Annotated in this window: 55 protein-coding genes, 1 tRNA gene and 3 pseudogenes (2 of these 59 only partly in view); 35 read left to right on the plus strand and 24 right to left on the minus strand. The window is 62.9% G+C overall.

The window, feature by feature from the left end; all coding sequences use genetic code 11:
- Window positions 1–383, plus strand: the 3' end of a protein-coding gene (locus AC6I6L_RS05445; RefSeq protein WP_497916695.1) for an NOP5/NOP56 family protein. It extends 487 nt beyond the left edge of the window; only the last 383 of its 870 coding nucleotides appear in the window; its start codon lies beyond the left edge, outside the window; its stop codon occupies window positions 381–383.
- A complete protein-coding gene (locus tag AC6I6L_RS05450; RefSeq protein WP_497916696.1) occupies window positions 376–1,014 on the plus strand; it encodes a fibrillarin-like rRNA/tRNA 2'-O-methyltransferase in 639 nt (212 codons plus the stop codon). The genes AC6I6L_RS05445 and AC6I6L_RS05450 overlap by 8 nt, the downstream gene beginning before the upstream one ends.
- Before the next feature lie 73 nt (window positions 1,015–1,087).
- Here the strand turns inward: AC6I6L_RS05450 and AC6I6L_RS05455 are convergent, their stop codons facing one another.
- Window positions 1,088–1,618, minus strand: a complete 531-nt coding sequence (locus AC6I6L_RS05455; protein WP_497916697.1) for a DUF8215 family protein — start codon at window positions 1,616–1,618, stop codon at window positions 1,088–1,090.
- 149 nt (window positions 1,619–1,767) lie between these two features.
- Between AC6I6L_RS05455 and AC6I6L_RS05460 the strand changes: the two genes are divergently transcribed.
- Together AC6I6L_RS05460 and AC6I6L_RS05465 are read left to right on the plus strand one after the other, a co-directional pair.
- Entirely contained in the window at window positions 1,768–2,850 is a 1,083-nt protein-coding gene (locus tag AC6I6L_RS05460; RefSeq protein ID WP_497916698.1) for a glutamate--cysteine ligase, read from the plus strand.
- Between the two features lie 72 nt (window positions 2,851–2,922).
- Entirely contained in the window at window positions 2,923–3,549 is a 627-nt protein-coding gene (locus AC6I6L_RS05465) for a helix-turn-helix domain-containing protein (protein WP_497916699.1), read from the plus strand.
- An 8-nt stretch (window positions 3,550–3,557) separates the two neighbouring features.
- On the opposite strand, the gene AC6I6L_RS05470 is transcribed toward AC6I6L_RS05465, so the two are convergent.
- Complete coding sequence (locus AC6I6L_RS05470; protein WP_497916700.1) at window positions 3,558–4,658, minus strand: M24 family metallopeptidase; 1,101 nt, start codon at window positions 4,656–4,658, stop codon at window positions 3,558–3,560.
- A gap of 256 nt (window positions 4,659–4,914) precedes the next feature.
- Between AC6I6L_RS05470 and AC6I6L_RS05475 the strand changes: the two genes are divergently transcribed.
- Entirely contained in the window at window positions 4,915–5,769 is an 855-nt protein-coding gene (locus AC6I6L_RS05475) for a COX15/CtaA family protein (protein WP_497916701.1), read from the plus strand.
- Window positions 5,770–5,895: 126 nt separating this feature from the next.
- Here the strand turns inward: AC6I6L_RS05475 and AC6I6L_RS05480 are convergent, their stop codons facing one another.
- Window positions 5,896–6,387 (minus strand): metal-dependent hydrolase, encoded by a 492-nt coding sequence (locus tag AC6I6L_RS05480; RefSeq protein ID WP_497916702.1) that lies wholly within the window; start codon window positions 6,385–6,387, stop codon window positions 5,896–5,898.
- A gap of 131 nt (window positions 6,388–6,518) precedes the next feature.
- On the opposite strand from AC6I6L_RS05480, the gene AC6I6L_RS05485 reads away from it, so the two are divergent.
- The 3 genes from AC6I6L_RS05485 to AC6I6L_RS05495 all read left to right on the plus strand — a co-directional run bounded on the left by AC6I6L_RS05485 (window position 6,519) and on the right by AC6I6L_RS05495 (window position 8,806).
- Window positions 6,519–6,926 carry a CopG family ribbon-helix-helix protein gene (locus AC6I6L_RS05485; protein ID WP_497916703.1) on the plus strand — a complete coding sequence of 136 codons (408 nt, stop codon included), beginning with the start codon at window positions 6,519–6,521 and terminating at the stop codon, window positions 6,924–6,926.
- A gap of 401 nt (window positions 6,927–7,327) precedes the next feature.
- Window positions 7,328–8,038, plus strand: coding sequence for a helix-turn-helix domain-containing protein (locus AC6I6L_RS05490; RefSeq protein WP_497916704.1), 711 nt, complete (start codon window positions 7,328–7,330; stop codon window positions 8,036–8,038).
- Between the two features lie 135 nt (window positions 8,039–8,173).
- Entirely contained in the window at window positions 8,174–8,806 is a 633-nt protein-coding gene (locus AC6I6L_RS05495) for a uracil-DNA glycosylase family protein (RefSeq protein WP_497916705.1), read from the plus strand.
- A 28-nt stretch (window positions 8,807–8,834) separates the two neighbouring features.
- Here AC6I6L_RS05495 and AC6I6L_RS05500 read toward each other — a convergent pair whose 3' ends face one another.
- Entirely contained in the window at window positions 8,835–10,178 is a 1,344-nt protein-coding gene (locus AC6I6L_RS05500; protein WP_497916706.1) for a J domain-containing protein, read from the minus strand.
- 174 nt (window positions 10,179–10,352) lie between these two features.
- The gene (gene dinB, locus AC6I6L_RS05505) at window positions 10,353–11,783 is read right to left on the minus strand and encodes a DNA polymerase IV (RefSeq protein ID WP_497916707.1); all 1,431 of its coding nucleotides are present in this window, start codon (window positions 11,781–11,783) and stop codon (window positions 10,353–10,355) included.
- Window positions 11,784–11,876: 93 nt separating this feature from the next.
- Here dinB and AC6I6L_RS05510 point away from each other — a divergent pair, with 93 nt between their 5' ends.
- A complete protein-coding gene (locus AC6I6L_RS05510; protein WP_497916708.1) occupies window positions 11,877–12,155 on the plus strand; it encodes a hypothetical protein in 279 nt (92 codons plus the stop codon).
- 42 nt (window positions 12,156–12,197) lie between these two features.
- Here AC6I6L_RS05510 and AC6I6L_RS05515 read toward each other — a convergent pair whose 3' ends face one another.
- The 3 genes from AC6I6L_RS05515 to AC6I6L_RS05525 all read right to left on the minus strand — a co-directional run bounded on the left by AC6I6L_RS05515 (window position 12,198) and on the right by AC6I6L_RS05525 (window position 14,109).
- Window positions 12,198–12,803 carry a CBS domain-containing protein gene (locus tag AC6I6L_RS05515; protein ID WP_497916709.1) on the minus strand — a complete coding sequence of 202 codons (606 nt, stop codon included), beginning with the start codon at window positions 12,801–12,803 and terminating at the stop codon, window positions 12,198–12,200.
- Between the two features lie 91 nt (window positions 12,804–12,894).
- On the minus strand, window positions 12,895–13,656 hold the full coding sequence (locus AC6I6L_RS05520) for a GTP cyclohydrolase III (RefSeq protein WP_497916710.1): 762 nt from the start codon (window positions 13,654–13,656) through the stop codon (window positions 12,895–12,897).
- Between the two features lie 126 nt (window positions 13,657–13,782).
- On the minus strand, window positions 13,783–14,109 hold the full coding sequence (locus AC6I6L_RS05525; RefSeq protein WP_497916711.1) for a DUF5785 family protein: 327 nt from the start codon (window positions 14,107–14,109) through the stop codon (window positions 13,783–13,785).
- Between the two features lie 253 nt (window positions 14,110–14,362).
- Here AC6I6L_RS05525 and AC6I6L_RS05530 point away from each other — a divergent pair, with 253 nt between their 5' ends.
- The 3 genes from AC6I6L_RS05530 to AC6I6L_RS05540 all read left to right on the plus strand — a co-directional run bounded on the left by AC6I6L_RS05530 (window position 14,363) and on the right by AC6I6L_RS05540 (window position 16,100).
- Window positions 14,363–14,794, plus strand: a complete 432-nt coding sequence (locus AC6I6L_RS05530) for a hypothetical protein (protein ID WP_497916712.1) — start codon at window positions 14,363–14,365, stop codon at window positions 14,792–14,794.
- Window positions 14,795–15,760 (plus strand): alpha/beta fold hydrolase, encoded by a 966-nt coding sequence (locus tag AC6I6L_RS05535; protein WP_497916713.1) that lies wholly within the window; start codon window positions 14,795–14,797, stop codon window positions 15,758–15,760. It abuts the gene before it with no gap.
- 202 nt (window positions 15,761–15,962) lie between these two features.
- Window positions 15,963–16,100 (plus strand): DUF7331 family protein, encoded by a 138-nt coding sequence (locus tag AC6I6L_RS05540; protein WP_497916714.1) that lies wholly within the window; start codon window positions 15,963–15,965, stop codon window positions 16,098–16,100.
- An 83-nt stretch (window positions 16,101–16,183) separates the two neighbouring features.
- On the opposite strand, the gene AC6I6L_RS05545 is transcribed toward AC6I6L_RS05540, so the two are convergent.
- Window positions 16,184–16,642 carry a response regulator gene (locus tag AC6I6L_RS05545; RefSeq protein ID WP_497916715.1) on the minus strand — a complete coding sequence of 153 codons (459 nt, stop codon included), beginning with the start codon at window positions 16,640–16,642 and terminating at the stop codon, window positions 16,184–16,186.
- Window positions 16,643–16,679: 37 nt separating this feature from the next.
- Entirely contained in the window at window positions 16,680–17,900 is a 1,221-nt protein-coding gene (gene mct, locus AC6I6L_RS05550) for a succinyl-CoA:mesaconate CoA-transferase (RefSeq protein WP_497916716.1), read from the minus strand.
- Window positions 17,901–18,054: 154 nt separating this feature from the next.
- On the opposite strand from mct, the gene glmS reads away from it, so the two are divergent.
- From glmS to AC6I6L_RS05585, 7 genes are all read left to right on the plus strand, one after another.
- On the plus strand, window positions 18,055–18,495 hold the full coding sequence (gene glmS, locus AC6I6L_RS05555) for a methylaspartate mutase subunit S (protein ID WP_497916717.1): 441 nt from the start codon (window positions 18,055–18,057) through the stop codon (window positions 18,493–18,495).
- The gene (locus AC6I6L_RS05560; protein ID WP_497916718.1) at window positions 18,496–19,929 is read left to right on the plus strand and encodes a methylaspartate mutase subunit E; all 1,434 of its coding nucleotides are present in this window, start codon (window positions 18,496–18,498) and stop codon (window positions 19,927–19,929) included. It begins immediately after the preceding gene.
- On the plus strand, window positions 19,929–21,206 hold the full coding sequence (locus AC6I6L_RS05565) for a methylaspartate ammonia-lyase (RefSeq protein ID WP_497916719.1): 1,278 nt from the start codon (window positions 19,929–19,931) through the stop codon (window positions 21,204–21,206). Before AC6I6L_RS05560 ends, AC6I6L_RS05565 begins: the two co-directional genes overlap by 1 nt.
- On the plus strand, window positions 21,199–22,326 hold the full coding sequence (gene mch, locus AC6I6L_RS05570; protein ID WP_497916720.1) for a 2-methylfumaryl-CoA hydratase: 1,128 nt from the start codon (window positions 21,199–21,201) through the stop codon (window positions 22,324–22,326). Before AC6I6L_RS05565 ends, mch begins: the two co-directional genes overlap by 8 nt.
- Before the next feature lie 47 nt (window positions 22,327–22,373).
- The gene (gene citE / locus AC6I6L_RS05575; protein ID WP_497916721.1) at window positions 22,374–23,417 is read left to right on the plus strand and encodes an L-malyl-CoA/beta-methylmalyl-CoA lyase; all 1,044 of its coding nucleotides are present in this window, start codon (window positions 22,374–22,376) and stop codon (window positions 23,415–23,417) included.
- 376 nt (window positions 23,418–23,793) lie between these two features.
- Complete coding sequence (locus AC6I6L_RS05580; protein ID WP_497916722.1) at window positions 23,794–24,480, plus strand: hypothetical protein; 687 nt, start codon at window positions 23,794–23,796, stop codon at window positions 24,478–24,480.
- Window positions 24,481–24,560: 80 nt separating this feature from the next.
- Window positions 24,561–25,367 carry a formyltransferase family protein gene (locus AC6I6L_RS05585; RefSeq protein WP_497916723.1) on the plus strand — a complete coding sequence of 269 codons (807 nt, stop codon included), beginning with the start codon at window positions 24,561–24,563 and terminating at the stop codon, window positions 25,365–25,367.
- 233 nt (window positions 25,368–25,600) lie between these two features.
- On the opposite strand, the gene AC6I6L_RS05590 is transcribed toward AC6I6L_RS05585, so the two are convergent.
- A tRNA-Ser gene (locus tag AC6I6L_RS05590) sits at window positions 25,601–25,684 on the minus strand.
- A 41-nt stretch (window positions 25,685–25,725) separates the two neighbouring features.
- A complete protein-coding gene (locus AC6I6L_RS05595; protein ID WP_497916849.1) occupies window positions 25,726–26,463 on the minus strand; it encodes a hypothetical protein in 738 nt (245 codons plus the stop codon).
- A 152-nt stretch (window positions 26,464–26,615) separates the two neighbouring features.
- Between AC6I6L_RS05595 and AC6I6L_RS05600 the strand changes: the two genes are divergently transcribed.
- Window positions 26,616–26,831 (plus strand): hypothetical protein, encoded by a 216-nt coding sequence (locus tag AC6I6L_RS05600; RefSeq protein WP_497916724.1) that lies wholly within the window; start codon window positions 26,616–26,618, stop codon window positions 26,829–26,831.
- 87 nt (window positions 26,832–26,918) lie between these two features.
- On the opposite strand, the gene AC6I6L_RS05605 is transcribed toward AC6I6L_RS05600, so the two are convergent.
- The 6 genes from AC6I6L_RS05605 to AC6I6L_RS05630 all read right to left on the minus strand — a co-directional run bounded on the left by AC6I6L_RS05605 (window position 26,919) and on the right by AC6I6L_RS05630 (window position 32,090).
- Entirely contained in the window at window positions 26,919–27,581 is a 663-nt protein-coding gene (locus AC6I6L_RS05605) for a uracil-DNA glycosylase (protein ID WP_497916725.1), read from the minus strand.
- Between the two features lie 158 nt (window positions 27,582–27,739).
- Window positions 27,740–28,711, minus strand: coding sequence for a helix-hairpin-helix domain-containing protein (locus AC6I6L_RS05610; protein ID WP_497916726.1), 972 nt, complete (start codon window positions 28,709–28,711; stop codon window positions 27,740–27,742).
- Between the two features lie 240 nt (window positions 28,712–28,951).
- A complete protein-coding gene (locus tag AC6I6L_RS05615) occupies window positions 28,952–29,242 on the minus strand; it encodes a DUF7976 family protein (RefSeq protein WP_497916727.1) in 291 nt (96 codons plus the stop codon).
- The gene (locus tag AC6I6L_RS05620; protein WP_497916728.1) at window positions 29,239–30,315 is read right to left on the minus strand and encodes an Mrp/NBP35 family ATP-binding protein; all 1,077 of its coding nucleotides are present in this window, start codon (window positions 30,313–30,315) and stop codon (window positions 29,239–29,241) included. Before AC6I6L_RS05620 ends, AC6I6L_RS05615 begins: the two co-directional genes overlap by 4 nt.
- A gap of 51 nt (window positions 30,316–30,366) precedes the next feature.
- On the minus strand, window positions 30,367–30,690 hold the full coding sequence (locus AC6I6L_RS05625) for a DUF7969 family protein (protein WP_497916729.1): 324 nt from the start codon (window positions 30,688–30,690) through the stop codon (window positions 30,367–30,369).
- A gap of 107 nt (window positions 30,691–30,797) precedes the next feature.
- Window positions 30,798–32,090, minus strand: a complete 1,293-nt coding sequence (locus AC6I6L_RS05630; RefSeq protein WP_497916730.1) for a polysaccharide deacetylase family protein — start codon at window positions 32,088–32,090, stop codon at window positions 30,798–30,800.
- Between the two features lie 336 nt (window positions 32,091–32,426).
- On the opposite strand from AC6I6L_RS05630, the gene AC6I6L_RS05635 reads away from it, so the two are divergent.
- Window positions 32,427–32,639, plus strand: coding sequence for a hypothetical protein (locus AC6I6L_RS05635; RefSeq protein ID WP_497916731.1), 213 nt, complete (start codon window positions 32,427–32,429; stop codon window positions 32,637–32,639).
- Between the two features lie 71 nt (window positions 32,640–32,710).
- Window positions 32,711–33,562 carry an eIF2B alpha/beta/delta subunit family protein gene (locus tag AC6I6L_RS05640; RefSeq protein WP_497916732.1) on the plus strand — a complete coding sequence of 284 codons (852 nt, stop codon included), beginning with the start codon at window positions 32,711–32,713 and terminating at the stop codon, window positions 33,560–33,562.
- A 105-nt stretch (window positions 33,563–33,667) separates the two neighbouring features.
- Here the strand turns inward: AC6I6L_RS05640 and AC6I6L_RS05645 are convergent, their stop codons facing one another.
- Complete coding sequence (locus AC6I6L_RS05645) at window positions 33,668–34,366, minus strand: ThuA domain-containing protein (protein ID WP_497916733.1); 699 nt, start codon at window positions 34,364–34,366, stop codon at window positions 33,668–33,670.
- A gap of 281 nt (window positions 34,367–34,647) precedes the next feature.
- On the opposite strand from AC6I6L_RS05645, the gene AC6I6L_RS05650 reads away from it, so the two are divergent.
- Window positions 34,648–35,832: a Gfo/Idh/MocA family protein gene (locus tag AC6I6L_RS05650; RefSeq protein ID WP_497916734.1), complete on the plus strand. Its 1,185-nt coding sequence runs from the start codon at window positions 34,648–34,650 to the stop codon at window positions 35,830–35,832.
- Window positions 35,833–36,001: 169 nt separating this feature from the next.
- Here AC6I6L_RS05650 and AC6I6L_RS05655 read toward each other — a convergent pair whose 3' ends face one another.
- Window positions 36,002–36,442 carry a DUF2391 family protein gene (locus AC6I6L_RS05655; protein WP_497916735.1) on the minus strand — a complete coding sequence of 147 codons (441 nt, stop codon included), beginning with the start codon at window positions 36,440–36,442 and terminating at the stop codon, window positions 36,002–36,004.
- Window positions 36,443–36,532: 90 nt separating this feature from the next.
- A complete protein-coding gene (locus AC6I6L_RS05660) occupies window positions 36,533–38,173 on the minus strand; it encodes a DUF790 family protein (RefSeq protein WP_497916736.1) in 1,641 nt (546 codons plus the stop codon).
- A 217-nt stretch (window positions 38,174–38,390) separates the two neighbouring features.
- Between AC6I6L_RS05660 and AC6I6L_RS05665 the strand changes: the two genes are divergently transcribed.
- The 3 genes and pseudogenes from AC6I6L_RS05665 to AC6I6L_RS05675 all read left to right on the plus strand — a co-directional run.
- The gene (locus tag AC6I6L_RS05665; protein WP_497916737.1) at window positions 38,391–40,109 is read left to right on the plus strand and encodes a cation:proton antiporter domain-containing protein; all 1,719 of its coding nucleotides are present in this window, start codon (window positions 38,391–38,393) and stop codon (window positions 40,107–40,109) included.
- The gene (locus AC6I6L_RS05670; protein WP_497916738.1) at window positions 40,102–41,736 is read left to right on the plus strand and encodes a cation:proton antiporter domain-containing protein; all 1,635 of its coding nucleotides are present in this window, start codon (window positions 40,102–40,104) and stop codon (window positions 41,734–41,736) included. Before AC6I6L_RS05665 ends, AC6I6L_RS05670 begins: the two co-directional genes overlap by 8 nt.
- Window positions 41,737–41,906: 170 nt before the next feature.
- Window positions 41,907–42,199: pseudogene (locus AC6I6L_RS05675) on the plus strand (trehalase-like domain-containing protein); the annotation flags it as partial.
- Window positions 42,200–43,296: 1,097 nt separating this feature from the next.
- Here the strand turns inward: AC6I6L_RS05675 and AC6I6L_RS05680 are convergent.
- Window positions 43,297–44,793, minus strand: coding sequence for a DEAD/DEAH box helicase (locus AC6I6L_RS05680; protein WP_497916739.1), 1,497 nt, complete (start codon window positions 44,791–44,793; stop codon window positions 43,297–43,299).
- Between the two features lie 192 nt (window positions 44,794–44,985).
- Between AC6I6L_RS05680 and AC6I6L_RS05685 the strand changes: the two genes are divergently transcribed.
- Window positions 44,986–46,185 carry a nucleotide exchange factor GrpE gene (locus AC6I6L_RS05685; RefSeq protein ID WP_497916740.1) on the plus strand — a complete coding sequence of 400 codons (1,200 nt, stop codon included), beginning with the start codon at window positions 44,986–44,988 and terminating at the stop codon, window positions 46,183–46,185.
- Between the two features lie 89 nt (window positions 46,186–46,274).
- A complete protein-coding gene (locus tag AC6I6L_RS05690; protein WP_497916741.1) occupies window positions 46,275–46,643 on the plus strand; it encodes a hypothetical protein in 369 nt (122 codons plus the stop codon).
- A 13-nt stretch (window positions 46,644–46,656) separates the two neighbouring features.
- Here the strand turns inward: AC6I6L_RS05690 and AC6I6L_RS05695 are convergent.
- Both AC6I6L_RS05695 and AC6I6L_RS05700 read right to left on the minus strand, forming a co-directional pair.
- Window positions 46,657–47,541, minus strand: a pseudogene (locus AC6I6L_RS05695) (RNA-guided endonuclease InsQ/TnpB family protein).
- Between the two features lie 3 nt (window positions 47,542–47,544).
- Window positions 47,545–47,694 (minus strand): DUF2080 family transposase-associated protein, encoded by a 150-nt coding sequence (locus tag AC6I6L_RS05700; protein ID WP_006666493.1) that lies wholly within the window; start codon window positions 47,692–47,694, stop codon window positions 47,545–47,547.
- A 557-nt stretch (window positions 47,695–48,251) separates the two neighbouring features.
- Here AC6I6L_RS05700 and dnaK point away from each other — a divergent pair.
- The 7 genes and pseudogenes from dnaK to AC6I6L_RS05735 form a co-directional block, all read left to right on the plus strand.
- Window positions 48,252–50,177 carry a molecular chaperone DnaK gene (dnaK, locus tag AC6I6L_RS05705; protein ID WP_497916742.1) on the plus strand — a complete coding sequence of 642 codons (1,926 nt, stop codon included), beginning with the start codon at window positions 48,252–48,254 and terminating at the stop codon, window positions 50,175–50,177.
- Between the two features lie 250 nt (window positions 50,178–50,427).
- Complete coding sequence (locus tag AC6I6L_RS05710) at window positions 50,428–51,054, plus strand: DUF8215 family protein (protein WP_497916743.1); 627 nt, start codon at window positions 50,428–50,430, stop codon at window positions 51,052–51,054.
- A gap of 100 nt (window positions 51,055–51,154) precedes the next feature.
- Complete coding sequence (gene dnaJ / locus AC6I6L_RS05715) at window positions 51,155–52,309, plus strand: molecular chaperone DnaJ (RefSeq protein WP_497916744.1); 1,155 nt, start codon at window positions 51,155–51,157, stop codon at window positions 52,307–52,309.
- 99 nt (window positions 52,310–52,408) lie between these two features.
- On the plus strand, window positions 52,409–53,218 hold the full coding sequence (locus tag AC6I6L_RS05720) for an acyl-CoA synthetase family protein (RefSeq protein ID WP_497916745.1): 810 nt from the start codon (window positions 52,409–52,411) through the stop codon (window positions 53,216–53,218).
- A gap of 48 nt (window positions 53,219–53,266) precedes the next feature.
- Window positions 53,267–53,606 (plus strand): annotated as a pseudogene (locus AC6I6L_RS05725) (hypothetical protein).
- Window positions 53,607–53,858: 252 nt separating this feature from the next.
- Window positions 53,859–54,482 carry a GNAT family N-acetyltransferase gene (locus AC6I6L_RS05730; RefSeq protein ID WP_497916746.1) on the plus strand — a complete coding sequence of 208 codons (624 nt, stop codon included), beginning with the start codon at window positions 53,859–53,861 and terminating at the stop codon, window positions 54,480–54,482.
- Between the two features lie 109 nt (window positions 54,483–54,591).
- Window positions 54,592–55,668: the 5' portion of an acyl-CoA mutase large subunit family protein gene (locus AC6I6L_RS05735; RefSeq protein ID WP_497916747.1), read on the plus strand. The gene runs 606 nt beyond the window's last position; the window shows 1,077 of its 1,683 coding nt (coding positions 1–1,077); the start codon lies at window positions 54,592–54,594; its stop codon lies beyond the right edge, outside the window.

The raw sequence follows: 55,668 nt of genomic DNA on the forward strand, positions 1-55,668 counted from the left end.
CGCCGGCGGTCGCGCCGAATCTCGCCGCGCTCGCGGGACCAATTCTCGCTGCGCGGCTGATCTCGCTCGCCGGCGGCCTGGAAGAACTGGCGAAAAAACCCAGCGGGACGATTCAGGTACTGGGCGCTGAAGACGCGCTGTTCGCTCACTTGCGGGGCCACGCCCCCTCCCCCAAACACGGGATCATCTACACGCACGACGCGGTTCGCGGGACCCATCCCGAGAACAGAGGGTCGGCCGCACGCGCCGTCGCGGGGAAACTCGCGATCGCCGCCCGGATCGATCACTACTCGGGTGACGTGAATCCCGAACTCGAGGCGGAGCTGACCGATCGAATCGCGACCATCCAGGCCCGGACGACGGAGGGGGAGGACGATGACTGATCCCACCTTACCGGCGGGCGTCGAGCGTCGAGCGTTCGACGGGCAAACGCGACTCGCGACGCGCGGCGAACCGGTGTACGGCGAGCAGACCGATGGCGAGTGGCGGGCGTGGAACCCGCACCGATCGAAACTCGGAGCAATGTTCGAATCCGGGATGGAGACCGGACTCGCGGGCGACGAGACGGTTCTCTATCTCGGTGCCGCGAGCGGGACGACGGTGAGCCACGTCGCCGATTTTGCCGGTCCGACGTACGCAGTCGAGTTCGCACCACGACCTGCGCGAGATCTGCTGACCGCCGCCGAGTCGCGCCCGCGGCTGTTCCCGCTGCTCAAAGACGCCAGAAAGCCCGAAACCTACGCCCACGTCGTCGAATCGAACGTCGACGTCCTCATCCAAGACGTCGCGACGCGCGGCCAGGCCCGCGTAGCCGTCGAGAACGCACAATTTCTCGCCCCCGACGGGCGACTCCTCCTCGCGGTCAAGGCCCGAAGCGAGGACGTGACGAGAGATCCTGAGGACGTGTTCGAGGACGTACGATCGACCCTTGCCGAGAGCTACGAACTGCTCGACGATCGACGACTCGACGAGTACCACACCGACCACCTCGCGATCGTCGCCCGACCGCGTTAAACGGAGAGTGAACACGGTACGATCGGAAAACAGCGGTCGAGAAATCGCGTTTTTCGCGGCAGTTTTGGCGGCGCTACCGATTGTGAACCGCGTCGTAAGTCGACTCCCCGAGTCGCGGGAACGAGAGCATCGCGCCGGCGGAGATGGCTGCTGCGAGTACGAGCGAGAGTGGGGCGACACCGACCAGGGATGCGATTGCGACGCTACCGAAAGAAGCGAGCGTGAGCACGACGTTGTAATAGACCAGTCGGAGAACGATCAGCGAGGGTTTGATCGAGACCCAGCCGAGCGTGTCCGTCGCGGCGGGTTTGATCCAGCCGCCGCGGATCGCCGTCCCGACGGCGACCATCGTCATCCACGCGACGAGACCAGCACCGACGTGTCCGTAGCCGCTACTTTCGGGGACTGCCATGATTACGAACAGCATCGGAAGCGACAGCACCGACACGAAGCCGAAAATGTGGCTGGTGTCGTGGAGGAACTGTCCGAACCCGTTCTTTTCGGCCCGGGCGAGGCTGCCGTACCCGTACCAGGTGCGGCGCGTCGACGTGTACGCGGGCTCTATTTGCCGCCCCGGATTCTCTCGGTCCCGCTTCATGCCCATACGGGACCACTACGGAAACGGACCGTATAAAAACATCCGCTCTCGCGGTGTCAGCAGTCGCCGCTGGCGCGTTCGATCGACCGCCGGCTGTATCCAGTTCCCAACCGACTCCAAACCGTATTTACTGTTTGGGACGAAAGCTCCTCACGATGGAACGCGGCTCGCGGGACTCGTTTACGCGAATGGGCACGCTCGGGATCGAAGAGGAGTGTTTCGTCGTCGACGAACGCGGACGGCCCACGAGCGGGACCGACCAGCTCGTCTACGAGCACGACCCGCCGGCGATTCTCGAGGACCGACTCGACCACGAGCTGTTCAAGTTCGTCATCGAGACCCAGACACCCCTGATCGAGGAGCCGGCCGACGCTCGCGAGTCGCTGCTCGAGATCCGAAAGGCCCTGGTCGATCACGCCGACGCACACGGGTTCCAGATCGCCGCCGCCGGTCTCCACCCACTCGCGAAGTGGCGTGAACTCGAACACGCAGAAAAACCCCGGTACCGATCGCAACTCGATCGAATCCAGTATCCACAGCACAGAAACACTACTACCGGAGTCCACGTCCACGTCGGCGTCGACGACGCGGACAAGGCGGTCTGGATCGCGAACGAGCTGCGGTGGTACGTCCCGATCATGCTCGCCCTGTCTGCGAACTCGCCGTACTGGAACGGATTCGATACCGGTCTCCAGTCGGCCCGAGCGAAGATTTTCGAGGCCCTCCCGAACACGGGAATGCCGACGCACTTCGAGGACTTCGACGCATTCGATCGATTCGAGCGCCGGATGCTCGAGACCGATGCGATCGAAGACCGAGGCGAACTCTGGTACGACGTGCGCCCGCACACCGCACACGGAACGGTCGAACTGCGAACTCCGGACGGACAGGCGGATCCGGACGTTGTGATGGCTTTCGTCGAGTACGGACACGCCCTCGTCGAGGCGCTTGCCGAATCCTACGAGGACGGTACGAACGGCCACCGCCACCGGCGGGAACTCTTAGACGAGAACAAGTGGCGAGCGATCCGCCACGGCCACGAGGCCTCGTTTATCGAGCGCGACCTCGGCGGCACCGTCGACCTCGGGGAGGTCGTCGACCGCGAGTGCGAGCGACTCGGCATCGACGGGATCAAACGAGTCTACGATCGCGAAAGCGGCGCGAGTCGACAGCGACGGTTGCGCGAGCAAGAGGGAGTCGACGCGCTCTGTGAGTCGTTGCTGTTGCAGACGGCCTAACGTTATTCGCGCTCGAATCGGCCCCACAAAGGTTTAACTTCGCACGAAACTTTGTCCTCCACGAGAGGACGCATGGCTCCAGACGACACCGACGAGGACCGAGTGGACGAGACGGGCAGAGACGAGACCGGCGAACGGTCACTCGATGCACTCGAGTCCGGAGACGGCGACAGCGACGGTGAAGGGGTCCGTTCGCAAGCCGTCGAAGAGGTCGACCAGCGAATCGTCGACCTCCTGTCGTGGATTCTCGATACGGAAACGCGAGCCAAGATCTACGTCCACCTGCTGGCCAATCCGGGAAGCACCTCCGACGAGGTCGCGAAGGGAACAGGGCTGTATCCGAGCACGGTCCGCGAAGCGCTTGCCGAACTCCACGACGAGGCGCGCGTGAGCCGCGAAAAGCGCGCGAGCGAGGGTGCGGGCAACAACCCCTACGAGTACACGGCGATCCAGCCGAGCGAACTCGTTGGCGGCGTCGTCGACCAGGTCCAGCGAGAACTGAACACTATCTTCACGCTCGATCGAGTCGTCGATCGAGAGGACTCGTCGACACCGGCCCTCGACGAGCAGGTCGAACCAGTAACGATCACCGTCGACGACACGACGCCGACGATCGACGGCGACGACAGCGTCGAGGTCGGGACGGTCGACGAGTCCGGTTCCGACGAGGACGACGGAACGATCGACGACGATCGCTGACGCTGTTTTTACTCCCCGAGTTCGAGTACGTCTGGACGATCGAACTCCCGGTCTCGATCGACGGCTTCGACGGTCGTCGTCGGCCAGTCACCCGTCGTGGCTGTCAGCACGTCGATCCCGTCTTCGGTCACGAGATGCGTATCCTCACTTTTCGCTCCCTGGACGGTCGGGTTCCAGGCGTAGGCCATGGGCACCGTGACGGCCGCCTCGTGGTCGGGCGTCGCGATCCACTCCCGACCGGCGAAGCCGGCGGCTCCGCCCTGGTGGTGGTGTTCCCACTCGCCGTCGTAGCCGAGGGCGTCGTAGGCGTCCTGAATCGCTGCGAACACGTCGCCGGCGGTGCCGTCGTTCGCGGCAACTTCCTGCGTGGCCGCGAGCGCGGTCGCTTCGACTCTGGCGGCGCTCACGTGGCGATCCTCGAGCCACGAGGGCGGATCGAAGGCGACGGTTCGGGTACAACTCGCGTGGAGACCGTGGCGCTGTGCCGTCACCGAGAGGAGACAGTACCCCCCGAGTTCGGCGGTACTCGGCGTGTAGTGGCGATACTGCTGTGCGCGCTCTTCGCCGCCGACGAGCACGACCGGGACCTCGATGTTTCGGGCCGACAGCGCGACCCGCAGCGCCGAGGCGACTTCGTGTTCGGTGTCTTCGGCGCGAAGCTCCCTACAGACGGACTCGACGGCCGCTGCGGTCTCTCGGCCGAGTGCCCGATACCGCTCCCGATCGCGCTCGGTCACCGGCTGGCGCAGCGATGTCGCATCGACCCGATCGAAGCCGGGAACGTCGATGTCGGCGGTTCCGCGCTCGCCGGCGTCGGTGCGGTCTGCGATCGCTTCGCTGAGGGAGGACGCGTGCCACGAGAACTGCTCGACCACAGGGTCCTCGAGGTCGGGCAATTCTTCGGCAACGATTCGGTCGGCCTCGATATTGTTCGCGACGACGATTACGTCCTCGCCGTCGTAGCCAACCGCCGCGACGCCGGCGTCCCCTTCGCGATCGACGACGTTGTTCCCGCCGGTCAGCCACGCAAAGGAGTTCGGCCGAGCAAACCAGACCGAATCGAGATCGGTCGCATCCAGATACGCCGCGAGTCGCTCACGCTTGTTCATGCGAAAGGATAGCGCGGCCGACTCTTGAATCCGACGAACGCTCGTCTACCGGGCGGAGAGACAGGTTGGCTGGCCGACTCGTTGCTCCGGGCAGGTGTGCGGTCAGTCACTCGATCGCAGGGATCCGCCGATTGAGAGTCGATCGCGAAAGCTGGCAACCGGCGCAGAAGGCCCCCGAGAACGGGCAATCCACGTGGGGAATCCCGAAACTCGGGCAACATAAGTACGGCTGGTCCTAAGCCCCGCGTGAACGCCCGTGTCGTCCGATAGTCACTCCACCAGATTGGGGCTTCGCTCGCTGATCGCCAGGTTCGGCTTTCCACACCTCCTCGCGACGACGCTCGTGCTGGTCGCGGCGACGATCCTCCTCGGTATCGCCGCGAAGGCGACGGGGTCGGGGCTGGCCTGTCAGGCCAACTGGCCGCAGTGTGACGCCGGTCCGTTCAACCTCCTGCCGGCTAACCTCCCCAGTTTCTACGAGTGGATTCACCGCTTCGTCGCCATGTTCGCCGGCTTCGCGATCATCGGATCGGCCCTCGCAGCCTGGCGATCGCCGGAGATCGATCGTCGAGTCGCATCGCTGGTCGTCCTCGGGATGTTGCTGACGCCGGTGCAGGTGTATCTCGGCCGCGAGACGGTCCTCCAGTACCAGATGGACATCCTCTCGTTGCACTTCTGGACGGCTGTGACGATCTTTTCGATGTACGTGGTCGCGACCGCACTCGTCTGGAAGTCGAAGCTGACCGGCCGACACGTTACCGGCGCACTCGGCCTCGGTCTCCTTTCGTTGCCGATTCACGTCGCGCTCAGTCCGACCGATATCGGCGTCGTGGGGAGTTACTCGCCGACGGTTCAGTTGCTCCAGTACGGTGTGACGCTCACGCTTCTCGGATCGGCCATCGTCGCCACGATGGTCGGGCGCTGGCGATTTGACGACCGGCGGTTGGTCGGCCTACTGGGCGTCTCGACCGGACTCGCATTCGCCGTCGCCTATCTTGGCCGCCGGGCCGTCATGACGTTTAGCCCAACGCTCGATTTGCTCTACCTGCTCGGGACCGTCGTTCTCGTCGGTGCCTTCCTCGTCGGCATTCGTCTCAGTCGAACCGTCTGACCCTGAAACTCGGTCTCTTACCGCGGTGCGGGACGATTTTCACGGTGAGGGACGAATTCCACGATGAGGCCCGAATTCCACGGTGAGATCCACCCGGCGTCGACCGACGCTGGAGCTGGCGATATTTCAGCCGCCCGTCGAAACGACTATTGCTCCCGCAAGGGCTGCGAGGACGCCGATACCGAACAGCGCGTAGTTCGCGATCGGGTTGCCGGCGGTGGTCACGTCGAACGTAACTCGTCGGTTCGAAATCGGCCAGAACGGGCGGATACCCATCGGCGTCAACGCATCAGCGAGGAGGTGTGAGCCGATCGAGAGCGCGCCGACGAGGAACGCAAACGAGGCGACCATCGCGTCGACGACCGGCGAGGACGAGGCGACGAGCACAGCGGCCGTTGCAGCCAGACCCACACCGACGAGCAGCGCGAATCCCACCGTGTGCGTCGGACCGCGGTGGTCGATCGCCGGGAGCCGGGTGTCGACGTCGGGCATCGTCGACAGGGCGACGCAGACGACTGCGCCGACGATCGCAGCCGCCTCGTACCCGGCTACGGCGACGGCGACGCCGGCGGGTGCGTAGACCACCAGCGCCGCCCCGTAGTGGCCGACTCGATACATTTACGACGAGACAGAGAGTCCAGCGATGCATAAATCCACGACATTGTTCGCGAACATATCGTCAGACGCCGGCTGGACGGTCACTCGGCTCCGACCGCTACACATTTTCCAGTATCGCTCGAAAGACCGGTATGCGAACGAGTCTGAACGTCCCCGAGGAGATGCTCGCGGAGTTCGATCGAATCTGGCAGGCGGAGGGGCTCGATTCGAGATCACGAGCGCTTCGGGAGGCGATCCAGGAGTACGTCGCAGCCCACCATCAGTTAGAACAGGCCCGCGGAACGGTCGCCGCGACCGTCGTCTTCGATTACGTCCACGACGAGATCATCGACGATCTCCACGAGATTCAACACGAGTTCCAGGCGGCGATCGATACGACCTGTCACGTCCACCACGGAGAGTGGTGTCTCGAGGCGATTTTCTGTCACGGTCCCGCGAGCGTGATTCGATCGCTGGTCTACCGGCTGAAAGACTTCGACGCAGTCGGTCGGGTTGCGGTAACGGTGCTAAGAGACGAGTCGCTCTCGACCGACCTGTAATTCGTCCGGACCCCGAGTCGAAATACCGTGACTCCGACTGTCGATCGACCCAGAGCAGTCCGGGATTGTTGCCGTTTCATTATCAAGGAATACGGACCGTTGGGACGAGCAGACGAGCGCTCCGACGAGCGAACAGGCGATCAGGAACGGACAGTAAGCGGACGGGTCGTCAAAAACGGACGGCGACCGGTAGGTCAGAAACGGGCTGCGACCGACAGATGAGAATATAAAGGACTTCGATATCCAACCCGCTGATTCTTACTACTACGAGAGAATGTCTGTATCTCAATGCTCTCCCGTATGCGGAGTCGCCCGCGCTGTTCGTCGAGTGGATCCGAACCGATTGCGATAGGTAATCCGTTTTGCGTGGCCACACGCACGTTGGTGACGGGCGTTCGTCGATGACCGTTATCGCGACGATCGCGGTTCCGTCGGACGAGTTTCCCCTCGGTACGATGTTCGAGGACGCTTCAGAGGCGACCGTCTCCGTCCAGACCACCGTTCCGGCGAGCGACGGTGCCATTCCCTACCTCTGGATCCCGATTGACATCGCTGATTCGATCGTCGACTCGCTTTCGGACAATCCGACCGTCACCGACGTGACCGTCGTCGACGAGACGGAGGATCACGTGCTCGTAAACCTGACGTGGACCGATCGCGTCAACGGTGTCCTCGAGTCGATTCACGAGAGCAACGCGCTCGTCACCGGCGCCGTCGGCACCGGCGACCAGTGGACGTTTCGCCTTCGCTTCCCTTCTGACGAGGACCTGACTGCGTTTTACTCGGAATGTGTCAAACGGGACATTTCGGTCGAACTGGTTCAGGTCCACGAGGCGGTCCGTCCGGGCGACGACGATCGATTCGGCCTCACCGCTGCACAGCGCGAACTCATCGTCGGGGCCTACGAGGAAGGTTATTTCGAGGTCCCGCGGTCGACAACACTCGTCGAACTGGGCGACCGGTTCGAAATCTCAGATTCCGCCGTCTCACAGCGGCTTCGACGGGGACTCAAGACCCTTATCGATTCGACTGTGCTGGTAGATCCAGCGTCACCACCGATCCCCAGTAGCGAGCCCAGTACGGATTTCGACGAGCACAAAGACGTTCGATAACCCGAAGCCTGTCTCTGAGAATACCGAACAACGAACAACTCCCGTCGATCCGAATTCGATTCGTTCGGTTCCCGAACGAACCGGTATGCGGTCTCGATCGCGGCGGTTATAGGACGCGAACTCGTTCGTCCGATCGTGCAAAACGTCACCGACAGGACGAGCAACCCGTTCGGCATGCGACCGCCGTTCGACCGGAGCGACTCCGGTGATCGAGTCGCCGTCTTCGGCTACGGTGACGCCAACGCGGACTTTCACGTCATTGGCGATCATCCGGGAGTTCACGGCGGGATGTCGAGCGGCGTGCCGTTTACCGAAACCAAATCCGGGTGGAGGATCCGGTCGATCCTCGAAGCGGTCGGCTTCGTAAACGGGTCGACGACTCGCCCCGTACTCGACAACTGCTTCTGGAGCTACATCCACATGTGCACACTCCCCGGCGGCCGGCCGCCGACGGACGCGGAATACGCCGACTGCGAGCCGTTTCTCGATGCCGAACTCCGGGCGATCAACGCCCACATCCTTCTCCCGGTCGGCGAGCGAGCGACCGATCGCGTTCTCGAGTCGTACACGACCCAGCGCGGCCGACTCGATCTCGATATGGAGGCGCTTCATGCCACTGAAATCCGCGGTCGCGGGTTCATGGTGGTCCCAATAGCGGAACCGGAAACGTGGACCGACGGCGATCGGGAGCAACTCATCTCGCGACTCGAGTCGATCCTCGCAAGCGACTACCGTCAGACGAAAGGCGTCGCAACGCTGGTCGGGTAGGCCGCAGGAACCGGGGTTGAGCCGCTGTTCACCGCCCAAATCGCTTCCTGATCGACACCCGGAGAGGGAGTCCCAGCGCGCCGACGAGCGGGACGACGACAAACGCGATCGCCTCCATCGGCAGCGAGTCGACACCGAAAGCGACGGCGGCGAACCCGATCGTCGGCGCGAGTACCGAGAGCACGTAGAGATACGACGGCGACCAGCCGGGCAACTGGTGGGTGCTGTGGACGACCACGCCGAACAGCACCGGCATCAGCGCTGCCCCCGCGAGCAGCGGTCCACCGAACAGCGTCGCCGCCACGCCGATCGCGAGCGAGACGACGATCGTCTCGTCGATCGTGACCGACCCCCACGTGTCCTCTCGCCGGACGAGTCTGTGGAGGCCGACGAACGCGAACGCGGTCAGCACGATTCCGGCGAGCAGCCCGTACCACTCGGGCCGGGCCAGCGGCGGCGTCACGAGTTCGACCGTCGCGACGAATTCGAACGGACTCTGGATTCCGTACCGTTGTGTCGAGACTGCATCCCAGAGGGCGGCCGGCTCGGTCCCGATCGCGGTCAACTCGGTCCACAGTTGCCCCAGGGGGTCAGCGTTCTCGCCGGCGAAGTGCCCGAGGCCGACGACGTAGGTGAGCACGGAGAGCCAGATCAGCGGCCACGCGAAGTTCTGGCGACGCCACCACTGAACGACGGGATTGTCCTCGAACCGGCCGTTCGATCGCTCCGTCGGGGTTCCCCGTCCGGACGCGCCGGCGGTTCCGCGGGCCGTTCCGCTGGCGGTCGATCCGGCGTCCGGAGTCGTTCCGGCTGTCGTCGTTCCCGCCGCAGTTCTGGCCGTCCCACTCGAGTTCGTGGCCGTTCCGGCCGCAGTTTTCCCCGCTCCGGCTGTGGTTTTACCGCCGGTCGTCCCCGTTTCGGATGCGCCAGTCTCTGTCGCCGTCGCTCCGGAGCCACCGGTACCTCCAGCCGTCGATCCAGACGCTCCACGAGACCTGGTCCCCGATCCGGTCCGTGAACTCGCGGTCGATCCGGCCGACCCAGCCGTCGCCGCCGACGCGTCCTCCTCGCGCGACGCCTCGTCGGGGGAGTCGGTGGAATCGTCGCTGCTCTTCCAGACGTCCGGCGAGGGAATCCCGCTCGTTCGCTTCGCGACGTAGGTCCTGTGACCCAGTCGATCGTACGCCTGTCGTTCGACGGGATCGCCAAGAATGTCGTAGGCCTTCTTGACGGCGGTAAACTGCGCCTGCGCCCGATCGTCGTCGTTCAGGTCCGGATGGTAGACCCGGACCTGTTCGCGATACGCGTCCTTGATCTCGTCCTGGGACGCGTCAGAAGGTATCTCGAGAAGGTCATAAAAGTCCTCTGTCATATGAGAGTCGGGCTCTGTGTCGTGTGGGCTGTTTGTCACGCGGCGGTATATGTCCGCTGAATTTCGAGTCGGTTGATCTGCGCACTGGAAGTAATTGGTTATTTCGGCCGAGAGCGGGCAGCGCCCACGATCCACCACCGTCAACACCTCAACACGCACGGGTATCGATCGCGCTCAGGAGAAATCCGTTAACGACGACTGACCCGGCTCGCGAACCTGGCGATCGCGATCGTCCGATTCGGCTCCAACCTCGCTATCGGAGTCCGCTGCGGTTTCCTCGCTGAAATCGTCCGGAGATGCTGTGGTGAACGCGTCCAGTGTCGGGTCGGTCGATCGGTCCGGACGACGTTGCTCGGGGGGCTGATCGCCCGGTTCCGTGCTGGCCGAACCAGGTTTCACGGCGCGCCCGCCGCTAGAGTCGGCGGTCGTGGCGCTGTCCCACCCGTCGAGACTGGTCTGGTCTGCCCTCGAGAATTCGAGGTTCGCGACGCGAACGCCGAGTTTGCGCACCGGCTCGGACTCGAACTCGGTAAACAGGTCTCGGGCGACTCGGTCGACCAGTTCCGGGTCGTCGATCGGGCCGGGAAGCGATCGCTCGCGCGTGTTGATGTCGTACGGCGGGAGGACCGCTTTGACGCCGATCGTCCGGTACAGCGCCCCCTCCCGCCGTGCGCGCTCAGCGACAGCCGCCGCGAGGGTTTCGAGTAGGTCGTACTTCGGTTCGGGTTCGGAAACCGGGTCGGCAACGGCCGACTCCCGCGAGAAGCTCTTCGGGTCCCCTTTCGGTTCGACCCGTCGGTCGTCCTCGCCGCGGGCCCGATCGTAGAGTTCGCGCCCGCGTTCACCGAACCGATCGACTAACGGGGCGGGGTCGGCGGCCGCGATGTCGCCCGCCGTTTCGAGGCCCATCTCCCGGAGTTCCCGCGCCGTGACGGGACCGACGCCGTGGACCAACTCGACGTCGAGCGGCGCGAGAAACTCCCGGAGCTCGGCCGGCCGGACGACGGTGAGTCCGTCCGGTTTGTCGAAGTCGCTCGCGATCTTGGCCGCGCTCATCGTCGGCGCGACGCCGACGCTGACCACGACGCCGACATCCCGCCGGATGCGGTCTTTGATGTGGCGGGCGAACCCGTCCGCGACCTCCCAGGCCGTTCGTTCGGTCACGTCGAGGTACGCCTCGTCGATGCTCACCTCGCGGACGACGTCGGCACAGTCGTGTAAGATCTGCTGTACCTCCTCGGCGATCGACTCGTAGTACTCCATGTCGACGGGGCGATAGTGTCCGGTGGTCTCCGGAGTCAGCTCCGGATCGTGATCCTCGGCGTCCGGATCGAGCGCCGCCCGTCGGGGCAGTCGCTCGAGTGCGGTCGAAATCGCCTGTGCGCTCTCGACGCTGAACTCGCGGGCCTCGTAGCTCGCCGTCGCGACGGCTCCGATCGTCTCGCCAGGCTCGTATCCCATCCCGACGACGACGGGATCGCCCCGTAACTCTGGCTCGCGGAGTCGCTCGCAGGCGGCGTAAAAACAGTCGGCGTCGACGTGGCAGACGATCCGCTCCTCGTCGGTTTCGTCCTCGACGCCGGGTAGCTGGGGGCCCTCCGCCATCCGTCGTTCGATCGGTTCGGGCGAACCGTTGTGAACGTTGCGCCCGCGGCGATCGATCGCCGGAGCTATTTTCCTCCCGGACCCCGATACGGTATGGAACCGGGGCGATTTCTCTCCGTGTCGTTTCTCACGCTCGGGGTCGTGACGCTCGTACACGCGGGGCTGGAACTGGCGTTCGTCGGGCGCGGGCGATCTGCGCTGGCGCTTGGAGCCGTGGGTGCGTTGTGGTGTGCCATCGCCGGCTACCGTATTCGGACTCGCGGGAAAGAACGGCGGCCGGACGAGTTCGGCGTCTGGACGTACGGTATCGTCCTCCTGATCGGTGGCTACGTCGCGTATCTCAGTTTCTGGGTAACGCTCCAGGTCGTTTGAATCGGTCCTTCCCGCTCGAACCGGCGGGGTCGACGATCCGTCTCAGACCGACCGACAATCCGGGCAGACCAGTTGCCCGTTGGCGTCCCGAAGCGAGTCCGCGAGCGAGCCACAGGCCTCACAGACGCCCTGGGTCGAGAACTCGTCGCCGCCGTTTGCCAGCAGTTGGTCGTCCGGGCCGTTGCCGACCGACGTGACGAGATCGTCGATCGATCGGTCCCGATCGAACGGCGGATCGTCGGCGGCGCTCGCGGCGACCGTCCCTCGGAACGACCCCGCGGCGGTGATGACGTCTCGCTGGGTGAGGACCCCGAGAACGTCGCCGTTCTCCTCGACGACGATGTTGCGGACCTCCTGTCGCCCCATCATCGCCGCGACGTCCGCGAGCGATCGCTCCGGCATCACGCTGATGATCGGCGTGGTCATGACCTCGTCGACGGTCGTTTCGGCTGGTTCTCCTTCGTCAGCAACGAGTCCGAGGACGTCCCACTCGGTCATGATGCCCACGGGTTCAGTGCCGCGGATCACGAGCACGCAACTCGATCGCTCGTCGCGCATGAGGCGAACGGCACCCAGGACGGTGTCGGACTCGCTGACCCCGACGTATTCGGTCGTCAGGACGTCCCTGACTGACAGTTCCGATTCCATATGATAACAATACCCACAGGTGGGCTAAAAGCTACCCCCGGCACGTTTAAGCCAGTTCACGCTGAATTTCAAGGGATAGCACAGCGAGTCGCTACCAGCCGAGTTCGACTCGCGTCCCGTCGGCTCGACAGGTTTCGAGCGCATGCTTTGCAGCAAAGCCGGCTTTGTGTGCACTCACGCCGCGACCGACCCCGACCTGCAACTCGACGCCGGCCGTCTCTTCGACGTGGTGGATCGCGTCCTCGTACTCGGGTTCGTCGAGGTCCGGGCAGACGACGATGATGTTGTCGCCGCCGACGAAAAAGGCGAGACTATCGTGGGCCGTGCGCATGTACCGCATGAGCGTCGCGTACCCCTGTTCGATCTCGATGAAGCTGTCGTAGGCGTTGAGTTCGTCGGTGTACTGGCCGGTCGCGTTGATCACGTCGAAGTGGGCGATCTGGACGTCGTCGTCCGTTCGGTAGGCGTCGTCGATTCCTCGTCCGTCGAGAATTTCACGCCGGTTTTTGTCCTGTGCGCTCCCGGCGTCCTGAATTCCCGCGGTGGCGTCGGCCAGCGCCTGCACGGGCGTCGTGCCGGTCGCGACCCCGAGGCTCAAGGTGACGGGATACCGGTTACCGACGGACTCCTGTAAGAGTTCGTGATCGGCCATCGAGAGCCCGTTCGTGACCGCGATCATGTTGTCGAAACGCGTAAAGAACGTGTACCCGTCCCGGTTGCCGACGAACTGGGAGATGTCCGCGTACAGGCGAGATTGCAGCGTCTGGAGGTCCGCCTCGCGGCGCGGTTCCGGCGTCACCGTCCACGGCCCGTAGTTGTCGATCTGGACCAGCGTTACCTGCGTGTTAGTCACGATGTGAGAACGTATCGAACGCCCTCGTATAAGTGATACGTAATCCAGATTCGTGATGCAGCGTCTGGGGCGTGCTCGATCGCTGGCCGAAAATTCGATCGCTAGCTGGGAAACCGATCGCTGGGCTTACGCGGGTTTTTTCTCGGGATCGCTGCCTTTCGGGTGGTAGTCCCAGAACTCGCCGGCGCGCATGGCCGCGCCGACGGCCTTGTGCATATCGACCATCGTCTCGAACTCCTCGGGTTCGACGTACTCGAAGATGTCACTGAGTGCGACGACTTTCTTGTAGTTGACTCTGATCGGGTGGTCACCGTACTCCGCGACGAACTCGTCGCGGTTCATCGGGAAGTCTTCCTCCTCGTCGACTTTGTCCGCGATGATCCGCATGTCGAACTTGCGCATGCCCTCGCTGCCTTCCTCGCCGTCCGGATCGTGTGGCCAGTCCCTGCTCATACGCTGACGTGTGCGTGGGTCCCGCAAAAGCGTTACTCTCTCGGCGGCCCGTTCGTTGCACGCCAAATCGAATCTATCGAACGGAGCGAGCATCTCGAGGACCGGCGGAACGGTGAGAAACGGGAGAGGCTGATGTGCGATCGTCGGCCCGTCGCGGTTCAACGCGCCGTCCTCTCTATTTTTCTGCGTGCGTTTATGATAGAGATTACTGTGTGAGATTCATTACCCAGATGGGTGCAGGTTGCCGTGCGTTATGGCAACTGAAACTGAATTCGCAAGTCACGAGTGGTGGGAATCGTTCAAAGAAACGGTCAACGACGACCCGGAGATGCAGGTCCGGGGACACAACAAATTCAACGAGAACTTTTACGTCGAAATTGGCGACGAACGCGTCCTGATCGAGATGCACGGGGGACGGGTATCGGAGATCGTCCCGAACCCCACGATGAATCACCGATGGACCTTCGGCGTCGAAGGCGATCGCGAGACCTGGGAGGAGTTCGTCCAGGAGACACCGCCGGCGTTCAACCACGAAATTATCGCCTCACACTATCGATCGGCGGTGCGAAACGAGGACGGCCACCTGCAACTGACCGGCGACAACAAAAAGATCTTCCAGAACCTGCGTGCGTTCCAGCGGACGCTCGATCTGATGCGAGTCGCATACAACAACGGAGGAAATTAAATGAGCACCAGCTACCAGCCCGGCGACGTCGAACCGATTACTGGAAACTACGTCCACGCGGAGGTCGAAGGCGTCGACCACCGAATTTATTTCGAGGAGGCCGGACCCGAAGACGGCGTCCCGCTGCTCTGTCAACACACGGCGGGGAACAACTGCCAGGAGTGGCGTCACCTCTTGGCCGACGAGGAGATCACCGACGAGTTCCGCGTCATCGCTCACGACCTCCCCTACCACGGCAAGTCCGTCCCGCCGACGAGCCAGGAGTGGTGGACCGAGGACTACACGATGACCGCAAAGAAGTTCACCGAGACGCTCGTCGCGATCGCCGACGCGCTCGAACTCGAAGATCCTATCTACATGGGGTCGAGCATGGGCGGGAACATCACGCTCGAACTGGCCGACTGGTACCCCGATCGGTTTCAGGCGCTGATCGGTCTCGAGTGTGGCGCACACAGTCCGGGCTTTTACATCGACTGGCTCGACCATCCCCACGTCAACACGACGGAGGTCAACGCCTACGCCTGTTGGGGGCTGATGGCTCCCCAGAGTCCCGAGCAGTTCCGCCGGGAGACGATGTACCTCTACGAGCAGGGCGCGACGGGTGTCTTCAAGGGCGACCTCTACTACTACTCGGTCGATCACGACTACCGGGACAAACTCGATCAGGTCAACGCCGACGAGTGTCCCCTCTACATCGTCAACGGCGAGTACGACTACCTGACGACGCCCGAGGACGGCCGCCAGACCGCGGAAGGGATCGGAGAGGGCGCAGTCGCCGTCGAGATGGCCGAAATCGGCCACTTCCCGATGAGCGAGCATCCGGAACTGTTCAACGCCTACCTTCGGGAGATCCTCGACGACGTCACCGGCGATCGCGACGACGATCTCCCGGACGTGCTAACCGCCGAGGACGTGGGCATCGAGTTCCACCCGCCGGGACCGACTCGAGAGAAACCTGCAGACTAACCACGCAAACGGTGATCACGCTGTAGCTCGGCCCGCTGCAGTTCGATCGATCGCAGTTGATCGTGACCGAATAATCACATATAGAACTTAATTTTGGCTGAAAAAAGGCGTTCTGGGAAAAACATCCCTTTCAGTAACTGTTTTTCAACCCACAGTTTGCAAAAGGTTTATATTTTCTGTGCCAAGTTCACAACCCACACCAATGGACAATGTTCCGGAATCACATGGACAGTGTGCCGCCGCCACTCTCGATGATGGGTCCGTCCGGATCTACGACGTCAAAAACGAGGACGCCTGGATTCGGTCAGATGTGGCGATCAAAACGGCCTGGAAAACGTAATTTCGGTCTCAAGATTGCCGAGGGAGCGTTCGAGGTAGCGTCTCTCGACCATCGAAACACAGACGGAGTTACAACGATCCGTATCAACCGTCCGTCGATGATTGTCGAACGATCGCGAGCCAGAAATCCTCCACCGACTGGACGAAATCAATGAACTCCTCGGGTTCGACCGGTTTTCGGATGTAGTGGTCCGCCTCCAGATCGTGCGATTTGACGATGGATTCGCCGGCGGCCGAACTGGTGAGGACGACGAGGGGAATCTCGGAGAGTTCGGGTTCGTTATTGAGTTCGGACAGAACGTCCATGCCACTTTTTCCGGGCAGTCGTGGCTCGAGCAAAATGAGGTCGGGACGTGGATCGTCTGCATGGGGACCGCGCTGATGGACGAAATCGAGCGCGGCCTCACCGTCGGTAACGGTATGGAGACTCGTCAGTAATTTTGCCTCTTCGAAGGATTCGGTAAAGAGGCGGGTATCTCCGGGGTTGGGTTCGATCAGCAAAATTTCGATCGGCCCCGTATCCCGCTCGTTTTCCGAGGTCATCACCGGTACTACTAATTGACGTACTATAACGGTGCGTTCAGTCGAGTTGACCAGTTCGTTTCCCGGCCTGATCCGTCACTTGGTCGTCCGCTGCCGTCTCAGCATCCGCTTTCGTTCCCAGAATCTCCTCGCGGTGTTCGTCGAGCAGCGGCGCACGCCCGCGCGGTTCGGGGTTCGTCTCGGTCATCTTGATCGGACTGCCGGCGATTGCGACCTCCCGATCGCTGCCGGGCTGTTCGACGGGCACGAGCATCTCCCGATCGTGGACGTGTGGGTCCTCGAAAATGTCGTCCGTGTTCTGGACGGGGGCGACGGGAACGCGGCCTTCGAGTAACGCGACGAGTTCGTCGTTCGTGAACCGGGCGGCCCACTCCGCGATCGTTTCGCGAAGCGACTCGCGGTGGCGCATTCGATCGGCGGGGGTGGCATACTCCTCGGCGAGTTCCTCGCGGTCCATCGCTGTACAGAGCTCGCGCCAGTGGTTGGTGCCGAAGGCGGCGACGACGGCGTACCCGTCGGCGGTCTCGAAGGCGTCGTAGGGGAACAGCGTCGGGTGGGAGTTCCCCCGGCGAGTCGGGGCCTCGCCGGTGTAGGAGTGCTGGTAGATCGCTCGCTCGGTCATGCTGAGCATGGAGTCGTACATGCCGGTATCGACGTACTGGCCCTCGCCGGTCTGTGCGCGGTGGTTGACCGCCGCGAGGATACCGATACAGTTCAGCGTGGCGGTAAAGAGGTCGCCGATGCCGGGACCGACCTTCGTCGGTGGGCCGTCCTCCTGGCCCGTGATCTCCATCACGCCTCCGAGCGCCTGCGCGATGAGGTCGAAGGATGGCTGGCCCTGGCGGTGCGTCTCGCCCGTCCGCGGGTCACCGAAGCCCCGGATCGAGGAGTAGATGAGGTCAGGGTTGTGCTCCCTGAGCGTCTCGTAGGCGAGGTCGTACTTCTCCATCGTCCCCGATCGGTAGTTCTCGACGACCACGTCGGCCTCTTCGACGAGCGAAAGGAAGTCCGTTCGATCGGTCTCGTCGCCAAAGTCCAGTTCTATGCTCCGCTTGCCGCGGTTGACGCTCTGGAAGTAGCCGCCGTAGGCCTCCTCGTCGGCGTTCTCGACGAACGGTGGGTTCGATCGTATGAGGTCCCCACCGGGACGTTCGATCTTTACCACGTCCGCGCCCATGTCCGCGAGTAACATCGTACAGTACGGGCCGGCGAGAACCTGGGTCAGATCCAGCACGCGGAGGTTCGACAGTGCGCCCATGTGACCGCCTCTTTCCGGACCAGGAGCAAAACCTTTACTATTGATCATGAGGATTTGTGATTGTGTGCCAAGGGGGCACTGGAAGGCTGTTTAAGGAGTATTATCATGGAAGATCATTAACTTTATAGTGTGCTCGGTCATGGGTTGGAGTACGATGTCCCAAACGGTCGTCCTCGGCGTGATCGGCTCGGATGCCCACGTCGTCGGAATCACCATCTTAGAGCAGGCCTTCAGCGCAGCTGGCTTCGACGTCATCAACCTCGGTGTCCAGACCTCCCAGGAGGAGTTCGCCGAGGCGGCGGTAACCCACGACGCGTCGGCTGTACTGGTCTCCTCGCTCTACGGCCACGCCGAGCAGGACTGCCAGGGATTCCATCAGGTCCTTGCGGACGCGGGCGTCGAGGCCACCACCTACATCGGTGGCAACCTCGCAGTCGGGCAAGACGACTTCGAGCAGACCCGCAGAACGTTCCGCGAACTCGGGTTCGATCGCGTCTTCGACTCCGAGACGGATCCCCACGAGGCGATCGCTGCCCTCAAACAGGACCTCCAGATCGCGCCGACCGAAACTGAGCGCGCCACTGTCAGCTCGTAAATGATACGCGACGAACGCATTCCCGGCGACGAGCTACGGCGCATCGACGAGGAAATTCGATCGAACTGGCCCGCGGGGGCCGACGTCGACTTCGAGGAGGCGATCGCCTATCACGAGTCGCTGCCCGCCCGCAAGCGCTTTGCCGACGTGCTGGAGTCGGCCGACGCGCCGCTGTTGCAGCCACGGGCCGGCGTCCCCAGACTCGACGACCAGATCGACCTCCTCGAGTACCTCCACCGCGAGGGCCAGGCCGACCTCCTCCCGACCACGATCGACTCGTACACGCGCGACAACGAGTACGGGAAGGCCCAGGAGGGACTCGAAAACGCCCGCGAGACGGGCGAGGATACCCTGAACGGCTTCCCGGCGGTCAACCACGGCGTCGACGGCTGTCGCACCCTGATCGACGCGATCGACGCGCCGATCGAGGTCCGCCACGGCACCCCAGACGCCCGCCTTCTGGCGGCGATCACCTTCGCCGGCGGCTTTCAGAGCTTCGAGGGCGGCCCGATCTCCTACAACATCCCCTACACCAAGCGCCACGGACTCGAAGAGACGATCGAGAAGTGGCAGTTCGTCGATCGGCTGGCAGGCGCGTACACCGAACGCGGCGTCCGAATCAACCGCGAGCCGTTCGGTCCGTTGACGGGCACGCTCGTCCCGCCCTCGATCGCGATCGCCATCATGATCGTCGAAGGGCAACTCGCGGCGACCCAGGGCGTCCGATCGATCACCCTCGGCTACGGACAGGTCGGCAACGTCGTGCAAGACGTCGCCGCGCTGAACTCCCTGAAAGAGCTTGGCAACGAGTACCTTCCCGACGAGGTGTGTGTCACGACGGTCTTCCACGAGTGGATGGGCGGCTTCCCGCCGGACGAGGCTCGCGCGAACGGCGTCATCGGCCTCGGCGGGATGACCGCCGCGATCGCTCGACCCGACAAGGTCATCACCAAATCCCCACAGGAGTTCCAGGGCGTGCCGACCAAGGAGGCCAACGCCGCCGGCCTGCGAACGACGCGACAGGTCATCGACATGGCGATCGAACAGCAGATCGATATCGACGGTATCGCGGAAGAACAGGATCTGATCGAGCGCGAGACGCGGTGTCTGATGGATACCATCTTCGAACACGGCGACGGCGACGTCGTTCAGGGAACGGTCAAGGCGTTCGATTCGGGCGCACTCGACGTGCCCTTTGCACCCAGTGACAGCGCGAAGGGCGCGATTCTCCCCGCTCGCGACGACGACGGGCGTGTCCGTATTTTCGAGTGGGCCGACCTCGCAATGGACGACGAGATCAAGGAGATCCACAGGGCGCGGCTCTCTCAGCGCGCGGCGACGGAAGGCCGCGAGCAGTCGTTCCGAATGGTGGCAGACGATGTCGACGCGATCAGCGACGGCAAACTCATCGGACGACCGAGGGGTGATGTCTAATGCGAATCGAGCGCGTTCACGCGACGCCCGGCTACGCTGGGTTCTTCTTCGACGACCAGCGCGCGATCAAGCGAGGAGCCGAACGCGACGGCTTCGCCTACGAGGGCGACCCGGTCACGGACGGCTTCGACGAGATTCGCCAGGCCGGCGAGACGCTCATCGTCGACCTGGAGCTGTCCGACGGAACCGTCGTGCGCGGCGATTGCGCGGCAGTCCAGTACTCCGGTGCCGGCGGACGCGACCCGCTGTTTCGCGCCGCGGAGTACGCACCCGTCGTCGAGGGACCGGTCGCCAAGACGCTCGTCGGTCGCGACGCGAGCGCCTTCCTCGCGAACGCCGACCTGCTCGAGGAACTGGACGTCCAGGGCGATCGACTCCACACCGCGATCCGGTACGGCGTCTCGCAGGCGTTGCTGGCCGCGGCCGCCGAAGCCGAGACCACGACGCGCACGGACGTGCTGGCCGACGCGCTCGGAACTGAGCCCGCGACGGAGCCGGTGCCCGTGTTCGGCCAGTCGGGCGACGATCGGTACACCAACGCCGAGAAGATGTTCGTCAAGGAGGTTCCCGTCCTCCCGCACGCGCTGATCAACAGCGTCGAGAAGATCGGCGAGAGCGGCGAGACCCTGCTCGAGTACGTCGACTGGCTCGCCCGCCGATCGCAGGAACTCGGCCCCGACGGCTACCAACCCCGGTTCCACATCGACGTCTACGGGATGATCGGCGAGATGTTCGGCACCCCCTACGATCGCGCCGAGGTGATCGACTTCTTCGCCGCACTGGAGACGGCCGCCGCGCCGTACCGGATCCAGATCGAGGGACCGATGGACGTCGGCGATCGCACCGCCCAGATCGAGGCGATGGTCGAACTCCGCGAGGGACTTGCGGATGCGGATATCGGCGTCGACATCGTCGCCGACGAGTGGTGTAACACCTTCGAGGACGTTCGCGCGTTCGTCGACGCCGGCGCGGCCGACCTCGTCCAGATCAAGACCCCCGACCTCGGCGGCATCCACCGCAGCGCCCAGGCCGTCCGCTACTGCGAGGGCACCGAGACGCGAGCCTACCTCGGTGGCACCTGCAACGAGACCGAAACCTCCGCACGCGCCTGCGCCCACGTCGCGCTCGCGACTGACGCCGCGCAGGTGCTCGCAAAGCCCGGCATGGGCTTCGACGAGGGATACATGATCGTCGAGAACGAGATGCGACGGACGATCGCCCGGCGAAATCGAGACCGAACCACGACCGATACCGACGAAATTACCGCAGATGACTAGGGAATCGTCACACGATTCCAGTACCGGGAGCGGGGAGCGAAGCGAACCGCGACCGATCGACTGGACAGATCCCGACACGTTTGCACAGGCGCTCGAACAGGTCGAGACGAAAGCGAAGGGGAACTGCTTCGAGGACTTCACGGAGGGCGAGATGATCGAACACGACCCCGGGCTCACCCTCACCCGGTGGGGCAACGAGGCCTGGATGAGCCAGACGCTCAACCACGATCCGGCCTACTGGCGGACCGACACCGCCCGAGAACGCGGGTTCGACGAACCGCCGGTCCACCCTGACTACCTCACCGCTGCGACGCTCGGGGTCACGGTCGAGGACCTGAGCGAGAAAGGCGGCTACTTTCTCGGGCGTACCGACGTCCGATTTCCGGGGACGCCGGTCTACACGGGCACCGAACTTCGCGTCGAGAGCGAGGTCGTCAACACGGCGACGTCCAGTTCCCGACCGGAGTACGGCATCGTCACCTGGCGAACGCGCGGCAGGGACGCCGAAACGGACGAGGTGCTGTGTTCGTACGAACGGACGAACATGATTCCGCGACGCGAACCCGTCGCCACCGACGGTAGCGGTGTCGCGCCCGCCGAAGGAGACGGCGACGACGGCCCCGACCTTCCCAGGGAGTTCGTCACTCCGGACGGTGGTTACTTCGAGGACTTCGCCGCGGCACTCGACGAGGCGGACGATCGGGACGCCGCCGTCGCCTACCGCCACGAGCGCGGCCGAACACAGGACGACGTGACCGTCGCCGCGCTCCCGCTCGCGACGCTCAACACGGCCAAACAGCACCACAACGCCGACGTCATGGCCGACTCGCCATCGGGCGACATCGTCACCTACGGCGACGTGACTCGATCGACCGCGCTCGGCCACGCCCGATCGGACGAGCGGACCTGGCGCGAGGCCGGCTTCGACGACGAGCAGTTCCACACGTTCGTCACACCGGGCGACACCGTCTACGCGTTTACGCGCGTGCTTGACGCCGAGAACGACGCCTCCAGCGACCGAGCAGGTACCGTTACCTTCGAACACATCGCGTTCAACCAGCACGACGAGCCCGTCTACTCGGGGACGCGCACGGCCGAGATCCGAAAGCGAACCCGCTGAGACGATCGATCGACCAACTCACTCCGAACATCACCGATTCCAGACTCATGACCGACGACATCCGACTCTGTCGAACGTTCCAGACCGCACCGGCCGCCGTTCCGAAAGACGACTCGGCGAAGTACCTCCGTTCGGGCCTCACCGCCGAGGGGTTCCAGGCCCCCGACTGGCTCGTCCCCGACATGGAAGACGGTACCGCGCCGAACATGAAAGACGAGGGCCTGAAGAACACGATCGAACTCGTCCCCGAACACGACTTCCCGGGCGAAATCTGGCCCCGCGTCGAGTGGAGCTACGAGGATGCCTCGTTTCGCGATCGCGGTCGCGAACAGATCGATCGACTCGTAAGCGAAATCGGCACCGACATCGACGGCGTCGTCGTCCCGAAGGTGGGCCGCATCGAGGACGTCGAGCGCGCCGCGAGCGTGGTTACCGACGCGGAGACCGAACACGGCTATCCCGACGGTTCGATCGGGCTCTCGATCATCGTCGAGACCGGCCGCGCCCGATCGGACCTGCGCGAAATCTCGAAATTCGGCGCGACCTCGCGGCTCACCGCGTTAGTCTTCGGTCCCGTCGACTACGCGGCCGAACTCGGCGCTCGCGACCTCGGTGACGGTCGCCCGCGCTGGGACGGACTGCTCGAGACGCTCTCGAACGAGGCCAGCGCGGGCGACCTGCTCGCGATCGGCGGCCCGTTCGACGACCTGTTCAAAGAACGCGCGGGTCTGACCTACTACAACGCCGACGCGTACGCAGACCAGGTCGAACACGAGGCCCACCTCGGACTCGACGGCTCCTGGTCGCTGTACCCCAAACAGACGATTCAGGCGAACACGATCCACATGCCCAGTCACGAGGAACTCGAACGCGACGTGGGCAAGATCGAGCGGTTCAACGCGGCCAAACGCGAGGGGACCGGTGCAGTCACGCTCGACGGCCAGATGGTCGACGAAGCCACGTTCAAGGTCTTTCGCAACACGGTTCTGCAGGTCCGGGCGATCGACGTCACGCGTCCAGAACAGACCGCAGAGTACTACGACGAGGCGCTGCTCGACCGGGCTCGCGATCTCGAATTGGCATACGAATAGTCTGTGAACCAAACGGGCAAGAAGCACTACGTCACTTCGGCGCAGCCTTTTCAATCACCAAATTTTATATAAACGATTTGGTGTGCGTGTGAGATATTTATAATTGAAAGGGGGAGTCAACCGACAGGTATCGAATAATGACAAGCCACAATGCGCGAGATGGCGGCCTACAGCCGACCGGTTTGGGCGTACGGAGCCGAGTGACAGCCTGCGATGAAGCCGATCAGTTCGGATGGAAAGGGGTTCTCGTATGACTCGAGACTTCACGTACGAAATATACGAAGAACTGATTGGATCTGCAATACGACACAATTACCAATTTCTATCTGTGAATGCCTATCTTTCTCAGAAAGTATTGCCTGGAAAACATATCATTATGAGACACGATATAGATAGAAAGCCAGAAAATGCACTCGACATGGCCCGGATAGAATCCGATTTTGGCGTTTCATCCAGTTACTATTTTAGATCAATCAATAAAGTGTACCGGCCGGATATTATGACTGAAATCGAAGATCTCGGCCACGAGGTCGGGTATCATTACGAGGACATGGACCTTGCGGAGGGTGATAGTACCGCCGCTCGCGAATCATTTTCCACCACGCTTTCTGATTTTCGAGATTACGTCGATGTGGAGACGGTCTCGATGCACGGAAATCCATTGACACCGTACGATAACCGAAAGCTGTGGGAAACGGCTCACCTAGACCATTACGATCTACAGGGTGAAGTGTATTTGTCCATCGATTTCTCAGACGTCGTCTATTTCTCAGATACGAACAGAACGTGGTTCGACGAAAAAACGATCGTCAATGACTGGCCGGTTGGCCCAGCGACAAAGCCGGACCAAATCGAGTCGACAGCCGATCTGATCGAGCTTATCGAGGACGAACAGATTTCCCAACTGTATCTGTTGGTCCACCCCAACCGTTGGGCTGAGACGTACACTGAATGGCTAACTGAGGCGCTCAAGGACGAGATTATCAATGCTGGGAAGTACGCCCTCTGGGCTGTTCGGTCAGTTCGCGGCGGTACCCAACAGAAGGGAATTACACACAAGTGACATTCATGCAAAAGCCTCAATACGTCTGTATTCTTGCGAATCGCTGTCTGTTGGAGTGGCAAATTACCGCACTCGAGCGAATGGTCGCCGAAACTGGAGTCGAAATTCCTCTAGTCGTGGTAAACGAGACGACAGATATCGATCACCCAGGGTTCAGCCGTGGAACGTCTCCACTCGAGGAACAAGCGTTCAAGAACGCTCGCGGGATTAGTCTTGCCGATATCAAACTGTTTTATCACGTATTCAGGCGGGAACGGGCGTGGGCGTTCGTGCTCGCCGAGCGGAAGCTTTCGTGGATGTTGGGGGCCGGCGAACCCGGACTGATGCAGCGGCGCCCGTTGGACGAAATTGACGTCCTCGAAGATTCCAAACAAATTGGTTGTCAACCCGTTCCCGTCGACGGCCCGTGGTGTGACCTGCCACCCGAGATGGTTACACGAATTGCTTCTGAAACGGACGTTGTCGTTCGATTCGGATTCAACCTGTTGACTGGACGGATCTTATCCGAGCCGGAGTACGGGGTTTTGAGCTTTCATCCCGGAGATATTCGACGCTACCGCGGTCTCAGTCCAGCACGAATGTTTCTCAATGGGGAGACCACCGCAGGCTCGACGCTCCAGCAACTGACCGGCGAACTCGACGCTGGAAACGTCGTTTTAATTGAATCCGTCGATATTTCGGACGTAGACACTCTCGATGACCTGGAGCACCGAATCAATGAGATGCAAATCGACATGCTGACAACAGGCATGTCTCGTCTCCGCGATCCTGATTTCGACCCAACTCCTCCTGACTCGATCGCGTCGTATGCATCCCTAAAGACCCGTCAGTCACCCCGGTTTGCAGCCAAGGTGTTGGCAAAGAACGTTGCTGGAAGAATGAGATAGTTCGATTCCGAGAGCGACTCTTCTACGAAAGGAAATGTACATGATGGTTCTACTTAGTTCGGAAACTGCGACAATTCCTGCTATGATTTCTGTTGAAAAACGGTGGGGATGGGATTTGAACCACCTGAACTTCGGTCGCTCCGCTCCCTCGTTCCGTAATTCAAATCCCAACGTGTCGTCTTCTCACTCGCGAAACTCCTCGCTGCGCTCGTCGGTTAATGCTCGTGAGAAGACGGTGGGGATGGGATTTGAACCCATGAGGCTTGACAGCCACCTGCTCTCAAGGCAGGCGCGTTAGGCCGCTCTGCCACCCCACCTCGTCCCCACCTTCTGCTCGCGTTCAAAAAGGGTTATCGGTCTAGACCCGATCGATCCCGCCGTCCGACCCGACCACGAGATCCAGTTCGTCGACGACCGCGGTCGTCGCTTCACCGCCCGCTCGATCGGTGTGCGCCCGCGCGTCAAGCCAGGCGATGGTCGCACACAGCCCCTCTTCGGTCGTCACCGTCGGGATCATCGGGGTAAAGCCGAGGCTGTGGTCCGCCTCGGCGGTTCGATCGGCAAGCGTTGACAGTTCCGGTGGGTCGTAGGCGTCGGTGAAATCGATCGGCTGACCGAAGCCCGTGAAGTACGTCCGGCCCCCGGTAGACGGGCCGAGGAGCACGTCGTGGCGGCGCAGGGACATTGCCGCGCCGTCGATCTGCGTCCGTTCGACCAGCGGGGCAGTAGGTTCGAGCACGCCGACGGTCTGGACCCCCTCGCGTTCGAGGAGGTGCGTGACCGTGTTCCCGACTCTGGCCGCGCGGGTCGATCCGATCTGACGCTCGAAACGGACGTCAGAGCCGTCGTCGAGTGCGTCTTCGGTGAGCTCGCGGATCGCAGCTTCGGCGTCGCCCGCGTACTCGTCGGGGAGCGTCTCCGCGTCGCGGTAGTTGACCAGCAGATCGCCACCGCTTGCGGCCACGGTACGGAGTACGTCGACGACGGACGCCTCGTAGAGGGCGACCGCTTCCGCCTCGGTCAGCGGCGTCCGATCGACGAGCGCCGAGAACACAAGTCCCTCTCGGGGCGGGTCGACGGGAACGACGGTGAGCATACTCTCACTGCGGCCCCGCGCGTCTTGAACGCGGCGTTTCCAGCGGGTAGCAGGGCGTATCATCCCGTCTCGTCCGTCGAGCGGGCAGACGCGCGGTATCGATACCGTACAGCGTCCCACAAATTATGCTACTGGAGGTACTGATCCAGCGTATGAACACTCGCACGAGTACCGGACTGCTCGGCGTCCTCACGATCGCCACCCTGGTCGTCCTCGGCGTCGTCGGATTCGTCGACGGCTCCCTGATCGACGGCTCGGCGCTGCTCGTACCGACGCTCGTGACGGTCGCCGTGACCGCAGTTGTCGTCGTCACGCTGGCGGCGACCGGTGCCCGTTCGAAGCGCTGGCGGGAGAACCCCTACTGGTAACACACTTTCTCGCCCTGCGGAACCCCATCCTCGATTGGCCCACTGAGCACCCGTCAAAAGGGACTCGATCGCTCCGAAACGCGGCAACTACCGGCTTCGACGCCCCTTCGTTTGGCGGTAATCCGACGCCATCAGGTCGACGAACTGTTCGAGCCATTGCTGGGTCTGGTCGGCAGTCTGTTCGTCCGGGTCGATCATCGGAACGAGTTCGAACCCGCGCCCGCGGATCGTCTCGGCATGGTCTGCCGGGAGCGAGAGGTCCGCCGCCGGCGTCGTCGTGTACTCCTCGGCGATCTCCGCGAGCGCTCGATCGCCGATCGGGACGATGATCTCCGGGTTGATCATCCGAATTTCGGCGTTGAGATACGGCTCGCAGTTTCCGATCTCCTCGTCGGTCGGTTGTCGATCGGGATCGCGACACCGGGTGAGATTCGTCAGATAGACGTTCTGCAGCGTGGGTCGATCGGCCGGAGAGGTCGCATCGCAGAGCCCGAGACGTTCGAGCATCCGGCGGAGCGTCGTCTCGGGTGACCCCTCGCCGTCGGCACCGCTGTCGGTTTCCCTCGAGAGAAACGGAATCCCAACCGCGTCGGCGCGAGCGGACGGTCGTTCGCCGACGAACAGGAAGTCCGCACCCACGTCGCCGTAGCCGTGGACGACGGTGGTGCGCGTCTCACAGAGGGCCGGACAGTTCCGACACTCCTCGTCCATCCCGAAGGGGTTCGATCGAGTCTGTTGATTCGCGTCCACACTCGATTGTCGGGGTAGAGACCCAAAAGCTACCCGTCTGACCGATGATTTCCGCTAGTGAACAGCCCGCTTTGCCGGCTACGGTGCCGTTGCTCGCCCAAGATGCTGTGATCTGATCGCCTCGAAAACCGCGAGCCGATCGATCCCGAGGAGCGCGATTATTCTTCGGACTGTGCCGCTTCGATCCACTCTCTGGACCGATCCTCCGAGATCTGTGCGACCTCTGCGACGGCGGCCGCGTTCGCCTCGGCGAGGTCTGCGACGGTCTCGATTTCTGCCTTGGCCAGTCGTTCGGCGTAGGTCCGACCGACACCCTCGATCGACTGCAGGCTCTTTTCTGTGGCGTCGATTCCCTGTTCGGCTGCCGTTTCGATTGCATCCGTCGTTTCGGCGGCGTCTTCGGTCGCCTCTGCGGCTTCGCCGACCAGATCCTGTGCGTGTTCCTGGGAGGTCTCAGCGACCGATTCGGACTGTCGCTGAGCGGTCCCACCTACTTCCTCGGTCTGTTGCTGGACGGTTTCGGCGGTCTCCTCGGCACGTCGGACGTTCTCGACGGTCTGGTGCTCGGCCTCCTGCTGTGTCTCGAGGAACGACTCGGTGGACTCCGCGAGCACCGTCTTTTGCTGTTCGGTGAGTTCACCGACCGCTTCCTGGATGCCGTCTTCGAGTTCGTCCCAGGTCCGCTCCTGGGTCTGCTCGTACTCGGCGAACTGTCGGTCGACGGTCGATCGAACATCGACACCGTCTCTGTCGAGTGCCGATTCGAGTGCGTCGAACTGTGCGTGGAGCAGGTGCTGGAACAGTTCGGCCCCCTGCTCGAACTGCTCGTTCAGCAGTTTCTGGGTCTGTTCTACGTTCTCTTCGAACTGTTCGTCCATCGTCGATCGGACATCGAATGCGTCTTCGTCGAGCGCGGACTCCATTGCCTCGAGCTGTGCATCGAAAAGTTGTCGGACGAGTTCGGTACCCTGACGCTGGGCGCTGCGCTGGGCTGTGAACCCGTTTTGCAGGAACGTCTCGGCTGCGTTCTCCTGAAACTGGAGGCCCTGCTCGAAGAGGTGCTGACTCTGCTTGATAGACTGACGTTGCATCTCGAAGGTCGCTTCGATCGGCGTTGTTGTGTTAGTCATGGGTGAGTGAGTACGATAGCGAGGCAGTCATCGCGTCGACGAGGCGACTCCCTCGCTGCGTTCCTGTCCAGACAAACCGGACGTGGAGGGATAAGGTGTGCCCCTGAATGGGCCAGGATGGTATCTAATACCTCGAGAATACATCACCGCGATCGGGATCGGATGCCGTACTGGCGATCGAATGTTCGCCACCAGCGGCGGGCGTCCGAAGCACCCCCGTGGTCAGTAAGCGTGGCGTACTCAGCGATCGAGTCCGCCGCGTTTCGTTACTTCGAGAATGTGTGTGACGTTCCGAATGATCTCTTCGGGCGTTGTCTCCTCGCCTTCGTCGTAGAGGTCGCTCGTTCGATACAGGATGTTCGCGAGTTGTTCGCTCTCGTTGGTCTCGCCACGGATTTCGTCTGCCGTCTCGCGGAGGACGGCGACACGTTCGGGGTCCGGATCGAACCCGTCGGTATTCACGACTTCCTCGGCTGTCTCGGGCTTCTCGGCCGTCTCGGCCTGTTCGGTTTCGCGATCGTCGTCGGTCATCGATCGGGCGTGGCGGCTTCGCTTCGACGGGTCTGTGAGACGCCCCGGCGGTGGACGATGCCGGTGTTGTTGGCGACGTTCTCGGTGATCGTTCGCAGCGCATCGCTGGTTTCGGTCCCGTCTTCGAGAACGGTCGGTCTGCCGCCGTCGCCGCCCTCGCGGACCGCCGGGTCGAGCGGGATCGTGCCCAGAAACGGCATCTCGTGTTCGTCGGCGAACGCTCGGCCGCCGCCGGAGCCGAAGATGTCGTGTTCGCCGCCGCAGTCGGGACAGACGAACGTCGACATGTTTTCGGCAATTCCAAGCACGACGGTGTCGTGTTTGGCGAACATCTCGAGGCCCTTTCGGGCGTCGTCGAGCGCGACAGTCTGTGGTGTCGTGACGATCACCGCGCCCGTCACGGGCATGGTCTGGAGCATGGTCAACTGGGTGTCCCCGGTTCCCGGCGGGAGGTCGACCACGAGATAATCCAGGTGGCCCCACTCGACGTCCTCGGTCAGTTGCGTGATGACTTTGTGGACCATCGGTCCGCGCCAGATGACGGGGTCGTCCTTGCCCGTGAGAAACGCCATGCTCATCAGTTTCACGCCGTACTTTTCCGGCGGCACGAGCGTTTCGTCCTCGGTCGCCATCGGCGGTTCGTCGGCGTCGACCATTCGCGGCACGTTCGGGCCGTAGACGTCGGCGTCGAACAGCCCCACGCGAGCACCCAGTTGCGAGAGCCCCGCGGCGAGGTTGACCGCGACGGTCGACTTGCCGACACCACCCTTCCCGCTCGCGACCGCGATGACGTTCTTGACGTTCGGGAGCACCTGCTCGTCGGTCGTGTGCTCGTCTCGATCGGGAATGCTCGCCGACAACTCGACGTCGAGACCCTCGGCGGCGAGCACCTCTCGGACCTCGGCCGCGAGGTCGGTTTCGGTCGGAGAGTACGGTGCCCCGAGAGCGAGGTCGATGTCGACCTGTTCGCCGTCGACAGTTACGTCGTTGACCAGCCCGAGCGAAACGATGTCGTCGTCGAGTTCCGGATCGGTGATGAGCCGAAGACGGTCGCGAACGGCGGATTCGTCCATATCGATAGGTGCGCCCCGCCGTCGAAAAGCGTTGTGTTCGTTTTTTGGAACTCACTCCGCAAAGTCGAACCGGGGACCGCCGTAGGTCGGCGGATTCGGCTCCAGTTCGACCCCGCGCTCGTACCGGACGAAGTTGAGGTAGAAGGGACGGCCACAGCCCTCGATCGGCTCTCCCTCGATATCGGTGACGGGGCCGTCCGTCCCGCAAACGAAGGCGATTCCGTCGGCCGATTCGCGGTCCTGATCGTCCGGCGCGGCGTACTCCCAGCCCGGCTGTGCCAGCTTCGTGACCGACCGGTCAGCGAGGTCCGGCGGTCGCTCGAGACTCACCACGGCGCGGCAGTGGGGACACGTGTATCGAACGGTGACGGTCATCGTCTGCTCCTACGGGACCTGACGATGTAAGCCTCCGGGCGGCCGAATCCGTGTTTCGGGGCAAACCGTACGGTCCGCCGTCTGTTCCTCGTTCGCGCCGGGTGAAATTACTCGAACTCGAAGACGTATTCGTCGGCCATTTCGGCCGGCGTAATCAGTTCGAGGTCGCCACTCGCTCGATATTCGTCGAGCGCGCGCGCCGTCTCCGCGAGCGCGTCCACACTGGTGCCGTCTTCGAGAGCGAAGAACGGAATCGAGGTGATCCCGCCGTACTCGACGGCCCACTCGAGAAGTTGCTTCGCTTCGCTCGGGGTGTCGGGACTCGGCGCAACCGAGCACAGGTGGGGATTTCCCGCGTACCCTTGTGCCGGCGATCGTCCCGCGAACGCGAGGTCGTAGTTCTCCTGGACGAGTTCGTACGACTTGTCGTCGTACTCGGAGCCGGGGAAGGCAAAGAACCGAGCACCGTCGCCGTAGCCCTCGTCTTCGAGCCACTCGATCGGGTCGGTGATATTCGACTCCAGATCATCGGCTGACTCCTCGGCAGCGGGAAGGCGAGTGCCCCGTGCGGAGTTGCTGGCGATCGTCCAGCCGGCGGTGGCGAGTTCGTCGACCTGATCGTAGGTGAGTCGATCGCCCTCGACCGCGCGATCCTCCCGGAGGCGAGCGGTCGGAACGAAGGCGGTGCCGGTGAGATCGTACTCCTCGAGAATCGGCAGCGCCCGCGTGTAGTGTCCCTCGTAGCCGCCGTGGAACTGGAGCATGACCTTGCCGGGAGAGACGTTCGGAACGAAGTGGAAATCGTCCACCCACAGGGCGTCGTCGTCGGTCTCCGGATCGACCCAGTTGATGATCTGGAGGACGACCACCTCGCTCATATCGGGCTCGCCACTGAGTCGGGTCGGGCCGAAGTTCTGGCGAACTGGTGACATCCCACCTAACACCTGCTGGCTGAACTCGACGTATTCGCCGTTCTCGTCCTGCAGTTGAATCCGAACGTTGCTACTGGTTTCGGCCGTCATGGTCAGTCCGGGGACGACATCGGTGACGTCGATCGGTTCGTCCAGGGTGCGTCGAACGCGGACCTGCCCCTCCTCGTCGGGTCTGAGCAACGCCGACTGGGACCCGTCGGACGCGTTTTCGCTGCTCGCTTCGATCGTGCCGATGTCCTGGAAAGCGCGCCACGGCTCGAGATCCTCGAAGTCGTCGAACGTTCCGACCAGTTCGTTGTCGTGCGATTCATCGTCGTCAGTTTCAGTCTCGTCGGTCGCCTCGCCGTTCTCCTCGTCGACGGGCGAATTCTCGTCGGTCGCTTCGGAATCGTTGAGTCCCGCACAGCCAGCGACAGCGACGACTGCGCTCGCCGCGAGACCGTTTTTGAGATACGTACGTCGATCCATCTGTGCGTCTCCGTCCTGGCGACACTGGCGAATTGTTATAGAGCCGGTATTTCGGCTTCCCCGTCGCCTCTCGCAGCCGCGATCGGAGTAATCGGATCGGACAGGCCGGCGCGGGAACGCCCGGATAGATCGCACTGTCGCTGCTCGATCGGATTCTCCAAGCCGTGTTCGCCCAGGAACGCCGACGATACGTGGGTGATATCTTCGGACTACTCGGCCGTCCGATCGACGACGGGAAGTTGTCCCCGTCACGGCCGGCGACAGCGGTCTCACGGTGTTCGTGACTGAGCCGAGAGCCCACGATACCGTTTTGCCCGTGGCATCCCGAGGAAGTGTATGGATACGAACGGGCTTGTCGAACTGGCCGCACACTATCTCGTCATGCTGGTCGTCGTTCTGGTGGGACTCTCGGTGCTAAATACGATCGTCGGCGAGACGAATTTCTGGATCGAACTCGGCGTCGTCGTTATCATCGCGTTTGCGTACCGACCGGCCGTCCTTCGCCTCGGCGTCGCCCCCGCTCGCTGGGAGCCACAGAACGGACGATAACGCGACCGCACAGCTCTTCCGGGCTGACACTACCCGCAACATCTTTGCCGCTGACGGGAATTCGTGCAGGTATGATCGACGAGACGGTCGAGGAGATTCAGGATATGCAGACCCACAGCTCCTCGGTGATCGCCGTGAACGCTGCGCGTGCGCTCGAGGAACTGACCGATCGCGAGTTCGCTACCGTCGAGGAGTTCGAGCGAACCCTCGAGCGCAACGGGTCGATACTCCGTCGAGCCAACTCCTCCCACGCGTCCCTCCAGAACGCGGTCCGGGCCGTCGTCGACCGTGTCGCCGCGGAAGAACACGGCAGCGTCGCCGACGCACAGCGGTACACCAGCGAGACGATCGACGACGTCGTCGAGCGCGTCGAGTCGGGCAAACGCCGGGCGGCAGAACGCGCGGCGGAGTACCTCGAAGACGGGGCGACGCTACTGACCCACGACTACTCGTCGACGGTGCTCGAATCGCTCGAAACGGCGGTCGACGCCGGCAAGACATTCGACGTCTACATTACCGAGGCCCGGCCTCGCTACATCGGCCGGAAAACCGCCCGATCGCTCGCCGCAGTCGACGGGGTCGACCCGACGCTGATCACTGACAGCGCGAACGGACTCTACCTCGCGAAGTGCGATCGCGTCGTCGTCGGGATGGACTGTATCGTCGACGACACGCTCTACAACCGGGTCGGCACCCTTCCGATCGCGGCGACCGCGAACCACCTCGACGTTCCCGTCACCGTCCTCGGTGCGTCCTCGAAACTCGTTCGCGAGGGGTTCGTCTTCGAAAACGAGTTTCGTCCGGGCAGCGAAGTCATGCCTGAACCCGCAGACGGCTTCGCGGTCGAGAACCCTGCCTACGACGCGACGCCGGTGTCGCTACTCGAGAGCGTTATCACCGACGAGGGACGCCACGAGTTCTGAACGGGGTCGTCGATCTCGCTCGTCTCAGACGGATCAGTGTACCGTGTTACCGGTGATCGCCGCCCCGGTCGGACAATCACCGGGACCGAATTACAATAGACCGTATCAGTCTCGCTCGCCGAACGATCGCGGCGAGCCGTCGACCGGACTGGCCCACTGAACCGCGTTATCGAGAACCTGCTGGACGTCTTCGTTCTCGTAGATTGGGTACGTTTCGTGACCCGGTCGAAAGTAGAAGATGCGGCCGTTCCCGCGCCGGTAACAACAGCCGCTGCGGAACACTTCACCGCCCTCGAACCAACTCGTAAACACCAGCCGATCGGGCTCGGGAACGTCGAACGGTTCGCCGTACATCTCCGTCTGCGGGAGTTCGATCGACTCGCCCAGTCCGCTGGCGATCGGGTGGCCGGGATCGACGACCCACAGCCGCTCGGTCTCCCCGTCCTCACGCCACTGGAGGCTACAGGAGGTTCCCATAAGCCGTTTGAAGATCTTCGCGTAGTGGCCCGAGTGAAGCACGAGCAGTCCCATTCCGTCGAGCACGCGCTCGTAGACCCGTTCGACGACCGCGTCGTCGACCTCGTCGTGGGCGGTATGGCCCCACCAGCAGAGCACGTCGGTGTCGTCGAGAACCGTCTCGGTCAAGCCGTGGTCGGGTTCGTCGAGGGTCGCAGTGTGGACATCGTGGCCGCGGCCGGCGAGCGCGTCCGCGATCGTTTCGTGGATTCCGTCCGGGTAGACGGCCGCTGCATCGTCGTCTGTGCGTTCGTGTCGAAACTCGTTCCAGATCGTGACTCCAACCATCGTTCGTCCGTCGACCGTCGAGACGTTTAGGTCGGCCGATTGGGTGACGAGAACCAACTTTCAAAATAAACATTCATGATGTTTTAACGAGTATTGGTAAATACATACACCTATGTACCGGTATCGTTGGGCCAGTCAGACAGATTAATCGGTCACAACTCTTATTTTGATCGCCAGCAGTTTTTCGGTATGGAGTTCTGGGACCACCGACAACTGACTGCGAAACGATTCGTTTCTTATCGTTCGATTGCTACGCCTTCCCCGCAATCTGGTGTTTCGAAATGATCGGGGACGGTGTTGGTATCGGCGTCGTCGGTCTCGGTGGAATGGGGAACCACCACGCTCGAAGCGTCTCCGAACTCGGGGCGACCGTCGTCGCCGGTGCCGACCTCGTTGCCGAACAGCGTGATCGGTTTGCCGACGAATTCGGCGCGCGAACCTACGAAACCCACGAAGGCCTCGTGGTGGACGACGACGTGGACGCCGTGATCGTCACCACGCCAAACCGGTTCCACGAACCGATCACCGTCGACGCACTCGAGGCGGGCTGTCACGTTCTCGTCGAAAAGCCGCTCGCTCACACCGTCGAGAGTGCAGAACGGATCGCGGCGACAGCGGCGAACACCGACGCCGTCTGCATGGTCGGCTTTCACAACCGCCACGCCGCGTCGACGGCCATGTTCGACGATCAGCACGCGCGCGGGCGGTTTGGCGACCTCACGCACGTCGAGGCGAACTACGTGAGACGGCGTGGCGTTCCGGGTCCCGGCTCGTGGTTTACCGATCCCGACCTGGCCGGCGGCGGTTCGCTCCTCGATATCGGCGTTCACGCACTCGATCTTGCACTCTATTTGATGGGATTTCCGGACATTACGGAAGTCTCGGGCGTCGCCCGAACGACGTTCGGAACCGACGAACAGTACGCGGACCCCGACGGCTTCGGCGACAACTGGGACGCGGAAACGGAGACCTACGACGTCGACGACTCCGTGAGCGCGTTCATCAGGTGCGCCGACGGCAACACCATCTCGCTGGAAGCCGCCTGGGCGACGAACCGCGAGGAGAGCATGGACATTCGGGTGCGCGGAACCGAGGCCGGTGCCCAGTTCAAACTCGGTGATACGAATCTGGAAATTCTCGAAGCCGGAACCGCCGGCTGTGACCACTACGCGGATATTTCGATGACCGGAGACGACACACTGACCGGGTATGCGGCACAGGACGAACAGTTCCTAGAAGCCATCGACTCCGGCACACAGCCCGAGACCAACACGATCGAGGAAGCGCTCACCGTCCAGCGCGTGATCGATGCGATCTACCGATCGAGCGAGACGGGCCGAGCGCAGGGCGTCGACACGCCTGACCTCACGGACACCGAGGAGAGCGGCGACGCCGAATCAGCGATCGAACCCGAGAGCGAAGCAGATCCGGAACCCGAACCGACGCTCCGTTCGCAGGCCGAATAACCCTTCGAGCCGCATCGCCTTCCGAGCCACAGTAACCGTCTCGAGGGACGATCGTCCGGTCATAACAACAACACGCACACGCACCAGCAGCCACCGGCGGGAGGATTTTCCGGTCCCTTCGATCGAATCGCGTAGGGTTATCGTTTCAGTACACGCGCGTGTCGATCTATTAGAACACGCTGTCCGCCGTTGCAGCCCCGACGACGCTAAATATCGATCCGACGCTCACCGCTTTGAACGTGATCAGAGCCACTTCGGAGTTCGTGGTCACGGACTCGAGAAACGTATCCGGCGCGTCGAACAACAGCGCTAAAATCGTTACTGAACCGAACGAGGCGGCCATGAGTGAAATAAATCGGACAGGGACGCCCGCGACGTTCTGTTCGGTTTCCGGGTCGCGCTTCGTATCCGCCTTGTACAACGTCGCATAGCCGATCGTACAGACGACCCCGATCGTCGCCACTGCGTGCAAGATGGTCATGTTCGTGGCGAGCACCCAGACTTCCTCGGTGACGACGAACGGACCAGCAAGCAAAAATCCCCCAACGATCTGTTGTGCGGAGTCAGCCAATCGAAACTGCGGTGGACGACGAAGCTTTCCGAGGTTCATCGATCGCAGCGTTGAGTCGGCCACAAAGTAAAGCTTCAGGTCACAGATCCACGGCGGAGACGGGCCGGTGAGTGGTGAACACGACGCCGATCACCGCTCGACGATCGTGCCGCCGGTAAGTCCCTCCCACTCGACGCGGTAGCCGAGTCGAGAGAGAACGGCGCTCGCGTCGTCGATACCGTGCCCGCCGAGAACGGTTTCCGCCTCCGAGAGGGTCATCCCAGCCTCGATCTCGGCGGCGATCGCCTCGAGCACCGCGGGACGGACGAGCGTCCTGCCGACTCGATCGTGTTCGGGGAACGCGATATCCGCGAGGGCGTCCGCGCCGACGCCGCGGCTGTCGGCCACCGATTCGATCGTCACGACGTCCGCGTCGGGCCTGAGTTCCTCGGGCAGGCGGGCCGCGCCCTCTGCGACGAGCTGGCGTTCGTACTCCGAGAGCACGTCGACCACGTCTTTGACCCGGACGGTACCCGAGTAGGGGATCGCCCGGAAGTCTCGGGCGGCGATTTCCGCCCCGACGCCGAGGGACTCATCGACGGCGACGATCAGTTCGACGTCTTCGAGCGTCTCCAGTTGGCCGAGTTTCTTCTCGACGTACTCGGGCGTCCAGAAGCCCATAATCTCGAGGTAGACCCGAAAGTCGTCGTGGTCGTACTCGAACGCGAAGTCGGGGATCATCACCCGCGTGCCAGCCGCGAGCGGCTCCGGTTCCCGGCGGAGCGTCCAGTCGAGGTCCAGATTCGAGATTCTGCCGGCGAAGTCGGCCTCGACGCCGCTGTCGTAGGAGACATCGGCGATCGGTTCGGCATTCGGCAGCCGAACCGGATCCTCGTCCGTGAGCGTGAGCGTGCGCTCGGTTCCGCGATCGTCGATCGTCGCCTCGAGCGTCCACTCCTTACTGTTGGCGATCGTCCGTAACAGGCGCGCGAATCGGGTTCCGTAGCGGCGCGTGGCCCGAAAGAGGTGGGTCGGTCCCGTGACGACGATCTCGCGTTCGGTGGGGGAGCGCTCGATATCGATCGGGGCGGGGTGGCTGCTGGCGTCGGTTTTTCCGGAGGTGCCGTCGGTTTCGATCTCCGCCGACTCTCCCGTCGACCTGCGAATCTCGTACATCAGCCGGAGACGCTTGATCGCGGAAACGAGCGCCTTCGGATCGCTCGATCGTACACGCAGTTCGGTCGCGTCGAACAGCGCCGTCTGTGCGAGCGAGAGGTTGTACTGGGCGACCAGTCCGTCGGGGTCCCAGCGCGAGTCGACGGCGGCAAGCACCTGCCGGTCCTCGAGATCGGCGTAGAGCGATCGCTCGAGATCGTCGGCCGAAAGCCCGACTGATTCGCCCGCGCGAACGAGCGCCATCGCCCGCTCGTCTTCGGTGACGACGTCGAGGGCTTGCGCCGCCTCGAAGGCTGCCCGTCGCGCCCGCTCGGGGTCGATCGCGGCGTCGGTCTCGAAGGTCGCGTCCCGATCGAGCAAGGCGGCGAAGCCGCGAACGAGTTTGAAGTCGTCCGCTTCGCGCTCTCGCGGTGGCCCGCTCGAGCTATCCGGGACGCGTGGCGTCCCGCGCTCGAGATCGGCCAGCGCAGCGTCGAGAGCCGCCCGCGTCTCCCCGACGTGGCCCTGAAACGTGCCGATGACGCGGGCGGCGAGCGGTCGGTGTTCGCGGCCCGCAAACTGTGGATGGTAGCCGCCGCCGGCCCGCGAGACGCGAAGCAGGTCCTTCGTCAGCATCTACCGGTGGATTCAGCCGACGGGGAGAAAAGTGCCTCGCCACGGCGAGCGAACCGGCAGGCAGAAGGGGCGGGTCCGATCGCCACCCGGGAAGCCCCGCAGTTTCATTTGCCGGCCGAACGCAGTTCCGTCTCTTTGGCGTCGGTCCTATCGAGGCGCAGTCTCGAGACCGAACCCCTCCGCACCGGTCGGTTCGAGGTCGCCTGTCGGAGCAGCTATGGCACTCGGAGGAATCGCACTCGCGGCGGATTTCGCGCTGTTGATCATCGCCGCGGCGATCCTGAGTTACGTTGCCAGGCTCACGAAACAGCCCACGATCGTCGCCTACGTGCTGACGGGGGTCGTCGTCGGTCCGATCGGGCTCGGAATCGTCGCCGAAGATCAGTTGATCGAGATTCTTGCCGAACTCGGTCTCGGCTTCCTGCTGTTCTTGCTGGGGATCGAAATGCGGTTCGACGACATCAGAGAGATCCTCCGTCCCGTCGGCGCGATCGCCGTCGGGCAGGCGATTCTCCAGGCGATCGCCTCCACGGCGGTTGCGCTCCTGCTCGGATTCACCCTCTTCCAGTCGCTGATGATCGCACTCGCGACGACGTTCGGCGCGACGCCGATCATCGTGAAGGTACTTGGCGACAAGGGTGATCTGAAGGCGCTGTACGGCAAGGTCGACGTCGGCATCCTCATCTTTCAGGACATCTACCTCGTGATGGCCCTGGCGATCCTGACCGTTGGAACCGTCGACAACGCCGCCGAGATCGCGTTCAGTATCGGCCGCGTATTCTTCCTGGTGGGCGTCATCGGCGTCGTCGCCTATCTCGCCAGCCAGTACTTCCTCCCGGCGCTGTTGCGCGCGAGCGCCGCGAACAAGAGCACCCTCTTTACCGTCGGTATCGCGTGGGCGTTTCTGTTCATTTTCGCGGCCGAAACGCTCGACCTCTCCGTCGAAATCGGTGCGTTCCTCGCGGGACTGGCGCTGGCGCAACTGCCCTACAGCACGGAACTCAAAGAGCGCATGCGACCGGCGACCAACTTCTTCATCGCCGTCTTCTTCGCGAGCATCGCCCTCCAGATGGAGGTCGATCAGTTGCTAGCCTACTGGCAGGAGGCACTCATTGCGGCCGCAGCGCTCATCGTGCTCAACTTTTTCATCGTGTTCGGGCTCTTTTACAGCCAGCGGTTCGACGTCGAAACCTCCTTTCTGGGGACGATTTCGATGCTGCAGGTCAGCGAGTTCTCGCTCGTCCTCGGTGCACTCGCCGTCGATCAGGGATTCATCGAGGAGGGCATCCTCGGCTTTCTCAGCCTGATGGCGCTGCTCACGATGCCGATCTCGACGTACTACGTGATCTACAACCGCCAGATATTCGCCGCCGTCCGGCCGTATCTCGATCGTCTCGAGCGGGAGAACACCGTCGAAGCCCAGCCAGTCGAGTTCGAGAATCACGCGGTCATCGTCGGCTACAGCCGGCTTACGGCGGAACTCGCGGACGTACTGCAGTCATCCGTCGACGAGGTCGTCTTCGTCGAGGACCGAGCCGCCTCCGTCGAGGAACTCACCGACTCGGCCCACGGCTTCATTTTCGGCAACGCCAGACACGGCGACATCCGGCGGGAAGCGAACGTCGCCGGTGCCGACGTGCTGGTGAGCGTCGCGGAGCGAACCGACGTCACCCTGCGACTGGTCGAAGACGCACCGAACGCGCTCTCGATCGTCGCGGCAACGACCGAGGCGGAGGCGACGACGCTCCGCGAGGCCGGTGCCGATTACGTGATCGTCGGGACGGGGCTCGTCGGTGAGACCGTCGTAGACCTCCTCGAGCGCCTCGACGACTCCGACGCCTTCGAGCGTCGCCTCGCGCAACTAAACGATCGCGCACGAGATCGCTCCCCGCGGGCCGCCGAGACCACTCCGGACGGGGGTGAGAGCGGTGGATGAGATCCTGTTCGCACTGACCGTGATCTTCGGATTCGCGGCAGTCTTCCTGATTCTCGCCGCACAGCGGGACCTGCCGGCTCTTCCCTTCTACCTGGTCGCTGGAATCGCGGTCGGTGCGCTGATCGACGAAACCCAGTTGCTCGATCTGGCCCAGTGGGGTATCGCCTTCCTGGTCTTTCTCTTCGGCGTTCACGTCGATATCGAGGCGTTTCGGTCGACCGGCCGGATCAGCGCGGCCGTCGCGATCGTACAGGCCTCGATCGTCGGAGTCCTCGGCTTTGGCGTGGGCCTCGCGTTGGGACTCGAACCGTTGAACGCCGGCTACTTCGCCGTCGCTGCCGTCCTCAGTTCGTCGCTCGTCGCGAGCAGTTACCTCGACTCGCAAACCGGCGTCCGTCCGACCGCTGACCGCCTCGCGGAGTCGATCCACTTCACGGAGGACCTCCTCGGCATCTTCGTCGTGGTGGCCCTGAGTGCGTTCGTCTACGCGGCGACGCCGGCACTCGAACAGATCGCCGTCGCGGCGGGCATGTTCGCACTCGCCCTCGGGATTCGCTACCTCGTCTTTCACCGGGTGACAGCCGGATTGCGGGGCGATTCGGAAGTCCTGATGCTCGTGGGTACTTCGCTCGTGATCGGGTTCATCGCCCTCGCGGAGTTCGCGGGGCTCTCGATCGTCGTCGGCGCGTTCGCCGCCGGCATCGCGATCGCTGACGACTACCCGCACTCGCTCGAACTGGTCGACACGATCGACGATCTCGAGGACTTCTTTACGCCGATTTTCTTCGTCACCGTCGGCGCGTTGCTCACCGTTCCCGGCCCTGCGACCGTCGGATACACGATCGCACTCGTGGTGGCGGTGGCGGTGGTAAATCCGCTGATCGTCGCCGTGATCCTCGTTCGCGGCGGGTTCGACGGTCGAACGGCGGTCCGGACGGGACTGACGCTCGATCAGGTGAGCACGTTCAGCCTGTTCATCGCGATCGAAGCCCTCGTCGCGGGCCAGATCGTGCGCGGCCTCTTCGACGCGATCGTTCTCGCGGCGGCGATCACGATGATCACCGCGGCCTACACCAGCCCCCGGGCCGGTGCCATCAGCCAACGATTACGGGACCGCGGCCTCCTCGATCTACTCGGCGACTCCACTGGCGATCGCGCCCACGTCGATGACGACCTTACGAACCACGTTATCGTCGTCGACTTCCAGCACGGCGGCAGGCAGGTGCTCGAAGCCTGCTCGCGCCTCGATCGCCCGGTGGTAGTGATCGAGGACAACCCCATCACCCTCCGAGAGATTCGCAACGAGTGTGACCACTACGTTTACGGGGACGTTGGAGACGACCGCGTCTGGGACCGGTCACTGCTCGAGGAGGCGGCCGCAGTCGTCTCCCTCGCCCCCGAGGACGATCGGGCCGAAGCGGTGGTCGCCCTCGAAACGGATATCCCGCGGATCGTCCGCGTCGACGAGACCAAGACGGCGGCCGCGTTCCTCGATCGCGGGGTGGCCGGTGTCATCTACCCGGACGCGATCGCGGCCGAGCGTGCGGGTACTGATCTCGCAGCGTTTCTCGACGAGGAAATTTCCCGCGAGGAGTTCCGCGATCGCAGCCCGGTACGCACAGGGTGACGCTGCTCGTGATAGTGTTCTACTCGGGACAGTCGTATTCGGTGGAACTGATCACGCGCCGGGAATACATGCTTTTATTCGGAACCGTGGAAAGACACGACGGATCGACCGTCGAGTACCGAACGAGACGAGGATGTCACGAGATCACTACCCTCACTGCTCTCGAATCAATGTCTGAACGAACGACGGAGTACCTCCCGATCGACGCCTACGGCGTCATCGGCAACGACGATCGCTGTGCCCTCGTCGGGGCGAACGGCTCGATGGACTGGTGTTGTTTCCCCCGCGTCGAGTCCCCGAGCGTGTTCGCGGCAATTCTCGATCACGAACGGGGGGCCGTTTCGCCGTCCGACCCGTAGCGGCCACCGACGGGACACAGGAGTACCGAGATCGAACGAACGTCCTCGAGACCACGTTCGAGACCGACGACGGAACGGCGACGGTGACCGATTTCATGCCGGTCGAAGGACCGGAAGCCTTGCGCGACTCGAAACGCGACACGACTTTCTGCCGGCCGAGGACGAGCGCGTCCAGCACACGATCGACACGATTCTGGACGATCTGACGACCGACGACGGAGTCGTCTTTCGGTTTGCCAACAGTCCCGCGCGGCCGAGAGAGCCGGGCGGCTTCGTCCTCTGTTCGTGCTGGCTCGTCGACGCGCTGGTCCTCTCCGGGCGAGTCGAGGAAGCCACCGAGATCTTCGAATCGCTCCTCGACCGCGCCTCGCCGCTCGGCCTGCTCTCGGAGATGGTCCACGCCGAGGACGGTACCTTCCTCGAGAACTACCCGCAGGCGTCCAGCCACATCGGCCTGCTCAACAGCGCGATCTACCTGGCGAGCGCGAGCGACGCCGAGGAATTCCCACCCGTTCGTCCACAACGTCACCACGAACCAGGACGCGTTCATCGAGGACTTCGGAGACGACGTGCTCTCGGCGTTCGCGTAATCGGCCCGTTTCGATCTCGATCGGTGGCCCGACTCGATCGAATGGGTGCATACTGGTGGTATCGAGCCTGCACGAACTATTTGTAGGTAGTATACCGGTCGCTTGCGAGTGTCTCACAGTCGTTACAGGCAGCATAGCGATCGCTCGCGGCGTAGTATCAAGACGGGGTAGGTCCGTCAGCGGTGACCACGCGTGGAAACCACGGTGGCTGAAAGGTGCTGCCAGACCGTGCCGTCTACGATGGAGTCGGAACGCTCGGTACAAAACCCCTGCGATACTCGAATCGGGACCGATTGGGAAACGTTCAGAACGAGGTGTGTAGGCGTCATCGCATCTATGACAAGCCTGGAGTGCCAGTCGATCTGGCAGCAACGAACCGGGCACCCACCGGAGATTTCCCATCGATACGGACTGCAATAAGCCGTTTTCAATGCAACCGGACCCGTCTTACGGTTGTACTGATACGGTTTGCTGTAATCAATTACCGGCGCAACCGCAGGACGGTTCGCGGTGCGTCGGTAAACCGTTACCGCAGACCGTATGAGACGTCTGCACAGCAGATCGCATGAAGATCGGCGTGCCCCATCGGTGCTGGAATTTCGTCGACCCCGTTACTCGTCCCGGCGACGGCTCGAAACCCGTTCCTCGCTGGTGTCGGCGGCGACGACCTCGTAGAGGACCGCACGCCCGCCGTCTGCACTCGGTCTGAGAATTCGGCCGAGGCGCTGGACGAACTCTCGCTCGCTGCCGCTGCCCGAGAGGACGACTGCGACGGAAGCGTCGGGCACGTCGACCCCCTCGTCGAGCACGTTCGAGGTCGCGATCCGAGTGTAGGTACCTTCGCGAAATCGCTCCAGAATCTCGCGTCGCTCCGCCGCCCCGGTCTGGTGGGTGATCGTCGGGATCAAAAATCGCTCGCTCACGTCGTACGCGAGGTCGTTGTGCGCCGTGAAGACGATCGATCGATCGTCGCGATGGTCGCCCAAAATACCTTCGAGGGCGTTCAGTTTGGCCTCGCTCCCGTAGACGATCGCACGGGCGCGCTGTCGGGCGAGCAACGCCTCGCGGGCCTTCGGGTCCGATCCCGATCGCATGACGAGTTCCTGATAGTCCGAGCCGCGTCGCATGTCGATGTTCGATCGGGCGAGGTAGTTCGTGAAAATCTCCTGGTTGCGGTCGTACTCCTCGCGTTCGTCGGGCGTGAGCGACACCTCGAGCCGTTTAATGTCGTAGTTGGCGAGGTGAGTGCCGGCCAGTTCGTCGGGATCGATCCGGTAGACGAGCGGGCCGACGATCTCCTCGATCGCCTCGTGGGCTCCGTCGGCTCGCTCGAAGGTGGCCGTCAGCCCCAATCGGGCCGGTGCAGGAAGCAGGCGAGCGATTTCGCGGTACCCCTCGCCGCCGAGGTGGTGGACCTCGTCGAAGACGACCAGTCCGAACCGATCGCCCACCGAATCCGCCTTCAGATACGCCGAGTCGTACGTCGACACCGTAATCGGGCCGAGGCGCTGCTCCCCGCCGCCGAAGCGTCCGATCTCGCAGTCGAACTCCCGATCGAGTTCGCGCTCCCACTGCTCGAGCAGGTCGATCGTCGGGACGACCACCAGCGTCGGAACGGCGAGGTGTTCGATCGCGGCGATCGCGATGACCGTTTTTCCGCTTCCCGTCGGCAGTTCGAGAACGCCGGCAGGCGCGCTGGGAGGTACGTCGGTTGAGGGCGAGTCGGTGGTCGACGCGTCACCGGTCGCTACCGCCGCAGTTGACGTCGACGCTGCAGTGTCGGCCCACCGATCGGTCTCGAGCCACGCGTCCCGCGCCGCCTGCTGGTAGTCACGGAGCTGATAGGCCGACTCGAGGTGGGGAAGGGCCTCGAGGCTGAGGACGCCATCGACGACCGCGGCGTCAGTTTGAGCCAGCGCAGTGCGAAGCGCGGCGTAGCGGAACGCGGGCACGCGCCAACCGTCCGTTCGCGGGTCCGATTCGAGTTCGGGGACACGCTCGCGAACGATCGACTCGAGCGACGCGTGTCCGTCGAGACCGTCCAGACGGACCGTCCCGTTCTCGTACCGGAGTTCGACCCGCGGTGTTCCGTCTCGATCCGCCGTCACGGCCTGCGTTTCGGGAGGGGTGGCCCAAAGCGTGTCGGTCCCGGATTCGCTACCGGAGATGCGTCGAGTGCGCTGGCTCCGTCAGGTCGAGCGCACTGGTTTCGCCGGGTCGAGTGCGCTGGCCCCGTCGCCCTCGAACGCTACTACGACCGTACCTCAACCCTTTTATTACCGCTGTTCCTTGACTGGCACATGAGCGAAGACGAGGGCACGAACGCGTCCGCCCAGGGTGTCCCGTCCGAGGAGCGATCCGACGACGGCGAGACGGACGTCGCCGACGCGGACGAGTCGGCGGAAGAACCGGATTCGGTCGAGGAAACCGAGACCGACTCGTCGCCATCGGACGCGGAACCGGGCCCGGGACCGGAGGCAGCATCAACGACGAACGAAGCGGACGGAGCGAGTGAGACGGACGTCGTCGACGCGCCCGAAACGAGCGAAGATATCCAGCAGCTGCTGGACCAGATCTCCGAGTACGACGACGACCTCGCCCGCAGCGTCACCGCGATCGTCGAGGAGGCACGCGATCGCAACGAGACGGTCAGCCACCAGCGCGACGAACTCGAGGATCTCACCGAACGCGTCGAGGCCCAGGCCGAAACGATCGGCGAGCTTCAGGAGAAACTCGACGAGCGCGAGTCGTCGCTGAGCGAACGCGAGGAGCGAATCGAGGAGTACGAAGCCGAGATCGAGGACTTGAAAAGTCGGCTCAAGCGCAAGCAGGCGGACTTCCAGAACTACAAGAAGCGGGCGAAAAAGCGCCAGCAACAGATCAAAGACCGGGCCACAGAGGACCTCGTCGAACGGCTCATCGGCGTCCGTGACAACCTCAAACGCGCCCTTGGCGAGGACAGCGAGGACGTCGACAGTCTCCGTGACGGCATCGAGATGACCCTCCGCGAGTTCGATCGGATCCTCGAGGACGAGAACGTCTCCGAGATCGATCCCGAGCCAGGCACGGAGACGGACCCACAGCGCCACGAGGTCATGATGCAAGTCGACAGCGCCGAGCCCGAAGGGACGGTTGCGGACGTCTATACGCCCGGCTACGAGATGGGCGAGAAGGTTATCCAGAACGCGCAGGTGACGGTCTCGAACGGCGAACTCGGGGCGGCCAACGGAACTGGGGACGAAGACGGTGCCGACGAGTCCGACGATGCCGGTGGCGAGACTGACGAATCGGCAGCGACCGAGGACTCAGCGAGCGACGAGATCGGTGACGACTCTGACGCCGGAGATGCAGGCGACGACGGTTCGGAGACCGATACCGAGGAAGCGCCAGACGACGACGGCGACGAAGCGATCGAACTCGGCGGCGAGGTCGCAGACGAAACGGATGGTGCGGACGATGTCGAGAACGGTCCCGACGAATCGGACGATCGGGAACAGTGACCACGTCGGGTTGCCCCCGACTGCGGACCGCCGCGTCACGTTCAGGTGACGGCCATATCGTTATGCCGCTCACACGCGTGTTCATCGATATGGCGGACACCAAAAAAGGGCGAGACAAGCAAGCCCACGACACGGAGAAGCGCCAGCGAGAGCGGGAACTCACGGAGGCACGGTCGCGTACCGACGAACCCGAACCGGCGGACGAACAGGATGAAACGGAGGCCGAATCCGTCGATTCGCCCCGCGAATGCCACCGCCGAGACTGTACCGAGCAGGCGGCGTTCACCGTCGTCGAACGATATCAGGAGGAAACCGGTCAGGGTGCCGTCGAAGCGACGGCTGTCCTGTGTCGAGAGCACACGGCCGAAGAGAGCCCCGTGAATCTCGATGGCGCCTATGCGGACTACGTGTTTAACGTCGAGGCGCTTCCAGAAACGGATACAGCGGATACATCGTGACTTCCTCCCCACCCTACTCGCTCACGGCTGACGCCGTTCGCTCCTTGAGGGTAGGGCTTCCTGTTTCCACGACGCGCTTTGCAGGAACCGAATGGGTTCCCGTAGGGAGCGCAGTCTCCGCAGGCGTTCGAAAATCGCGCAGCGATTTTCGCAGCCCATCAGAATCGCCATGCGATTCTGAGGACGTTGATTCGGGACAGCCCGTCCCTACTTGCTTCAGTCCGCGTACCAAGATGTTGTAGGCGGCGTTCCAGTCCCGGTCCGACGTGAACCCGCACGATGGACAGGAGTGTTCGCGTACCCACAGCGGCTTGTCCGACTCGGCACCGCAGGCCGCACACTCTTTGGTTGTTCCGGCCGGATCGACGGCCACAAAGTGTGTGCCTTCGCGTTCGCACTTGTATTCGAGCATCCGGAGGAACGTTCCCCACGCCGCCCCGGCACGGTTGCGGCTGTTCGACGGAAGTTCCATTAGGCCCTTCGCATTGAGGTTTTCGACCGCCACGAGGTCGTACTCTCGCGCATAGTGGTTCGAGAGCTTGTGCAAGAAGTCCCAGCGCTTCCGTTGAAGCTCGGCGTGACGTTTGGCAACGATGCGCTGTTGCTTGCGGTAGTTCGCCGACGCGGTAGCCATTGTCCTTCCGACCCTTCAGCGTCGAGAGATTGTCGTACAGCCGCTGTACGACCTTCTGCAACACTTTCGAGTGAACCTGCTTGAGTTCGGTCCACTCGCGTTTGAGGTCGGGAAGTACCGACTGTTCGGAGTAGGCGGACGTGCCGTCTACTCGGTTGAGTCGGTGCAGAAAGTGGTTGTAGACCTGTCGGCAGGTATCGACAGTCCACGCTAACCGTTCGTGGAGTTCGTCCGTTTGAGCCGATACCTGTAGTTGTAGCGCATGATCTACTCGTCTTCGTCAGACGGGTCGGTGACGCGGACGACTTTGACAGTGGCACCTCGCCACCGCTTGGGAACGAGTACGTGAGCGCCGTTGCCGGTTGGTTTGACTTCAGCTTCGTGGACTTCGTGCCCTTCGACCTCGTACCGATCCATTACCAATGTTTAAACCAAGTAGAAACATAAAGCTGCCGATAGCGTGGGCCTGCGAACCTGCTGTAGAACAATCCAAGAAACACGAGCGGCGTTGACGAGACGCGCCGCGTCTCGTTCGCACACTAGAAATCTTTGATTTCTGGGGACGTCCTCAGAAACGCGAGCGTTTCTGATAGGCTGCAAAAGAGCTTGCTCTTGTGAACGCTGTATTCCCTCCCTGCTCGCACCTTCGGCGCTCGCTGAGGAAGGAGCTTTAGCCCTCGGTTTAGGTAACCGACGAGGCTCTCGAACTCCGCCGGCAGAACTGTTGGTATCTCCGTCCGGACCGTTGGGGTACTCCTCGCAGTAGGGGTGCTCTGTGCGGTACACAGTTCGGAGACAGCCGTGTCCCCTCGTCCGGACCGTGACTGTCACACACTGTCGCGATCGGCTCGGTATCAGTACCAACCAGCCGACGGTATCGGACGGCCCCCGAAACCGAGATACATCGATAATACCAAGTGCGATCGCGTTTCGGTGGTAAGCTTTAAACCAAAGTGCCCGCAACAGATTTCGTGATGGCGAGCAACAAGATTCTCGGAATCGACCTTGGGACGACGAACAGTGCGTTCGCCGTAATGGAAGGCGGTGACCCGGAGATCATCGTCAACGGCGAGGGAGAACGGACGACGCCCTCCGTCGTCGCGTTCACCGACGACGACGAGCGACTGGTCGGAAAACCGGCGAAAAACCAGGCGGTCCAGAATCCCGAAAAAACGATTCAGTCGATCAAACGCCACATTGGCGAGGACGAATACACCGTCGAGGTCGAGGACGAGGAGTACACGCCCGAACAGATCTCGGCAATGATTCTCCAGAAGATCAAGCGCGACGCTGAAGACTATCTCGGTGACGAGGTCGAGAAAGCCGTCATTACGGTCCCCGCGTACTTTTCGGACCGACAGCGTCAGGCGACCAAAGACGCCGGCGAAATCGCCGGCTTCGAGGTCGAGCGCATCATCAACGAGCCGACGGCGGCGTCGATGGCGTACGGTCTCGACGACGAGTCCGATCAGACGGTGCTCGTCTACGACCTCGGGGGCGGGACGTTCGACGTTTCGATCCTCGACCTCGGTGGCGGCGTCTACGAGGTCGTCGCAACCAACGGCGACAACGACCTTGGCGGCGACGACTGGGACCACGCGATCATCGACTGGCTTGCCGAGGAGTTCGAAGCGGAACACGGGATGGACCTTCGCGACGATCGCCAGGCCCTCCAGCGACTGAAAGACGCCGCCGAGGAGGCCAAGATTGAACTCTCCTCGCGCAAGGAGACCGAGATCAACCTGCCGTTTATTACCGCGACCGACGACGGCCCGATCCACCTCGAGGAGTCGATGACTCGCGCGAAGTTCGAGTCGCTCACCTCGGACCTGATCGATCGCACCGTCGAGCCGACCGAGCAGGCGCTCGAAGACGCCGGCTACGAAAAGGATGACATCGACGAGGTGCTCCTCGTCGGCGGCTCGACCCGGATGCCACAGGTCGGCGCGAAGGTAGAAGAACTCACCGGCAAAGAGCCCCAGAAGAACGTCAACCCGGACGAGGCCGTCGCGCTCGGCGCGGCGATTCAGGGTGGCGTCCTCGGCGGCGAAGTCGACGACATCGTTCTGCTCGACGTGACGCCACTCTCGCTGGGTATCGAGGTCAAAGGTGGCCTCTTCGAGCGACTCATCGAGAAGAACACGACGATTCCGACCGAAGAGTCGAAGATTTTCACCACCGCCGCGGACAACCAGACCTCCGTGCAGGTCCGGGTCTTCCAGGGCGAGCGCGAACTCGCCGAAAAGAACGAGATGCTCGGCGAGTTCCACCTGACCGGCATCCCGCCGGCACCGGCTGGAACCCCACAGATCGAGGTGACGTTTAGCATCGACGAGAACGGGATCGTCAACGTGAGCGCGGAGGACAAGGGCACCGGAACCACTGAGGAGATTACCATCGAAGGCGGTGCCGGCCTCTCCGATGCCGAGATCGATCGACTCCAGACAGAAGCTGAAAAGCACGCCGAGGAGGACAAGAAAAAGCGCGAGCGCATCGAAGCCCGCAACACGGCCGAGGCGACGATCCAGCGCGCCGAGACGCTCCTCGAAGAGAACGAACAGGTCGACGACGACCTGCGTGGCGATATCGAGGCCGCGATCGAAGACGTCGAGGAAACGATCGACGACAACGAAGCTGACGCCGAGGATATCGAGGCCGCGACCGAAGACCTGAGCACGGAGCTCCAGGAAATCGGCAAGCAGGTCTACCAGCAGGCCGGTGCCGAGGCTGGCGGTGCCGCGGGCGGTGCGGCCGGCGCTGGCGGCGCTGCCGGTGCAGGTCCGGGCGGCATGGGCGGCGGTCCGAACCCCGGTCCAGGTGCTGCAGGCGGCGCTGCCGGCGACGACGAGGAATTCGTCGACGCCGACTTCGAGGACGTAGACACTGACGACGAGGAGTAAACGGACGACGACGATCGGCGGCGGCGCGAACCGTGACGTAATCGTCCGACTGCGGACGTAAGCGATCGAACGCGGGCACCGGCGCCGCTACGAGTCCATCTCGCCGTCATCAGCGTAGCGGTCGTTATCGAGCAAGGCCGCACACCATTTTTTCGTGGGAGCGGGTCGATCTGAATCGGAAAAGACTGATTCTCGCCCCAACCTCTATTTTTCCAAACGTTTTAGTCCCGAATCGTCGTACTCAGTGATAGTGACCTCGCCTCCCGACTCCCACGGCAGCGAACGGCGGCGGCTCCGTCCGAACACCGGGTGGAGCGAGGACGTGATCGACTCGATCGTCTTCTACGGGCTGGGGCAGGTGCTGTTGCTCACCGGGTTGATGCTGTGGGTCGTCTTTCAGTCACCGATCAGACGGAGCGACGTGGTTCTCGGGGCGATCGTCGCCTTGATCTGTCTCCCGCTCGGAATCGGGCTTCGTCGCAGCGGGCACCTCGATACCGGCACGGAGTGGCCGAACATCGACGACGCGACGCTCGGAACTCGCGACGGATATCGGCGGTACCTGGCTCGCGGCGTCTTTCTCTCTGCGATCCTCGCCCTCAGCGCGTACGGTGGGGCAGCCGCCAGCGTGGTGACGACGACGCCGATCGTTCCCGTCGCCGTCTCGCTCGCAACCGTCGCGTTCGGCGTCGCTATCTGCCCGGCCGCGTCCGGACTCGATCGTCGATCGCGTGGCATTCGGGGTGGACTGTACGCGGTGGCGTTGCTCGCCGGGTTCTATTTCGCAGCCCCGTTTACCCCTAGTCTCGGTTTCCAGTCGATGGTTCTCATCTACCCGTTGCTGATCGTCCTCGGCGTAATCGACGTGCGTGGGTAACCGATCCGCCGGGAGCATAGTGACCGACGGCAGCGCTGTGGCGGCGCTCGCGCGGGAACGTTCGTTTCAAGTGGCTCAACCGACTACCATGGGGTAACGAATGAGCGAGGATTTCTACGACGTACTCGGCGTGAGTTCTGACGCCTCAGCCGAGGAGATCAAACAGGCCTATCGGAAAAAGGCCACCGAGTACCATCCGGACGTCAGCGACGATCCGGACGCCGAAGAGAAATTCAAGAAGATCCAGAAGGCGAAACAGGTCCTCACCGACGAGGAAAAACGCCAGGCGTACGATCGGATGGGACACGATCGGTACGAGCAGGCCGAAAAGCACGGATTCGACGCCAGCCAGGACGGGCCCGGCGGCATGGGCGGCGATCCGTTCGGCGGGATGGGAGGTGGTATGGGCGGCGGCCTCGGTGACATTTTCGAGCAGGTCTTCGGCGGTGGCCGCGGGCGCGGTCGAAGTCGTCCACGGAAGGGGCGTGACCTCCGAACCACGCTCGAAATCGACCTCGAAGCGGCCTACGAGGGTGTCGAAAAGCAGTTCACGGTCGAACGGCCCGAAGCCTGCGACACCTGTGACGGCGCGGGTCACCCGCCCGATGCCGACGCCCAGACCTGCCCGGAGTGTCAGGGTCGCGGCCAGGTGACCCAGGTCCAGCAGACGCCCCTCGGACGCGTCCAGCAGACGACGTCCTGTCCGCGCTGTGACGGCGAGGGTACCCTCTACTCGGAAACCTGTAGCGACTGTCGCGGTGAGGGGTACGTGCGAAGCGAAACGACGCTGACGGTCGAAGTCCCCGCAGGAATTCAGGACGGCCAAACGCTCCGGATGGAGCGCGAAGGCGCACCGAGTCCCGAAGGCGGTCCCAGCGGTGACCTCTTGATCGACGTATCGATCGCTGAGCACGAGGAGTTCGAGCGAGATGGTGACGACCTCCGCTACCGGCTGCCGATTTCGTTCCCGCAGGCGACCTTCGGCGACACCGTCGAAGTGCCCACAGTCGACGGTTCGGTCGAGTTCGACGTGCCAAAAGGAACCCAGAGCGGCGAAACGTTCCGGCTCCGAGGAAGGGGGATGCCACGCCTCCGCGGACGGGGTCAGGGCGACCTCTACGTCAAAGTTCAGGTCGTTACGCCGGACTCGCTCAACGAAGAGCAACGAGAGGCCCTCGAAGCCTTCGCGGAGGCCGGCGGCGACGAAATCGAGGTCGCCGAGGGCTTCTTCGAGAAAATCAAGCGGGCGTTCTGAGCGATGGCACGGTCCGAGCAACCGTACGGTCTAAGCGATCACGGATCCTGAGCAACCCGAGTCGGCGCACTTTTTTCGCCTCCCTCCCGATCGATTCGCATGGACGCCACGACAGTCGACGACCTGTTTACACGGGACCGGCGTGACGATCGGACGGCGCTCGTCGACGCGACCGGGCGGGAGTACGACGCTCACTGGCTGTGTACGACCGCCTGGAAGTCGGGCAATTTCCTGCGCCACGCCGGCGTTCGCGAGGGCGTCACCGTCGGCATTGTCGGCGAGGGACCGCTGGCGCTGATCGCGTTGTTCGGGACGACACTGCTCGAGGCACGGACCCGCTTCGACCCGCCGACGGCACTCGCTGAGGTGGACGACTTTCGGGCGCTGGTCGCCCCCGCCTCGGCCCTCGATCGATACGACCTCCCCCGCGGGGCACAGCGAGTCGGCTACGGGGACGCGCCCGACCAGCCGGATGTCCATCACTTCGACGCGGGGCTCTGGAGCGAAAACCCGTCGTTCCCGCCGCTCGATGTCGATCCCGAGACGGAACTGCTGACCGACGGTTACAGGACGATTACGCACGCGTCCGCCATCGCGGCCGCCCGCGAGGTCATCGACGAGTACGGAATCGAGCGCACCGACCGCGTCGTTGTCCGCGCGCCGCTTTCGGACGTTCGGGTTGTGATCGCGGGCGTGATCGCCCCGTTGCTCGCGGACGCGACGATCGTCTTGCCGGGCGAGAGAGAGGACTCGCCGAAGGAGCAAAAAAGCGACGCGGACGAATCCACGCCCGGTCGCGCCGCGTTTGCCGTCGGAAGCGAGGCGGGTTCCGGGGAGCGATCGATCGCGCTCGAGGCCGTTTCCCTCTCCGACCTGTCGACAGCCGCCAGCGATCCGACTGACGAATAACGCTCCGTTTTTGCCCCGATTGTTCGAATCGGCGGTATGGAGTAGCTCATCGCGTCGCTCGACGAGGCACCGATCATCGAAAAGGACGGCTACGAGTATCTCGTCTACCCGATCAGCAACGGCGTTTCCATGCTCGATCCGGACCTGCTGTGCGAGGTCGTCGTCGAGGTCATGAAGACGGTCGATCGAAACGCCGTCCTGCGATCGGGTGTGCACTGAGTTTCAAGAGCGACGATATCTGTACTGCGCTCGAAGACATCGGGGCCGAAATGGTTAATTTCGTCGTCGTGATGCGGAAAGTCGACCGTCGGCGCTCGACGACACCCCGTTCGAGGCGACGAGCCTGCTCGATATTACGGTCGAAAACGGCGACGTAACGGTCCACTGACGCTCCTACCTCGAGTTCCGTCGAGTCGAGATCCAGCCAGTCAATCGATCGGATGACTCCCGTGGAAGCCACGAGCATCCACAGATGTGCATACAATTGTCTGTAAGGTGCAGGTCAATGAGCGTCTATACGATGTTTTTGTAGCCCGACTCGCAACGGGGCGGGTACGGTATGTCGAACGAGTCGGGAGGGATGTCAATCGGGTACGAGGCCCCGAAAACGCTTTTGCCGGCAGATGACCTACGTCAAATCATGTACGTGCGGGACGCGAAAAACCGAGAGGAGGTCTGGCTTCTCGATCACATCGAGTCAATGGGACTTGACGATACGGCGTTCCGCTCGCGAGACTACGTCGTCGCCGTCGACGAGATCTCCGGCGAAAAGGCCGGCTTTGGTCGCATTCGCATTCATAAACTCGATGCCGAGGCGGCTGGCGATCAGGACGGGGGCGGCAACGGACGCGCGGACGCGGTCTGTGAACTCACCAGTATCGGCGTCCTCGAAGGGTGGCGAAATCAGGGCGTGGGTGCCCACATCGTCGAACGCCTCCTCGAGTACGCCGGCGACGAAGGGTTCGAGACCGTCTACGCGCTGACCAGCGGCGGGGCGTACCTCGCCCAGTTCGGTTTCCGCCGGATCGACGACTCGCAGTTGCCCGGCCCGCTATCCGATCGACTGGAAGCCAAACGCGATCGCATCGACCCGGACGCGGTCCCACTTTCGATCGAGATCGATCGATTCCGACTGCCCGATCGGCTGCGTGAAGCGTTCAAAGGAGCCACGGAGACTCAACCGGAGGACTCGAGCGAAGAGTCCCCCGAGGATTTCGGAATCGATCCGGACGCCGCGACGTACAAGTACGATACGGGCCGGTAGTGCGAGACGCGAGGAGAGTGGATTCCCGGAAACACGGCCGCAACCGTTCCCGGGTGCGGTTCGTCGGGTTTACCAACCTTCAAGCCCCGTCCGGACCTCAACAACGATAATGTTCGATTCCGACGAACTGGCCGAGATTCGTGCCAGCAAAGAGACCTGGCACGAGCAGACGGTCGAACCGGTGCTCGATCGGTTCGGCGAGCGCAAGGAAACGTTCACGACCGATACGGGCGGCCAGGAGGTCGATCGGCTCTACACGCCGACCGACATCGCGGACGTAGACTACCAGGAGGACCTCGGCAACCCGGGCGAACCGCCGTACACGCGCGGCGTCTACTCGACCGGCTACCGCGGGCGGCTGTGGACGATGCGCCAGTACGCCGGCTTTTCGACGCCGGAAGACACCAACGAGCGCTACCACTACCTGCTTGAGGAGGGCCAGACGGGTCTCTCGATGGCGTTCGACCTGCCGACGCAGATGGGATACGACTCCGACGACTCGATGGCCGCCGGCGAAATCGGGAAAGCCGGCGTCGCGATCGACTCGCTCGCGGACATGGAAACCGTCTTCGACGGCATTCCGCTGGACGAGGTCTCGACCTCGATGACGATCAACGCGCCCGCCTCGGTGTTGCTCGCGATGTACATCGCGGTGGGTGACCAGCAGGGCGTCGATCGCGAACAGCTTCGCGGGACGATCCAGAACGACATTCTCAAGGAGTACATCGCCCGCAACACCTACATCTACCCGCCCGAGTCCTCGATGCGGATCATCACGGATATCTTCGAGTTCTGTGCGGCGGAGACGCCGAAGTTCAACACGATCTCGATTTCGGGCTACCACATTCGCGAAGCCGGCTCGACGGCGGCCCAGGAACTGGCGTTCACGCTCGGCAACGGCATCGAGTACGTCGAAACCGCGATCGAAGCCGGCCTCGACGTCGACGCCTTCGCACCGCAGCTTTCGTTCTTTTTCAACGGCCACAACAACATCTTCGAGGAGGTCGCGAAGTTCCGGGCCGCCCGGCGAATGTGGCACGACATCATCGACGAACGGTTCGATCCGGACGATCCGAAGTCAAAACAGCTCAAGTTCCACACCCAGACTGCGGGCTCGATGCTGACCGCCCAGCAGATCGAGAACAACGTCGTCCGCGTCGCCTATCAGGCGCTCGCTGCGGTCCTC

This window comes from Halosolutus sp. DAT137 (genome assembly GCF_059736405.1).

Bases quoted from the DNA above. Each gene is read 5' to 3' on its own strand.
- AC6I6L_RS05450 (WP_497916696.1), top strand. From the start codon at position 376: ATGACTGATCCCACCTTACCGGCGGGCGTCGAGCGTCGAGCGTTCGAC.
- AC6I6L_RS05455 (WP_497916697.1), bottom strand. From the start codon at position 1,618: ATGGGCATGAAGCGGGACCGAGAGAATCCGGGGCGGCAAATAGAGCCC.
- AC6I6L_RS05460 (WP_497916698.1), top strand. From the start codon at position 1,768: ATGGAACGCGGCTCGCGGGACTCGTTTACGCGAATGGGCACGCTCGGG.
- AC6I6L_RS05465 (WP_497916699.1), top strand. From the start codon at position 2,923: ATGGCTCCAGACGACACCGACGAGGACCGAGTGGACGAGACGGGCAGA.
- AC6I6L_RS05470 (WP_497916700.1), bottom strand. From the start codon at position 4,658: ATGAACAAGCGTGAGCGACTCGCGGCGTATCTGGATGCGACCGATCTC.
- AC6I6L_RS05480 (WP_497916702.1), bottom strand. From the start codon at position 6,387: ATGTATCGAGTCGGCCACTACGGGGCGGCGCTGGTGGTCTACGCACCC.
- AC6I6L_RS05485 (WP_497916703.1), top strand. From the start codon at position 6,519: ATGCGAACGAGTCTGAACGTCCCCGAGGAGATGCTCGCGGAGTTCGAT.
- AC6I6L_RS05490 (WP_497916704.1), top strand. From the start codon at position 7,328: ATGACCGTTATCGCGACGATCGCGGTTCCGTCGGACGAGTTTCCCCTC.
- AC6I6L_RS05500 (WP_497916706.1), bottom strand. From the start codon at position 10,178: ATGACAGAGGACTTTTATGACCTTCTCGAGATACCTTCTGACGCGTCC.
- dinB (WP_497916707.1), bottom strand. From the start codon at position 11,783: ATGGCGGAGGGCCCCCAGCTACCCGGCGTCGAGGACGAAACCGACGAG.
- AC6I6L_RS05510 (WP_497916708.1), top strand. From the start codon at position 11,877: ATGGAACCGGGGCGATTTCTCTCCGTGTCGTTTCTCACGCTCGGGGTC.
- AC6I6L_RS05515 (WP_497916709.1), bottom strand. From the start codon at position 12,803: ATGGAATCGGAACTGTCAGTCAGGGACGTCCTGACGACCGAATACGTC.
- AC6I6L_RS05525 (WP_497916711.1), bottom strand. From the start codon at position 14,109: ATGAGCAGGGACTGGCCACACGATCCGGACGGCGAGGAAGGCAGCGAG.
- AC6I6L_RS05530 (WP_497916712.1), top strand. From the start codon at position 14,363: ATGGCAACTGAAACTGAATTCGCAAGTCACGAGTGGTGGGAATCGTTC.
- AC6I6L_RS05535 (WP_497916713.1), top strand. From the start codon at position 14,795: ATGAGCACCAGCTACCAGCCCGGCGACGTCGAACCGATTACTGGAAAC.
- AC6I6L_RS05540 (WP_497916714.1), top strand. From the start codon at position 15,963: ATGGACAATGTTCCGGAATCACATGGACAGTGTGCCGCCGCCACTCTC.
- AC6I6L_RS05545 (WP_497916715.1), bottom strand. From the start codon at position 16,642: ATGACCTCGGAAAACGAGCGGGATACGGGGCCGATCGAAATTTTGCTG.
- mct (WP_497916716.1), bottom strand. From the start codon at position 17,900: ATGGGCGCACTGTCGAACCTCCGCGTGCTGGATCTGACCCAGGTTCTC.
- glmS (WP_497916717.1), top strand. From the start codon at position 18,055: ATGTCCCAAACGGTCGTCCTCGGCGTGATCGGCTCGGATGCCCACGTC.
- AC6I6L_RS05560 (WP_497916718.1), top strand. From the start codon at position 18,496: ATGATACGCGACGAACGCATTCCCGGCGACGAGCTACGGCGCATCGAC.
- AC6I6L_RS05565 (WP_497916719.1), top strand. From the start codon at position 19,929: ATGCGAATCGAGCGCGTTCACGCGACGCCCGGCTACGCTGGGTTCTTC.
- mch (WP_497916720.1), top strand. From the start codon at position 21,199: ATGACTAGGGAATCGTCACACGATTCCAGTACCGGGAGCGGGGAGCGA.
- citE (WP_497916721.1), top strand. From the start codon at position 22,374: ATGACCGACGACATCCGACTCTGTCGAACGTTCCAGACCGCACCGGCC.
- AC6I6L_RS05580 (WP_497916722.1), top strand. From the start codon at position 23,794: ATGAGACACGATATAGATAGAAAGCCAGAAAATGCACTCGACATGGCC.
- AC6I6L_RS05585 (WP_497916723.1), top strand. From the start codon at position 24,561: ATGGTCGCCGAAACTGGAGTCGAAATTCCTCTAGTCGTGGTAAACGAG.
- AC6I6L_RS05595 (WP_497916849.1), bottom strand. From the start codon at position 26,463: ATGCTCACCGTCGTTCCCGTCGACCCGCCCCGAGAGGGACTTGTGTTC.
- AC6I6L_RS05600 (WP_497916724.1), top strand. From the start codon at position 26,616: ATGAACACTCGCACGAGTACCGGACTGCTCGGCGTCCTCACGATCGCC.
- AC6I6L_RS05610 (WP_497916726.1), bottom strand. From the start codon at position 28,711: ATGACTAACACAACAACGCCGATCGAAGCGACCTTCGAGATGCAACGT.
- AC6I6L_RS05615 (WP_497916727.1), bottom strand. From the start codon at position 29,242: ATGACCGACGACGATCGCGAAACCGAACAGGCCGAGACGGCCGAGAAG.
- AC6I6L_RS05620 (WP_497916728.1), bottom strand. From the start codon at position 30,315: ATGGACGAATCCGCCGTTCGCGACCGTCTTCGGCTCATCACCGATCCG.
- AC6I6L_RS05625 (WP_497916729.1), bottom strand. From the start codon at position 30,690: ATGACCGTCACCGTTCGATACACGTGTCCCCACTGCCGCGCCGTGGTG.
- AC6I6L_RS05630 (WP_497916730.1), bottom strand. From the start codon at position 32,090: ATGGATCGACGTACGTATCTCAAAAACGGTCTCGCGGCGAGCGCAGTC.
- AC6I6L_RS05635 (WP_497916731.1), top strand. From the start codon at position 32,427: ATGGATACGAACGGGCTTGTCGAACTGGCCGCACACTATCTCGTCATG.
- AC6I6L_RS05640 (WP_497916732.1), top strand. From the start codon at position 32,711: ATGATCGACGAGACGGTCGAGGAGATTCAGGATATGCAGACCCACAGC.
- AC6I6L_RS05645 (WP_497916733.1), bottom strand. From the start codon at position 34,366: ATGGTTGGAGTCACGATCTGGAACGAGTTTCGACACGAACGCACAGAC.
- AC6I6L_RS05650 (WP_497916734.1), top strand. From the start codon at position 34,648: ATGATCGGGGACGGTGTTGGTATCGGCGTCGTCGGTCTCGGTGGAATG.
- AC6I6L_RS05655 (WP_497916735.1), bottom strand. From the start codon at position 36,442: ATGAACCTCGGAAAGCTTCGTCGTCCACCGCAGTTTCGATTGGCTGAC.
- AC6I6L_RS05660 (WP_497916736.1), bottom strand. From the start codon at position 38,173: ATGCTGACGAAGGACCTGCTTCGCGTCTCGCGGGCCGGCGGCGGCTAC.
- AC6I6L_RS05665 (WP_497916737.1), top strand. From the start codon at position 38,391: ATGGCACTCGGAGGAATCGCACTCGCGGCGGATTTCGCGCTGTTGATC.
- AC6I6L_RS05685 (WP_497916740.1), top strand. From the start codon at position 44,986: ATGAGCGAAGACGAGGGCACGAACGCGTCCGCCCAGGGTGTCCCGTCC.
- AC6I6L_RS05690 (WP_497916741.1), top strand. From the start codon at position 46,275: ATGGCGGACACCAAAAAAGGGCGAGACAAGCAAGCCCACGACACGGAG.
- AC6I6L_RS05700 (WP_006666493.1), bottom strand. From the start codon at position 47,694: ATGGATCGGTACGAGGTCGAAGGGCACGAAGTCCACGAAGCTGAAGTC.
- dnaK (WP_497916742.1), top strand. From the start codon at position 48,252: ATGGCGAGCAACAAGATTCTCGGAATCGACCTTGGGACGACGAACAGT.
- dnaJ (WP_497916744.1), top strand. From the start codon at position 51,155: ATGAGCGAGGATTTCTACGACGTACTCGGCGTGAGTTCTGACGCCTCA.
- AC6I6L_RS05720 (WP_497916745.1), top strand. From the start codon at position 52,409: ATGGACGCCACGACAGTCGACGACCTGTTTACACGGGACCGGCGTGAC.
- AC6I6L_RS05730 (WP_497916746.1), top strand. From the start codon at position 53,859: ATGTACGTGCGGGACGCGAAAAACCGAGAGGAGGTCTGGCTTCTCGAT.